General features: G+C 71.6%; 54 protein-coding genes, 2 tRNA genes and 1 other RNA gene. 34 read left to right on the top strand and 23 right to left on the bottom strand.

Annotation, left to right across the window (positions count from 1 at the left end):
• The coding region (locus ACR9ZG_RS03000) for a hypothetical protein (RefSeq protein WP_481283337.1) at positions 1 to 766 on the bottom strand (766 nt) is incomplete at its 3' end.
• Between the two features lie 143 nt (positions 767 to 909).
• Positions 910 to 2,253 (bottom strand): zinc-dependent metalloprotease, encoded by a 1,344-nt coding sequence (locus tag ACR9ZG_RS02995; RefSeq protein WP_481283336.1) that lies wholly within the window; start codon positions 2,251 to 2,253, stop codon positions 910 to 912.
• Positions 2,254 to 2,429: 176 nt separating this feature from the next.
• On the opposite strand from ACR9ZG_RS02995, the gene ACR9ZG_RS02990 reads away from it, so the two are divergent.
• From ACR9ZG_RS02990 to ACR9ZG_RS02980, 3 genes are all read left to right on the top strand, one after another.
• Positions 2,430 to 3,572 (top strand): YlbL family protein, encoded by a 1,143-nt coding sequence (locus ACR9ZG_RS02990; RefSeq protein WP_481283335.1) that lies wholly within the window; start codon positions 2,430 to 2,432, stop codon positions 3,570 to 3,572.
• A 73-nt stretch (positions 3,573 to 3,645) separates the two neighbouring features.
• Complete coding sequence (locus ACR9ZG_RS02985; protein ID WP_481283334.1) at positions 3,646 to 6,594, top strand: UPF0182 family membrane protein; 2,949 nt, start codon at positions 3,646 to 3,648, stop codon at positions 6,592 to 6,594.
• 134 nt (positions 6,595 to 6,728) lie between these two features.
• Positions 6,729 to 7,247, top strand: a complete 519-nt coding sequence (locus ACR9ZG_RS02980) for an isochorismatase family protein (RefSeq protein ID WP_481283333.1) — start codon at positions 6,729 to 6,731, stop codon at positions 7,245 to 7,247.
• Positions 7,248 to 7,341: 94 nt separating this feature from the next.
• On the opposite strand, the gene ACR9ZG_RS02975 is transcribed toward ACR9ZG_RS02980, so the two are convergent.
• A tRNA-Met gene (locus ACR9ZG_RS02975) sits at positions 7,342 to 7,418 on the bottom strand.
• A gap of 116 nt (positions 7,419 to 7,534) precedes the next feature.
• On the opposite strand from ACR9ZG_RS02975, the gene ACR9ZG_RS02970 reads away from it, so the two are divergent.
• The 7 genes from ACR9ZG_RS02970 (at position 7,535) to ACR9ZG_RS02940 (ending at position 13,621) form a co-directional block, all read left to right on the top strand.
• On the top strand, positions 7,535 to 8,599 hold the full coding sequence (locus tag ACR9ZG_RS02970) for a PIG-L deacetylase family protein (protein WP_481283332.1): 1,065 nt from the start codon (positions 7,535 to 7,537) through the stop codon (positions 8,597 to 8,599).
• Positions 8,600 to 8,712: 113 nt separating this feature from the next.
• Positions 8,713 to 9,663 carry an ATP-grasp domain-containing protein gene (locus tag ACR9ZG_RS02965; RefSeq protein WP_481283339.1) on the top strand — a complete coding sequence of 317 codons (951 nt, stop codon included), beginning with the start codon at positions 8,713 to 8,715 and terminating at the stop codon, positions 9,661 to 9,663.
• Positions 9,660 to 10,415, top strand: coding sequence for a PHP domain-containing protein (locus tag ACR9ZG_RS02960; protein ID WP_481283331.1), 756 nt, complete (start codon positions 9,660 to 9,662; stop codon positions 10,413 to 10,415). Before ACR9ZG_RS02965 ends, ACR9ZG_RS02960 begins: the two co-directional genes overlap by 4 nt.
• The gene (locus ACR9ZG_RS02955) at positions 10,412 to 10,567 is read left to right on the top strand and encodes a hypothetical protein (protein ID WP_481283330.1); all 156 of its coding nucleotides are present in this window, start codon (positions 10,412 to 10,414) and stop codon (positions 10,565 to 10,567) included. The genes ACR9ZG_RS02960 and ACR9ZG_RS02955 overlap by 4 nt, the downstream gene beginning before the upstream one ends.
• Entirely contained in the window at positions 10,564 to 10,983 is a 420-nt protein-coding gene (locus tag ACR9ZG_RS02950) for a response regulator transcription factor (RefSeq protein ID WP_481283329.1), read from the top strand. Before ACR9ZG_RS02955 ends, ACR9ZG_RS02950 begins: the two co-directional genes overlap by 4 nt.
• Positions 10,980 to 12,758 (top strand): sensor histidine kinase, encoded by a 1,779-nt coding sequence (locus tag ACR9ZG_RS02945; protein ID WP_481283328.1) that lies wholly within the window; start codon positions 10,980 to 10,982, stop codon positions 12,756 to 12,758. Before ACR9ZG_RS02950 ends, ACR9ZG_RS02945 begins: the two co-directional genes overlap by 4 nt.
• Positions 12,755 to 13,621: a carbon-nitrogen hydrolase family protein gene (locus ACR9ZG_RS02940; protein ID WP_481283327.1), complete on the top strand. Its 867-nt coding sequence runs from the start codon at positions 12,755 to 12,757 to the stop codon at positions 13,619 to 13,621. Before ACR9ZG_RS02945 ends, ACR9ZG_RS02940 begins: the two co-directional genes overlap by 4 nt.
• On the opposite strand, the gene ACR9ZG_RS02935 is transcribed toward ACR9ZG_RS02940, so the two are convergent.
• Positions 13,579 to 14,847 (bottom strand): pyridoxal phosphate-dependent aminotransferase, encoded by a 1,269-nt coding sequence (locus ACR9ZG_RS02935; protein WP_481283326.1) that lies wholly within the window; start codon positions 14,845 to 14,847, stop codon positions 13,579 to 13,581. The two genes, ACR9ZG_RS02940 and ACR9ZG_RS02935, sit on opposite strands and share 43 nt — an antisense overlap.
• Positions 14,848 to 15,011: 164 nt before the next feature.
• On the opposite strand from ACR9ZG_RS02935, the gene ACR9ZG_RS02930 reads away from it, so the two are divergent.
• From ACR9ZG_RS02930 to ACR9ZG_RS02915, 4 genes are all read left to right on the top strand, one after another.
• Positions 15,012 to 16,802 (top strand): S1C family serine protease, encoded by a 1,791-nt coding sequence (locus ACR9ZG_RS02930; RefSeq protein WP_481283325.1) that lies wholly within the window; start codon positions 15,012 to 15,014, stop codon positions 16,800 to 16,802.
• A 123-nt stretch (positions 16,803 to 16,925) separates the two neighbouring features.
• Complete coding sequence (locus ACR9ZG_RS02925) at positions 16,926 to 17,969, top strand: glycosyltransferase family 2 protein (protein ID WP_481283324.1); 1,044 nt, start codon at positions 16,926 to 16,928, stop codon at positions 17,967 to 17,969.
• Positions 17,970 to 17,971: 2 nt separating this feature from the next.
• Positions 17,972 to 18,790: a CDP-alcohol phosphatidyltransferase family protein gene (locus tag ACR9ZG_RS02920; protein ID WP_481283323.1), complete on the top strand. Its 819-nt coding sequence runs from the start codon at positions 17,972 to 17,974 to the stop codon at positions 18,788 to 18,790.
• Positions 18,783 to 19,703 (top strand): glycosyltransferase family 2 protein, encoded by a 921-nt coding sequence (locus ACR9ZG_RS02915; protein WP_481283322.1) that lies wholly within the window; start codon positions 18,783 to 18,785, stop codon positions 19,701 to 19,703. The genes ACR9ZG_RS02920 and ACR9ZG_RS02915 overlap by 8 nt, the downstream gene beginning before the upstream one ends.
• Before the next feature lie 63 nt (positions 19,704 to 19,766).
• Here the strand turns inward: ACR9ZG_RS02915 and ACR9ZG_RS02910 are convergent, their stop codons facing one another.
• From ACR9ZG_RS02910 to ACR9ZG_RS02885, 6 genes are all read right to left on the bottom strand, one after another.
• Positions 19,767 to 20,816, bottom strand: coding sequence for a hypothetical protein (locus tag ACR9ZG_RS02910; RefSeq protein ID WP_481283321.1), 1,050 nt, complete (start codon positions 20,814 to 20,816; stop codon positions 19,767 to 19,769).
• A 91-nt stretch (positions 20,817 to 20,907) separates the two neighbouring features.
• Positions 20,908 to 21,213 (bottom strand): helix-turn-helix domain-containing protein, encoded by a 306-nt coding sequence (locus ACR9ZG_RS02905; RefSeq protein WP_481283320.1) that lies wholly within the window; start codon positions 21,211 to 21,213, stop codon positions 20,908 to 20,910.
• 105 nt (positions 21,214 to 21,318) lie between these two features.
• Positions 21,319 to 21,636: a hypothetical protein gene (locus ACR9ZG_RS02900; protein ID WP_481283319.1), complete on the bottom strand. Its 318-nt coding sequence runs from the start codon at positions 21,634 to 21,636 to the stop codon at positions 21,319 to 21,321.
• A gap of 149 nt (positions 21,637 to 21,785) precedes the next feature.
• Positions 21,786 to 22,520, bottom strand: a complete 735-nt coding sequence (locus ACR9ZG_RS02895; RefSeq protein WP_481283318.1) for an ABC transporter ATP-binding protein — start codon at positions 22,518 to 22,520, stop codon at positions 21,786 to 21,788.
• Positions 22,521 to 23,405 carry an ABC transporter permease gene (locus ACR9ZG_RS02890; RefSeq protein WP_481283317.1) on the bottom strand — a complete coding sequence of 295 codons (885 nt, stop codon included), beginning with the start codon at positions 23,403 to 23,405 and terminating at the stop codon, positions 22,521 to 22,523.
• 51 nt (positions 23,406 to 23,456) lie between these two features.
• The gene (locus tag ACR9ZG_RS02885) at positions 23,457 to 24,149 is read right to left on the bottom strand and encodes a phosphocholine cytidylyltransferase family protein (protein WP_481283316.1); all 693 of its coding nucleotides are present in this window, start codon (positions 24,147 to 24,149) and stop codon (positions 23,457 to 23,459) included.
• A 407-nt stretch (positions 24,150 to 24,556) separates the two neighbouring features.
• On the opposite strand from ACR9ZG_RS02885, the gene ACR9ZG_RS02880 reads away from it, so the two are divergent.
• Genes ACR9ZG_RS02880 through ACR9ZG_RS02870 form a run of 3 tightly spaced genes read left to right on the top strand, consistent with a single transcriptional unit; the run spans position 24,557 to position 27,592 of the window.
• Complete coding sequence (locus tag ACR9ZG_RS02880; protein ID WP_481283315.1) at positions 24,557 to 25,711, top strand: ABC transporter ATP-binding protein; 1,155 nt, start codon at positions 24,557 to 24,559, stop codon at positions 25,709 to 25,711.
• Complete coding sequence (locus ACR9ZG_RS02875; RefSeq protein ID WP_481283314.1) at positions 25,687 to 27,264, top strand: hypothetical protein; 1,578 nt, start codon at positions 25,687 to 25,689, stop codon at positions 27,262 to 27,264. The genes ACR9ZG_RS02880 and ACR9ZG_RS02875 overlap by 25 nt, the downstream gene beginning before the upstream one ends.
• A 49-nt stretch (positions 27,265 to 27,313) precedes the next feature.
• Entirely contained in the window at positions 27,314 to 27,592 is a 279-nt protein-coding gene (locus tag ACR9ZG_RS02870) for a DUF3039 domain-containing protein (protein WP_481283313.1), read from the top strand.
• 28 nt (positions 27,593 to 27,620) lie between these two features.
• Here the strand turns inward: ACR9ZG_RS02870 and ACR9ZG_RS02865 are convergent, their stop codons facing one another.
• Positions 27,621 to 28,931, bottom strand: a complete 1,311-nt coding sequence (locus ACR9ZG_RS02865) for a nicotinate phosphoribosyltransferase (RefSeq protein WP_481283312.1) — start codon at positions 28,929 to 28,931, stop codon at positions 27,621 to 27,623.
• A 53-nt stretch (positions 28,932 to 28,984) separates the two neighbouring features.
• Here ACR9ZG_RS02865 and murI point away from each other — a divergent pair, with 53 nt between their 5' ends.
• The 4 genes from murI (at position 28,985) to ACR9ZG_RS02845 (ending at position 32,205) form a co-directional block, all read left to right on the top strand.
• Positions 28,985 to 29,803, top strand: coding sequence for a glutamate racemase (gene murI / locus ACR9ZG_RS02860; protein WP_481283311.1), 819 nt, complete (start codon positions 28,985 to 28,987; stop codon positions 29,801 to 29,803).
• A 60-nt stretch (positions 29,804 to 29,863) separates the two neighbouring features.
• The gene (rph, locus tag ACR9ZG_RS02855; RefSeq protein WP_481283310.1) at positions 29,864 to 30,619 is read left to right on the top strand and encodes a ribonuclease PH; all 756 of its coding nucleotides are present in this window, start codon (positions 29,864 to 29,866) and stop codon (positions 30,617 to 30,619) included.
• A 5-nt stretch (positions 30,620 to 30,624) separates the two neighbouring features.
• A complete protein-coding gene (rdgB, locus tag ACR9ZG_RS02850) occupies positions 30,625 to 31,233 on the top strand; it encodes an RdgB/HAM1 family non-canonical purine NTP pyrophosphatase (RefSeq protein ID WP_481283309.1) in 609 nt (202 codons plus the stop codon).
• A 69-nt stretch (positions 31,234 to 31,302) separates the two neighbouring features.
• Positions 31,303 to 32,205 (top strand): cation diffusion facilitator family transporter, encoded by a 903-nt coding sequence (locus tag ACR9ZG_RS02845; protein ID WP_481283308.1) that lies wholly within the window; start codon positions 31,303 to 31,305, stop codon positions 32,203 to 32,205.
• 235 nt (positions 32,206 to 32,440) lie between these two features.
• Here the strand turns inward: ACR9ZG_RS02845 and ACR9ZG_RS02840 are convergent, their stop codons facing one another.
• Positions 32,441 to 33,139 carry a DedA family protein gene (locus ACR9ZG_RS02840; RefSeq protein ID WP_481283307.1) on the bottom strand — a complete coding sequence of 233 codons (699 nt, stop codon included), beginning with the start codon at positions 33,137 to 33,139 and terminating at the stop codon, positions 32,441 to 32,443.
• A gap of 128 nt (positions 33,140 to 33,267) precedes the next feature.
• On the opposite strand from ACR9ZG_RS02840, the gene ACR9ZG_RS02835 reads away from it, so the two are divergent.
• Complete coding sequence (locus ACR9ZG_RS02835; protein WP_481283306.1) at positions 33,268 to 33,744, top strand: SRPBCC domain-containing protein; 477 nt, start codon at positions 33,268 to 33,270, stop codon at positions 33,742 to 33,744.
• 19 nt (positions 33,745 to 33,763) lie between these two features.
• Here ACR9ZG_RS02835 and ACR9ZG_RS02830 read toward each other — a convergent pair.
• The 3 genes from ACR9ZG_RS02830 to ACR9ZG_RS02820 form a co-directional block, all read right to left on the bottom strand.
• Positions 33,764 to 33,843: transfer RNA gene (locus ACR9ZG_RS02830), tRNA-Leu, on the bottom strand.
• A gap of 16 nt (positions 33,844 to 33,859) precedes the next feature.
• Positions 33,860 to 34,894: an LLM class flavin-dependent oxidoreductase gene (locus ACR9ZG_RS02825; protein ID WP_481283305.1), complete on the bottom strand. Its 1,035-nt coding sequence runs from the start codon at positions 34,892 to 34,894 to the stop codon at positions 33,860 to 33,862.
• Positions 34,895 to 34,963: 69 nt separating this feature from the next.
• A complete protein-coding gene (locus ACR9ZG_RS02820) occupies positions 34,964 to 36,256 on the bottom strand; it encodes an MFS transporter (RefSeq protein ID WP_481283304.1) in 1,293 nt (430 codons plus the stop codon).
• Between the two features lie 84 nt (positions 36,257 to 36,340).
• Between ACR9ZG_RS02820 and prfB the strand changes: the two genes are divergently transcribed.
• The 6 genes from prfB to ACR9ZG_RS02790 all read left to right on the top strand — a co-directional run bounded on the left by prfB (position 36,341) and on the right by ACR9ZG_RS02790 (position 41,658).
• Positions 36,341 to 37,459, top strand: coding sequence for a peptide chain release factor 2 (gene prfB, locus ACR9ZG_RS02815; protein ID WP_481283303.1), 1,119 nt, complete (start codon positions 36,341 to 36,343; stop codon positions 37,457 to 37,459).
• An 80-nt stretch (positions 37,460 to 37,539) separates the two neighbouring features.
• Complete coding sequence (ftsE, locus tag ACR9ZG_RS02810; RefSeq protein ID WP_481283302.1) at positions 37,540 to 38,712, top strand: cell division ATP-binding protein FtsE; 1,173 nt, start codon at positions 37,540 to 37,542, stop codon at positions 38,710 to 38,712.
• Positions 38,709 to 39,614, top strand: a complete 906-nt coding sequence (ftsX, locus tag ACR9ZG_RS02805) for a permease-like cell division protein FtsX (RefSeq protein ID WP_481283301.1) — start codon at positions 38,709 to 38,711, stop codon at positions 39,612 to 39,614. The genes ftsE and ftsX overlap by 4 nt, the downstream gene beginning before the upstream one ends.
• 69 nt (positions 39,615 to 39,683) lie before the next feature.
• Complete coding sequence (smpB, locus tag ACR9ZG_RS02800) at positions 39,684 to 40,160, top strand: SsrA-binding protein SmpB (protein WP_481283300.1); 477 nt, start codon at positions 39,684 to 39,686, stop codon at positions 40,158 to 40,160.
• A 76-nt stretch (positions 40,161 to 40,236) separates the two neighbouring features.
• Positions 40,237 to 40,977: a tyrosine-protein phosphatase gene (locus tag ACR9ZG_RS02795; protein WP_481283299.1), complete on the top strand. Its 741-nt coding sequence runs from the start codon at positions 40,237 to 40,239 to the stop codon at positions 40,975 to 40,977.
• Between the two features lie 66 nt (positions 40,978 to 41,043).
• Positions 41,044 to 41,658: a DUF5666 domain-containing protein gene (locus ACR9ZG_RS02790; protein ID WP_481283298.1), complete on the top strand. Its 615-nt coding sequence runs from the start codon at positions 41,044 to 41,046 to the stop codon at positions 41,656 to 41,658.
• 12 nt (positions 41,659 to 41,670) lie between these two features.
• On the opposite strand, the gene ACR9ZG_RS02785 is transcribed toward ACR9ZG_RS02790, so the two are convergent.
• The gene (locus tag ACR9ZG_RS02785; protein ID WP_481283297.1) at positions 41,671 to 42,336 is read right to left on the bottom strand and encodes an SIMPL domain-containing protein; all 666 of its coding nucleotides are present in this window, start codon (positions 42,334 to 42,336) and stop codon (positions 41,671 to 41,673) included.
• 124 nt (positions 42,337 to 42,460) lie between these two features.
• On the opposite strand from ACR9ZG_RS02785, the gene ssrA reads away from it, so the two are divergent.
• Together ssrA and phoA are read left to right on the top strand one after the other, a co-directional pair.
• Positions 42,461 to 42,856, top strand: a transfer-messenger RNA (tmRNA) gene (gene ssrA / locus ACR9ZG_RS02780).
• A gap of 146 nt (positions 42,857 to 43,002) precedes the next feature.
• Positions 43,003 to 44,931 (top strand): alkaline phosphatase, encoded by a 1,929-nt coding sequence (gene phoA, locus ACR9ZG_RS02775; RefSeq protein ID WP_481283296.1) that lies wholly within the window; start codon positions 43,003 to 43,005, stop codon positions 44,929 to 44,931.
• A gap of 180 nt (positions 44,932 to 45,111) precedes the next feature.
• Here phoA and ACR9ZG_RS02770 read toward each other — a convergent pair whose 3' ends face one another.
• Both ACR9ZG_RS02770 and ACR9ZG_RS02765 read right to left on the bottom strand, forming a co-directional pair.
• A complete protein-coding gene (locus ACR9ZG_RS02770) occupies positions 45,112 to 45,963 on the bottom strand; it encodes an alpha/beta fold hydrolase (RefSeq protein ID WP_481283295.1) in 852 nt (283 codons plus the stop codon).
• Positions 45,960 to 47,015 (bottom strand): adenosine deaminase, encoded by a 1,056-nt coding sequence (locus ACR9ZG_RS02765; RefSeq protein WP_481283294.1) that lies wholly within the window; start codon positions 47,013 to 47,015, stop codon positions 45,960 to 45,962. Before ACR9ZG_RS02765 ends, ACR9ZG_RS02770 begins: the two co-directional genes overlap by 4 nt.
• A gap of 96 nt (positions 47,016 to 47,111) precedes the next feature.
• Here ACR9ZG_RS02765 and ACR9ZG_RS02760 point away from each other — a divergent pair, with 96 nt between their 5' ends.
• Positions 47,112 to 47,567: a DUF2809 domain-containing protein gene (locus tag ACR9ZG_RS02760; protein WP_481283293.1), complete on the top strand. Its 456-nt coding sequence runs from the start codon at positions 47,112 to 47,114 to the stop codon at positions 47,565 to 47,567.
• Here ACR9ZG_RS02760 and ACR9ZG_RS02755 read toward each other — a convergent pair.
• From ACR9ZG_RS02755 to ACR9ZG_RS02745, 3 genes are read right to left on the bottom strand one after another with little or no spacing between them, the layout of a single operon-like run.
• Entirely contained in the window at positions 47,470 to 48,450 is a 981-nt protein-coding gene (locus ACR9ZG_RS02755; RefSeq protein WP_481283292.1) for an NAD(P)H-quinone oxidoreductase, read from the bottom strand. The genes ACR9ZG_RS02760 and ACR9ZG_RS02755 overlap by 98 nt on opposite strands.
• The gene (locus tag ACR9ZG_RS02750; RefSeq protein WP_481283291.1) at positions 48,450 to 49,706 is read right to left on the bottom strand and encodes an ABC transporter permease; all 1,257 of its coding nucleotides are present in this window, start codon (positions 49,704 to 49,706) and stop codon (positions 48,450 to 48,452) included. Before ACR9ZG_RS02750 ends, ACR9ZG_RS02755 begins: the two co-directional genes overlap by 1 nt.
• Position 49,707: 1 nt before the next feature.
• A complete protein-coding gene (locus ACR9ZG_RS02745) occupies positions 49,708 to 50,583 on the bottom strand; it encodes an ABC transporter ATP-binding protein (RefSeq protein WP_481283338.1) in 876 nt (291 codons plus the stop codon).
• A 166-nt stretch (positions 50,584 to 50,749) separates the two neighbouring features.
• On the opposite strand from ACR9ZG_RS02745, the gene ACR9ZG_RS02740 reads away from it, so the two are divergent.
• Positions 50,750 to 51,247 (top strand): SRPBCC family protein, encoded by a 498-nt coding sequence (locus ACR9ZG_RS02740; RefSeq protein ID WP_481283290.1) that lies wholly within the window; start codon positions 50,750 to 50,752, stop codon positions 51,245 to 51,247.
• Between the two features lie 3 nt (positions 51,248 to 51,250).
• Here the strand turns inward: ACR9ZG_RS02740 and ACR9ZG_RS02735 are convergent, their stop codons facing one another.
• On the bottom strand, positions 51,251 to 51,481 hold the full coding sequence (locus ACR9ZG_RS02735) for a hypothetical protein (RefSeq protein ID WP_481283289.1): 231 nt from the start codon (positions 51,479 to 51,481) through the stop codon (positions 51,251 to 51,253).
• A 173-nt stretch (positions 51,482 to 51,654) separates the two neighbouring features.
• Here ACR9ZG_RS02735 and ACR9ZG_RS02730 point away from each other — a divergent pair, with 173 nt between their 5' ends.
• Together ACR9ZG_RS02730 and ACR9ZG_RS02725 are read left to right on the top strand one after the other, a co-directional pair.
• On the top strand, positions 51,655 to 53,136 hold the full coding sequence (locus ACR9ZG_RS02730) for an anaerobic C4-dicarboxylate transporter family protein (protein WP_481283288.1): 1,482 nt from the start codon (positions 51,655 to 51,657) through the stop codon (positions 53,134 to 53,136).
• Between the two features lie 25 nt (positions 53,137 to 53,161).
• Positions 53,162 to 54,514 carry a M20/M25/M40 family metallo-hydrolase gene (locus ACR9ZG_RS02725; protein ID WP_481283287.1) on the top strand — a complete coding sequence of 451 codons (1,353 nt, stop codon included), beginning with the start codon at positions 53,162 to 53,164 and terminating at the stop codon, positions 54,512 to 54,514.
• A 38-nt stretch (positions 54,515 to 54,552) separates the two neighbouring features.
• On the opposite strand, the gene ACR9ZG_RS02720 is transcribed toward ACR9ZG_RS02725, so the two are convergent.
• The gene (locus ACR9ZG_RS02720; protein ID WP_481283286.1) at positions 54,553 to 55,080 is read right to left on the bottom strand and encodes a DUF1269 domain-containing protein; all 528 of its coding nucleotides are present in this window, start codon (positions 55,078 to 55,080) and stop codon (positions 54,553 to 54,555) included.
• Positions 55,081 to 55,200: the final 120 nt, after the last annotated feature.

Raw genomic sequence — 55,200 nt, 5'->3', positions numbered from 1 at the left:
GGTGCGGCTCGTGCCGCGTCCGGCTCCACCTCCCGGTGCCCGGGTCGAACCGCGCCCGCTCGCGCATCCAGGTGCCGGCCCCCGATCGCAGCCTCGCGAGCACGGCCGCGACGGCCACGGCAGCGACCGCCGCCGCGACCAGCTCCGTCTCGCCCGGCAGGCGCAGCGAGAACAGCTGGGCCGCCATCGCGGGCCAGGCGGCATCCGCGTCGGTGCGGTGCAGGTCGAGGCAGCGCAGGCAGGGACCGTGGCCCGGCTCCACCAGCGGCCCCACGGTCACTCCGGCATCACCGAACACCACGGCGAGGTGCGGCACGTCGCGACGCAGCCAGCGGGCGTAGCGCGCCGGCTCGATCGCGTACGCGCCCACGATCACGGCCGCGCCCGCCGCCTCCACCGCGGGATCGTCCCACGCGAGCCCGCTGGGCGCCTCCACACCGTCCCCGTTCAGCAGCTCGCGGAGGCGCGCCGCGGTGCGGCCATCGCCGTCCACCATGACGGCGGGAAGCGCAGACGTCGTCGGCGGCCCGGCGAGCACCGGCCGCAGCCGGTCGAGGAGGGCGTCGACCTCGTGCGGCGACGCGTGCGCCCGCGCGGCGATCATGCGGAGCCCCGCGGGGGCGACGCCGTCGGCCAGGGCGGCGATCATGCGCTCCTCGGCGGGCGTCACCGGTTGCAGGACGAGCCGCGCCGGGTCGACGCCGAACTGCAGGCTGTGCGGATTCCGCCAGACCCGGCGGACGGAGGGATCGAGTGCGAGGACCATGCCGGTATCGTCGCGTGAGCGGAGTCCGCCGGGACGGTTATCCCCAGATATTCATTCCGGGCCGGCTCGCTCCACAGCCGCTCGATCGCCAGGGACGCGCGCAGCGGGACGCGCGCAGCGGGACGCAGGCGCGCGCGAGCCCCTCACTCCTCGGTCGGTCGCTCCCCGTCGCCGCGCAGCAGGTCCTCGATCGCCTGGTCGAACTCGTCGCGCTCCGGCTCCTGACCGGTCGCGGTCGCGGTCAGCCGGGCCACGAGCGCGCTCGGGTCGTCGAGGTCCGACGCCTGGGGGAGGAGGTCCGGGTGCGACCACAGCGCGTCGCGCGCCTCCTGGCCTACCGCGTCGGTGACCGCCTGCCACATCGCCGCTGCCTCGCGCAGACGCCGCGGACGCAGCTCCAGCCCGACGAGGGTCGCGAAGGCCGACTCCGCCGGCCCGCCCGACGCGCGGCGTCGCCGCACGGTCTCGGCGATCGCGTCGGCGCGGGGGAGCAGCCGGGTGGCGTTGGCCGTGACCACGTCGACCCAGCCCTCGACCAGCGCGAGCATCGTCTCGAGCCGGGCCAGGGCCTCCTGCTGCACCTCGGTCTTCGGCGGGATGAGCGCGCCGCTGACCATGGCCTCCCGCAGCTCCTCGGGGTTGGAGGGGTCGAAGCTCTCGGCCAGCGACTCCAGCCGCTCGGTGTCGATGCTGATGCCCTTGGCGAACGCCGTGATCTGCGTGATCAGCTGCAGCCGCAGCCACTTGGCGTGCCGGAACAGGCGGGCGTGCGCGAGCTCGCGGACGGCCAGGTACAGCTGCACCTGGTCGGCCGGGATGTCGAGGCCGGAGCCGAACTCGGCGACGTTCTGCGGGATCAGCGCGGCCTTGCCGTCCTCCAGCAGCGGGATGCCGATGTCGCCGCCGGAGACGACCTCCTTCGACAGCTGCCCGACCACCTGACCGAGCTGCATCGCGAAGAGGGTGCCGCCGATGGAGCGCATGAGCTGCCCGGCGTTCTGGATCATGCCCTGCATCTCCTCCGGCGCCTGCTCGGTGAGCACGCGGGTGAGGGCGTCGGAGATGCTGGTCGCGACCGGTTCCGCCAGCTGCGTCCAGAGCGGCATCGTCTGGCGGGCCCACTCGGCGCGGCCGATCAGCTCGGGGGTGGCGGCCAGTTCGGAGACGGTCGTCACCTGGTCGAGCCAGAGCGCGGCCACGTTGAACGCCTGGTCGAGGGCCGCGCGCTCGGCAGGGGTCGCGGCGTGGGCGCCGTCGCCGGCGAGCGTGCGCGCCTGCTGCGCGGCGACCTCCCAGTCGATGCCGCCGCCCGGCTTCATCAGGGCGTTCTGGAGCTGCCCGAGGAGCTGCTGGAGGCTGGCCGGGTCGTTCGGGAGCCCGGCCGCGCCGGCGAGCTGGCTCGGGTCGATCGACGAGTTCCCGGACAGGAACTCGCGCAGCATGTCCCGGAACTCGTCGTCCGGGCCCTTCTCCGGGTCGTCGGCCATCGTGGCGCCCCTCGTCTCGTCTCGCTGTCGCCCGAGCCGCCGACCGGAGATGGTGCGCGCGGCTCACAGGCTCTGCATCTACGCTAGCCCGTGACACCCACGAGCCGGGTGGGAATCCGCCCCGGCGCCGCCCCCGGCCGTGCGCCCGTGGCGAACACGACGAAAGGGACTGCCGAGTGACGCTGTTCACCGACGACGACCGAGCCGCCGCCGCCCCGGTGGACCGGCAGCGGACAGCGCCGCCGCGCCGCGTCACGATCGGCTGGATCGCCGTCGGCGTCGCCTTCGTGCTCGCCATCGCGCTGGCGCTCGCGCCGGCGCCGTTCGTCATCGAGCAGCCGGGTCCCGTCTTCAACACCCTGGGCACCGGGACGGCGGTGGGCTCGACCGGCGACGGGACGGGGAAGCCGCTCATCAGCATCCCCGACAAGAAGACGTACCCGACCGCGGGCTCCCTCGATCTGCTGACGGTGTCGGTCGTCGGCAACCCCGACCAGCGGCCGAGCTGGGCCGAGATCCTGTGGTCGTGGTTCCAGCCGAGCAAGGCGGTCCTGCCGATCGAGGCGGTCTTCCCTCCCGGGACGACCACCGAGCAGTCCAACGCCGAGAACGCCGCGCTGATGGTGAACTCGCAGCAGGATGCGGTGGCCGCCGCCCTGAACGAGCTCGGCTACGACTTCCCCCAGGCGGTCGCGGTCAAGCAGCTCATCGCCGGCACGCCGGCCGCGAAGGTGCTGAAGGAGGGCGACGAGATCACGAGCGTCAACGGCACCGCGGTCGAGAGCATCCAGCAGCTGCGCGACCTCGTCTCCGAGAACGGCACCGGCAAGGCGGCCGAGCTGGGCATCGTCCGCGACGGCACGGACACCACCGTCCAGCTCACGCCGACCACCTCGGGCGGCCAGACCGTGCTCGGCATCGGCGCGGGGATGGACTACACCTTCCCGTTCGACGTGAAGATCCAGCTCAACGACGTGGGCGGCCCCAGCGCCGGCCAGATGTTCGCCCTCGGGATCATCGACAAGCTGACCCCCGGCGAGCTCAACGGCGGCAAGCGGATCGCCGGGACCGGCACCATCGACAACGACGGCACCATCGGCGCGATCGGCGGCATCCGGCAGAAGATGTACGCCGCCAGGGACACCGGCAAGGCGAGCTACTTCCTCGCGCCCGCCGCCAACTGCGACGAGGTCACCGGGCACATCCCGGGCGGGCTGCACGTCTTCGCGGTGAAGACCCTCGCCGCCTCGCTCAAGGCGCTCGACGCCGTCCGCGAGGGGACCGGCACCCAGGGACTGCCCACCTGTCCCGCGTCATAGGCGCAGGGAACTCGCAGAGACGCCCACCTAGGATGGAGGACATCCCCCGTCACGGAGAGCAAAAGGGCCACACGTGAGTTCAACCGCCGCACCACGACCCGCAGGACGCCGCCGCGCGGCCATCTGGATCACACTCGGGGTGATCGTCGCGCTCGTCATCCTGTTCTTCGTCTTCGCCGGACTGTACGCCGACATCCTCTGGTACCAGCAGCTCGGCTTCCTCAACGTGCTGACCACGCAGTGGTTCGCGGCCATCCTGCTGTTCTTCCTCGGCTTCCTCGGCATGGCCGTCCCGCTGTGGCTGGTCATCCAGCTCGCCTACCGCCTCAGGCCGGTCTACGCCAAGCTCAACACCCAGCTCGACCGCTACCAGCAGGTGATCGAGCCGCTGCGCCGCCTCGCGATGTACGGCATCCCGATCGTCTTCGGCATCTTCGCCGGCGTCTCGGCGGCGAGCCGCTGGCAGACCGCGGCGCTCTGGCTCAACGGCACCCACTACGGCAAGACCGACCCGCTCTTCCACCTCGACATCGGCTTCTACCTGTTCGCGCTGCCGTTCTACCGCAGCCTCGTCGGGTTCGCCTCGGCCGTCGTCCTCATCTCGCTGCTGGCGACGCTCGCCACCTGCTACCTGTACGGCTCCATCCGGGTCAGCGGGCGGGAGGTGCGCATCAGCAAGGCGGCGCGCATCCAGATCTCGGTGGTCGCCGCGCTGTACCTGCTGCTGCAGGGCGTCAGCATCTGGCTCGACCGGTACGCGACCGTGACCGACTCCAACGTCAACGACACGATCAACGGCGCGGCGTACACCGACGTGAGCGCGACCATCCCCGGCCGGGCGGTGCTCGCGGGGGCGGCGATCTTCGTCGCGATCCTGTTCGTGCTCACCGCGTTCGTCGGCCGCTGGCGGTTCCCGATCGTCGGCACCGCGCTGCTCATCGTCGCCGCGCTCGTCGTCGGCGCCATCTTCCCGTGGGTGATCCAGCGGTTCCAGGTGGAGCCGAGCCAGAAGACGCTCGAGACGCCGTACATCCAACGCTCGATCGACGCGACGAGGGATGCGTACGACCTCAGCGACATCGAGGTCATCCCGTACGACGCCAAGACCGACGCCGAGCAGGGCGCGCTGCGTCAGGACGCGCAGACGACCGCGCAGATCCGCATCATCGACCCCGCCATCGTCAGCCCGTCGTTCCGGCAGCTGCAGCAGTTCCGGCAGTACTACGCCTTCCCGAACACGCTTAACGTCGACCGCTACGAGATCAACGGCAGCGAGCAGGACGCCGTGGTCTCTGTCCGCGAGCTGCAGCAGTCCGGCCTCACCACGGGCCGCAACTGGTACAACGACACGATCGTGTACACCCACGGCTACGGCCTCGTCGCCGCCTACGGCAACCAGCGCTCGACCGACGGCCAGCCGGTGTTCATGGAGTACGGCATCCCGACCCAGGGCAGCCTGGGGGAGTACGAGCCGCGCATCTACTTCGGCCAGCAGTCGCCCACGTACTCGATCGTCGGCGCCCCGCAGGGCGGCAAGTCGGTCGAGCTCGACTACCCGGGCGGCGAGGACGGCGCGCAGCAGACGTACACGACGTTCTCCGGCAACGGCGGCCCGAAGCTCGACAACATCTTCAAGAAGCTCGTCTACGCGCTGAAGTTCCAGGACGAGCAGATCGTGCTGTCCGACGCGGTCAACAACGACTCGCAGATTCTGTACGACCGCGACCCGATCAAGCGCGTGCAGAAGGTCGCGCCGTACCTGACGCTCGACTCGCAGGCGTACCCCGCGGTCATCGACGGCCGGGTCAAGTGGATCATCGACGGCTACACCACGAGCGACCAGTACCCGTACTCGCACGTCGGCAGCCTGAGCGACGCGATCGCCGACACCGAGACGCCGACGCCGGCCTACGCGTTCGACGACATCAACTACATCCGCAACTCGGTGAAGGCGACGGTCGACGCGTACGACGGCTCCGTGACGCTCTACGCGTGGGACGACAAGGACCCCGTGCTGAAGACGTGGCAGAAGATCTTCCCCACCACGGTCAAGCCGGTCAGCGACATGAGCGCGCAGCTGATGAGCCACGTGCGCTACCCGGCCGACCTGTTCAAGGTGCAGCGCTCGGTGCTCGGCCAGTACCACGTGACCGACGCCGGCTCCTTCTACTCCCGTGAGGATGCGTGGACGACGCCGAACGACCCGGTCTCGTCGTCCAGCGACCCGACACTGCAGCCTCCCTACTACCTGACGATGCAGATGCCCGGCCAGACCGCCCCGGCGTTCTCGCTGTACACGACCTTCATCCCGCAGGCCTCGAGCGAGTCGAGCCGGTCTGTGCTGAAGGGCTACCTGGCGGTGGATGCCGACGCGGGCTCGAAGAAGGGCGAGGTGTCGTCGGGCTACGGCAAGCTGAGACTCCTGTCGCTGCCCTCGAGCGACACGATCCCGGGGCCCGGCCAGGTGCAGAACAACTTCAATGCCGATCCGACGGTGTCGCAGGAGCTCAACCTCCTGCGCCAGGGCAAGACGGACGTGATCAACGGCAACCTGCTGACCCTCCCCGTCGGCGGCGGCCTGCTGTACGTGCAGCCCGTGTACGTGCGGTCGACCGGTGAGACGAGCTACCCGCTGCTGCAGAAGGTGCTGGTCGCGTTCGGCGACAAGATCGCGTTCGAGGACACCCTCGACCAGGCCCTCGATTCGCTGTTCGGCGGCGACTCCGGCGCCAACGCGGGTGACACGAACGTGCCGGTCACGCCCGGCGGCACGGGCAGCGGCGATACCGGCGGCAACAACGGCGGCGACACGGGGTCGGGCGGCACGGACTCCGGCGGCAGCACCGGTTCCGGAGGGACCACGGACAACGCCGCCCTGCAGCAGGCGCTGCAGCAGGCCAAGCAGGCGCTCGCGGACCGCGAGGCCGCGCTGAAGGCCGGCGACTGGACCAAGTACGGCGAGGCGGATGCGCGGCTGCAGGAGGCGCTCCAGGCCGCGATCGCGGCCGAGGGCGGCAAGTAGCCCGGCGTCTTCCGCCACCGACGCGGCCCGCCCCCATTTGGGGGGGGCCGCTTCGTTCGTTCCGCGTGCATTCGGGCCGCCTCCGCCGAGGTCGGTCCTTACGGCGCGGCGGGCGGAAGCGGACAATGAGCCGCATGGCTTACGGACTGCTGCTCATGGACGTGCAGCGGAACATGCTGGAGGGCGACACCGCGGTGCCGGACGCCTCCCGGCTGCGCGGCGTGCTGAAGGGCCTGCTGGAGTCGGCGCGCGCGGCGGGTGCTGCGGTGGTGCACGTGAAGAACGACGGCGGCCCCGGGGACCCCGACGAGCCGGGGACGCCCGGGTGGGAGCTGGCCTTCGCCCGCCGGTCGGGCGAGTTCGTGGTCCGCAAGGACGTCCCGAACGCCTTCGAGTCGAACCCCGCCCTGGCGGATGTGCTGCACGCGATGGGCGTCGACACCCTGGTGGTCGCGGGGATGCAGAGCGAGTTGTGCGTCCAGGCGACGGCGGTCGGCGCCCGGGAGCGCGGCTTCGCGGTGCTGGTGCCCGCCGGTGCGCACGGCACCTTCGACGGGGAGGAGCCGGCGGCACAGGTGGCGGAGCGGGTCGACCTGGAGCTCGCGGCGGCCGGCATCGAGGTGCCGGAGGTGGCGGAGGTGCGGTTCGCCTGACGCTCGACAGCAGACAAAAAGGCGCAGCGGAAAAAAAGGCGCAGCACACAAAAAGGCCCGGACCGGGGATTTCTCCCTGGTCCGGGCCTTCTCTTGGTTGCGGGGGCAGGATTTGAACCTACGACCTCTGGGTTATGAGCCCAGCGAGCTACCGAGCTGCTCCACCCCGCGGCACATCAATTACCCTAACACGCTCCAGGAGCGGCGCGAAATCGAACACCGGCCCGGGCGCGTCCGGAGCGGTAGACCGTTCGTCCCACTAAAGTCGGAGGAAAACGTAGGGGAGCGTGGCGATGGTCGCTCAGAAGTACCGCGTATGCGTGATCGAGGATGATCCCGACGTCGCGTTCTTCATGAAGACGGTGCTCGAGAAGAAGGCCGATGCGATCGTCATCGCCCTCACGGATCCGTCGAAGGCACTGGCGGCGATCGCCGACTTCGAGCCGGACATCGTGGTGACCGACATCGAGATGCCGGGCATCAGCGGGCTCGACCTGCTCAAGGAGCTGCGCGCCCAGTATCCGGGGATGCCGGTCGTGGTGATGACCGCGCACGTCTCGGTCGATTACGCGGTGTCCGCCCTGCGCGCGCAGGCCGACGAGTTCCTCACCAAGCCGATCGCCTCCGCCGAGCTGGTGTCGATCGTGCAGCGGCTCGCGGAGGCGGGGCGCACCAAGCGGTCGGCCTCCCGGCAGCAGGTGGTGCTGGCCATCGGCGCGCACCCGGACGACGTCGAGATCGGCGTCGGCGGCATCCTCGCCGCGCACCGCGACGCCGGCAACCAGGTCGTCATCCTCACCATGTCGCGGGGTGCGCGCGGCGGCGACGCCGACGACCGGCAGCACGAGTCGCTGGCGGCGGCGGAGCTGCTCGGCGCGCGCCTCTTCCTGGAGGACCTGGCGGACACGCAGATCTCCGCCGCCGACCCGACCGTCGGCATCATCGAGCGGGTCGTTCGGGAGGTGCAGCCGGACATCGTCTACACGCACTCGTCGCACGACCGGCACCAGGACCACCGGGCCGTGCATGCCGCGACGAGCGTCGCGACCCGCAACGTCCGCACGGTCTGCTGCTACCAGAGCCCGTCGGCCACGATCGACTACCGTCCGACCCGGTTCGTGCCGATCGACGGCTACACGGACGCCAAGCTCGCGCTCATCGACTGCTTCCGCTCGCAGACCGAGCTGCGCGGCTACCTCGAGCCCGACTTCGTGCTCGCCACCGCGCGCTACTGGTCGCGGTTCGGCGGCGGCCACAGCTGCGAGCCGCTGGAGGTGCTGCGCGACACCGCGGACATCTCGGTGCCCGCCTCCACCCTCTCCGCCGACGTCCGAACCAGGAGGACCACGTGACCGCATCGACCCCCGCCCCGGACGGCCCCTCGGCGAAGGACGGGCCCTCGGCGCACGAGGGCGCCGTCACGCGCGTCCTCGTCACGGGCGCGGGCGGCCCGGCCGGCGTCGCGGTGATCCGCTCGCTGCTGGCCCGCGACGACGTGGAGGTGCTCGCGGCCGACATGGACGGCTGGGCGAGCGGGCTGTACCTCGTGCCCGAGGACGGCCGCCGTCTGGTACCGCCCGGCCGCTCGCCGGAGTTCGTCGACGAGCTGATCCGGATGTGCCGCGACGACCGCGTCGACGTGCTGTTCTCGACCGTCGACGTCGAGCTGCCCGGCCTGGCCGCCCGTCGGGACGAGCTGGCGGCGGTGGGCACCGCGCTCGCCGCGCCGAGCCACGAGACGCTCGTGACGTGCCTCGACAAGTTCGCGCTGGCCGAGCGGGTGGAGGGCCACGCCCGCGTGCCGGCCACCCGCCTCCTGAACCGCGAGGGCGTCGCAGAGGACTGGACGTTCCCGGTCATCATCAAGCCGCGCAGCGGGGCCGGTTCCCGCGGCGTCCGGCTGATCGCGGACCGGGCCGCCCTTGAGGCGCTCGGCACGGACGAGAGCATCATCATCCAGGAGAACCTGCCGGGCGACGAGTTCTCGGTCGACGTGCTCGCCGGGCTCGGCGGCGAGGTCATCGCCGCGGTCCCTCGCTCGCGGGAGCGGGTCGACTCCGGCGTCTCGATCGCCGGGCGGACAGTGCGGCGCGACGAGCTCTCCGACACCGCGTCGGCCGTCGCGCGTGCGATCGGGCTGACGGGTGTCGCGAACGTGCAGCTGCGGTACAGCGCGGACGGCGTACCGGCCCTGCTGGAGGTCAATCCGCGCTTCCCGGGCGCCATGCCGCTGACGATCGCGTCGGGTGTCGACATGCCCTCCCTCCTGCTCGATCTCGTCCTGGGCCGGCCGGTGCCGTCCTCGGTCGACTTCCGGGAGCTGGCGAACGTGCGCTACCTGGAGGACGTGTTCGTGGCGCCCGAGCATGTGCTGGTCTCGGAGCACGCCGGTCACAGCGAGGACGCGGCCGAATGACGGAGCGCGAGCTGCTGCGCGGCGACTTCCACGTCCACTCCACGTTCTCCGACGACGCCCGCAGCACGCTCGCCGAGAACATCGCGGCCGCGCATGCGGCCGGCCTCGACCGCGTCCGGCTGACCGACCACGTTCGCGCGAGCACCACCTGGGTGCCCGAGTTCGTGGCGGCGGTCGCGGGGGAGGCGGTTCCGGACGGGCTCACCGTGCTCACGGGCGTGGAGGCCAAGCTGCTCGATGCGTCCGGCGCGGTGGACACGCCCTCCGGCCTGGTGGTCGGGCTCGGTGGGGTCGACGCCGTCGTGATCGGCGACCACCAGTTCCCCGGGACGGACGGTCCGTGGTCACCGGAGGCGACCCGCGAGCGCCTCGCGAACGGCCTCGGCGCCGACGACGCCCTCGACCTCCTCGTGACCGCGACCATCCGGGCGATGGAGCGCACCCCGCACGCGCAGCTCGCGCACTGGTTCTCGATCCTGCCGAAGGTCGGGCTGGCCGAGGAGCAGCTGGGCGCCGACCGCCTCGCGGCCTGGGCGGCCGCCGCCGCGGCGACGGGGACCGTCGTCGAGGTGAACGAGAAGTGGGGCTGCCCCGGCCCGGCGGCCGTCGCCGCCCTGCTGACGGCGGGCGCGCGTATCGTTGCGTCCACCGACAGCCACGTCGCCACCGACGTCGGCCGCTACGACCGGGTCGTGGCGGTGCTCGACGCGGCGGAGGCCATGACCGCGACCGCCCGGGAGGGAGAAGCATGAGTCCCGTCGACCTGAGCGACGAGCAGCGGAGGACGATCCAGGCCGAGCTCGACGCCGACCGCCGCTGGGAGAAGCGCCTGCCAGGCTACGCGGTGATCGCCCTCGCCGTGCTGGCCGTGATCGTCGTCGTGCGCGTGGTGTTCCAGCTGTGAGCGAGACGGTCCTGGCGGTCGGCGGACCGGGCGCCGCCGTCCGCAAGCGCGTCGTCATCGCGGACGACGACGACGACATCCGCGGCCTCATGGTCATCGCGGCGGGCCGGGCCGGGGTCGAGGTGGTGGCCGCGGTCGACAACGGGCGCGACGCGCTCGACGCCGTCCGGCGCGGCGGCGTCGACCTCGCCGTGCTCGACATCTCCATGCCGGGCCTCAACGGCGTGGAGGTCGCGACGGCGATCCGCGAGGAGGCGGCCGGAACGCTGATCCTCATGGTGTCCGCGTCCGTCCAGCTGCTGACCGACCACGGCGTCGTCGCCGATCGGTCCGACAGCTTCATCGTCAAACCGTTCAGTCCGCGGCTGCTGTCGGCGCGGATGCGCGAGATGCTCGAACTGGGAGAGCCCGCATGACCCTCGACCGCTGGCTGAGCCGCCTGCCGATCGACACCCCGTCGCCGCTGATGAAGCAGATCCCGACGGTGATCGGGTTCGCGATCGCGCTCGGGCTGACCTTCGTCCCCGGGGTGGTGCGCATCAGTCTCCCCGGCTACATCGCGGCCGCGGCCGTCGTGGTGGTCGTCGCCACCATCGCCGCCATCGTGGTGCCGTGGGACCGCCTCCACCAGGGCTGGGTGATCGTCGTCCCGGTCGTCTCGCTGCTCGGCATCGGGCTGCTGCGGCTGGGGACCGGCGGGTCCGCCTCGCCGTTCGTTGTGCTGACCCTGATCCCGTTCGTCATCATCGCCAGCGAGGAGGGGCGGCGCAACATCGCCATCGCCGGGCTCACCACGCTCGTGGTGCTGTTCGCGCCCCTGTTCGTCGACGACTCGCCGAACACGGCGGGCGACGTGGTGCGGGCGCTGTTCTCGCCGCTGATCTACCTGATCGTCGCGATGGTGGTCAACGAGCTGGCGCACCGGACGCGCACCCAGCTCGCGGCCGCCTCCGCCGCCGCCGAGCAGCGCCAGGAGCTGCTGCAGCAGGCGGTCAAGGCCCAGGACGAGCTCGTGCTCAACGAGGCCAGGCTCAAGACCGCGAACCGCCTGATCAGCAGCATCTGGAACGCGGTCACCGAGCAGTCCGTGATCGGCACGGACCTCGACGGCGTCATCGACGTGTGGAACCCCGGCTCCGAGAAGATGCTCGGACTCACGGAGCAGCAGGTGCTCGACGCGCACCGCAGCATCACCGACTTCTACCTCCCCTCCGAGCTGGAGGAGCGCCTCCGCGACATGGATGCGCGCTTCACCACGGTGTCCAGCGCCGACGAGTTCTCGGCGCTCGTCGACACCGTGCGCGCGGGGTCCGCGGACGTGCGCGACTGGACGTACGTGCGGGCCGACGGCAAGCAGGTGCCGGTGCAGGTCGCGGCGACGCCGCGTCTCGACGAGAACGGGCACCGGATCGGGTTCATCTTCGTCGCCACCGACATGACGCAGGCCCGCGAGTTCGCGCGGCTCAAGGACGAGTTCGTCGGCCTGATCTCGCACGAGCTGCGCACCCCGCTCAGCTCGATCCTCGGCTACCTCGAGCTGATGCGCGACGACGAGGATTCGCCGCTGTCGGAGGAGCACCTGCAGTACCTCGGGGTGGCCGAGCGCAACGCGCACCGGCTGCTGCGGCTGGTCGGCGACCTGCTCTTCACGGCGCAGGTGGAGTCGGGCCGGTTCCCCATCGAGATCCGCGACGTCGAGCTGCGGAGCGTCGTCATCGCCTCGGTCGAGACCTCCACCCCGGTCGCGGCGACCGCGGGCGTGACGCTGCGCTGCGAGGTGCCGGACGAGCCCGTCGAGCTGCGCGGCGACGCCCTGCGCGTCGGCCAGGCCATCGACAACCTGGTCTCGAACGCGGTGAAGTTCACGCCGTCGGGCGGCACGGTGACCGTGTCGCTGCGGCGCGAGGGCGAGGAGGCCGTCGTCGCGGTCACCGACACCGGCATCGGCATCCCCGCGGTCGAGCTGAGCCGCCTCTCGCAGCGCTTCTTCCGCGCCTCCACCGCCACCCGCAACGCCGTCCCGGGCGTCGGACTGGGCCTCACGATCACCAAGGCGATCGTCACGGCGCACGGCGGCCGGCTCGAGATCGCCAGCGAGGAGGGGGTCGGCACGTCGATCAGCCTCCACCTGCCGGTCAGCACTCCGCAGGAGGTCGCCGAGGCGCTGCCAGGAGCGGGGGCGACGTCGTGAGAGCGGGGCGGGACGACGCGCGCGACCTCGCGCCGGCGAGCCCGGCCGTCGGGGTGGCCGTCGCGCAGTTCGCGCCGGGGGAGGACCGCGTCCACAACCGCGACGTCGTCGCGGGGCTGATCGCCGTCGCGGCCGGCCGCGGGGCCCGGCTCGTGGTGCTGCCCGAGTACTCGTCGTACTTCTCCGACCCGCTCGGCCCGTCGTTCGCCCGCAACGCCGAGCCGGTCGACGGGGAGTTCGTGGACGCCATCGCCCGGGCTGCCCGCGAGCACGGCGTCACCGTCGTGGCCGGGCTGGTCGAGCGGACGGAGGAGCGGCACCGCTTCGCGAACACCCTGGTCGCCGTCGACCCGGCCGGCGACGTGGTCGCGACCTACCGCAAGCAGCACCTGTACGACGCCTTCGGCTCCCGGGAGTCGGAGTGGGTCGTCCCCGGCGAGCTGAGCGAGCCGCAGGTGTTCGAGGTGGACGGCCTCCGCGTCGGCATGCAGACCTGCTACGACCTCCGCTTCCCGGAGGTCAGCCGCCGCCTCGCCGACGCCGGCGCCGAGCTGGTCGCCGTGCCCGCCGAGTGGGTGCGCGGCCCGCTCAAGGAGCACCACTGGACAACGCTGCTCGCCGCGCGCGCCATCGAGAACACGGTGTACGTCGCCGCGGCCGACCAGGTGCCTTCTCCCGCGATCGGGCTGAGCGCGATCGTGGACCCGATGGGCGTCACGCTCGCCGCCCTGGGCGAGACGCCCGGCATCGCCGTCGCGGAGGTGTCGCGCGACCGCGTCCGGGAGGTGCGCGAGCGCAATCCCGCGCTGAGCCTCCGGCGCTACCGCGTCGAGCCGCTGGACGGCTCCGCCGCCCCGGACTGAGCGCCCAGGCCGGCGAGCTGCGACGCGGCCCGCTCCAGCACCTCCACCCGCTTGCAGAACGCGAAGCGGACCAGGGAGGACCTGCGCCGCGCGTACTCCGGCGTGCAGAAGGCGCTCAGCGGCACCGCCACCACGCCCGCCAGCTCGGGCAGCCGCCGGCAGAACGCGACGGCGTCGTCGAAGCCGAGCGGAGCCGCGTCCGCGACGACGAAGTAGGTGCCGTCGGAGCGGTGCACGCCGAAACCGGCCGCCCGCAGCCCGGCAGAGAGCACGTCCCGCTTGTGCGCGAGGTCGGCGGCGATGCCGCGGAAGTGTTCGTCGGGGAGGCCGAGGCCGGCGGCGATGGCGGGCTGGAAGGGGGCAGCGTTGACGTAGGTCAGGAACTGCTTCACCGCGAGGATCGCCGTCACAAGTGCCGGGGGAGCGGTGAGCCAGCCGACCTTCCACCCGGTGGTGTTGAAGGTCTTGCCGCCGGAGGAGATCGTGACGGTCCGGTCGCGGGCGCCGGGAAGGGTGGCGATCGGGATGTGCTCGACGCCGAAGGTGAGGTGCTCGTACACCTCGTCCGTGACCACGATCGCGTCGTGCCGGTCGGCCAGCTCGACCACGAGCTGCAGGGTCTCCCGGTCGAGCACCGCGCCCGTGGGGTTGTGCGGGGTGTTGACGAGGATGACGCGCGTGCGGTCCGAGACGGCCGCGCGCAGCCGGTCGGGGTCGGGGCGGAACAGCGGAGGCTCCAGCGGCACGGTCACGTGCGTTCCGCCCGCGAGCGCGATGACGGCTCCGTACTCGTCGTAGAACGGCTCGAAGGTGACGACCTCGTCGCCCGGTTCGAGGAGCGCGAGGAGGGTCGCGGCGATCGCCTCCGTGGCGCCCGCGGTGATCAGCACCTCGCGGTCGGGGTCGACGTCGAGCCCGTAGAAGCGGCGCTGGTGCTCGGCGACCGCCTCCCGCAGGACGGGCACGCCCATTCCGGGCGGGTACTGGTTGGCGCCGGAGCGGATGGCATCGACCGCCGCGTCGAGGACGATGGCGGGACCATCCTCGTCGGGGAAGCCCTGGCCGAGGTTGATGGCGCCGGTGCGGGTCGCGAGGGCGCTCATCTCGGCGAAGATGGTCGGCCGCACGGTGCCGTCCGCGCCGAGCAGCCCTGCGCCGCCGGCGGCACGTCGCCATGATCCGGGAACGGGTGCTGCTCCGGGAACGGGTGATCCAGGGACCGTCATGTCGCTCCTTCCGTCGCCTTCCTCCAACCTAGAGCCTGCGGCACGGCGGAGGCCTGGGATACCTTGAGCAGAGTCATCGACATGCTGTAGGTCGCCCACAGGATCGACAAATAGAACGCCCAGGTTCGGACCCCAAGCTGTGAGTGCTTGGAAGGAGCAACACCATGACCGACACCCCGAACACCCCGGAGCCCGCGAAGGCCCAGGCCGACACCGACTCGGTCGTGGACGCCGGCGCTGCCCGCTCCGCCGACAGCACGCCGGCCGAGCAGCCGGCCCAGGCGACCGGGAACACCGCCGCCACCGAGACTTCCGCCGAGGGCACCGCAGCCCCCGCCGAGGCGCACCCGGCGACCTGGACGGCACCGACCGCCGCCCAGCCCGTCGCCCCCGAGACTCCGGCGGCGCAGACGCCGGCGGCGCAGACCCCGGCGGCGCAGACTCCGGCGGCGCAGACTCCGGCGCAGACCGGCCCGACCCAGCCGTACGGCCAGCACCCCTACCAGCCGCAGCAGCCGCAGCAGCCGTACGGCCAGCCCTACGGACAGCACGGCTACGGCCAGCAGCACGCGGCCTCCCAGCCGACCGCGCAGCAGCCGACCGCGCAGCAGCCGAACTACGGCCAGGGCTCCTTCGGCCAGCCGTCGAACGCCTACGCGCAGGGCCACTACGGCCAGCAGCCGTACGCCTCCGCCCCGGCCGCCGGCACCGCCACCACCGACCGCCCGGCCAAGAAGCGCAACAGCGGCCTCATCATCGCGACCCTCGCGATCGGCGCCCTCATCGGCGGCGTCGCCGGTGCCGGAGCGGGCGTCGGCATCTACTCCGCGACCAATGCGGGCTCGGCGACGATCAAGACGGTCTCCGGCCCGCAGAACATCACGGTCAACGACGCCAACGACGCCACCACCGTGACCGCCGTCGCCGCGAAGGCCTCGCCGAGCGTCGTCACGATCTCGGTCACCGCGTCGAGCGAGGGAGGCACCGGCTCGGGCGTCATCCTGACCTCCGATGGCTACGTGCTCACCAACACGCACGTCGTGACCCTCGACGGCCAGGCGGCCAACGTGAGCGTCAGCGTCACCGACAACGACGGCAAGATCTACAGCGCGAAGGTCGTCGGCACCGACCCCACGACCGACCTCGCCGTGATCAAGCTCGACGGCGCCTCCGGACTCACCCCGATCAACTGGGCCGACTCCAGCAAGCTGAACGTCGGCGACACGGCCGTCGCGATCGGCGCGCCGCTCGGCCTCTCCGGCACGGTCACCGACGGCATCGTCAGCGCGCTCAACCGCAGCATCAGCATCGCCTCGTCCGCGGCGCCGGAGTCCGGCGACAGCTCCGACGGCGGCGACAGCGGGCAGGGCGAGCAGGGGCCGTTCAGCTTCGACTTCCCCGGCCAGGGCGGGCAGTCCCAGCAGCAGTCCAGCTCGCAGGGCACGATCTCGCTGCCGGTCATCCAGACCGACGCGTCGATCAACCCCGGCAACTCCGGTGGCGCGCTGCTCAACAGCAAGGGCGAGCTGATCGGCATCAACGTCGCGATCGCGAGCGCGGGCGGCAGCAGCAGCTCCGGCGAGCAGTCGGGCAGCATCGGTGTCGGCTTCTCGATCCCGTCGAACCTCGCCAAGCGCGTCTCCGACGAGATCATCAAGGACGGCAAGGCCACCCACGGCCTGCTCGGCGCCTCGGTCGCCGACGCCAGCACCTCCACCGACGCCACCACGGTCGGCGCGCTGATCAAGGAGGTCACCTCGGGTGGCGCCGCGGCGGCGGCGGGCCTGAAGGCCGATGACGTGGTCGTCAACCTCAACGGGCTGCCGATCACCGACGCCACCGACCTCACCGCGCAGGTCCGCGCGCTCGCGGCCGGTGCCAAGGCCGAGGTCACCTACATCCGCGACGGCCAGACCAAGACCGCAACGGTCACCCTGGGTTCGCTCTCCGAGTGAGCCGGCCGGTTAGACGGAAGGCCGCTCCGCAGTCGCGGGGCGGCCTTTCCGCGTGCCGGGCCTCCCGGCGTCCGCGCACGCCCGGCTGGTAAGCTCGATCGACCCGAACAGCGATTGGATCAGATGCCGGACGACAGCGTGAACACCCTCCCCGGTGTCTCGTACGTGATGCCCGTGCTCAACGAGGTGACCCACGTCCGGGCGGCGGTGGACAGCCTCCTCGCCCAGGACTACACCGGTCCGTTCGAGGTCACGATCGCCCTCGGCCCGAGCATGGACGGCACGACCGAACTGGTCGCGGAGCTCGCCGCGGTCGACCAGCGCATCCGCGTCGTCGACAACGTCGTCGGATCGACGCCCGCCGGCCTCAACCTGGCGATCCGGGAGTCGCGTTACCCCGTCGTCATCCGCGTCGACGCGCACAGCGTGCTGCCGCCCGACTACGCGCGGATCGCGGTCGAGACCATCCTCGAGACCGGCGCGGACAACGTCGGCGGGCTCATGGACGCGCAGGGCACAACCCCCTTCGAGCGCGCCGTCGCGCGCGCCTACGGCAGCCGCATCGGCCTCGGCGGCACGAAACTGCACGTTGGCGGCGAGCCGGGGCCCGCCGAGACCGTCTACCTGGGCGTGTTCCGCCGCGACCGCCTCCTCGAGGTCGGCCTCTTCGACGAGGAGATCAAGCGCGGGCAGGACTGGGAGCTCAACCGCCGCCTGCGCTCCACCGGCGGCACCGTGTGGTTCACGCCGCGGCTCAAGGTCACCTACCGTCCGCGCCCCAACCTGTACCGGCTCGCCCGGCAGTTCTTCTCGACCGGCATCTGGCGCGGCGAGCTCGCGCGCCGCTTCCCCGCCGCCAACGGGCTGCGCTACTTCGCGCCGCCGGTCATGGTGCTCGGCGTCGTCGTCGGCACCCTGCTCGGCATCGCCGGCATCGTCCAGGCCGCGCTCGGCGCGACGCCGTGGCTGCTGTGGGGCTTCGCCATCCCGGCCTTCTACGTGCTCATCGTGCTGGTATCCGCCCTGCTGTGGGGTCGGCGCGACGGTTTTCGCTCGTTCTGCTGGTTTCTCGTAGTCTTGCCCTGCATCCACTTCTGCTGGGGGATCGGCTTCGTCCTCGGATATCTGTCGCTCACCCGCAACATCACGGCCCACACGGGAAGGTAGGCATGTCTGCACAGGGAACCGGCGCGCACGGCGCGCGGCCGGCCTCGATCGCCGAGCTCAGGGCCGTCGCCCAGCCGCCGGAGGTGCGCGGCCGCCGCAACGCCGAGCACTGGACGGCGTCGCTCTACCTGCGCCGGCTCTCGCCCTACCTGACGTGGTTCCTCCTCAAGACGTCGATCTCGGCCAACGGCGTCACCGGCCTGATGATCCTCACCGGATGGGCGACGGCGGCCAGCCTCCTCATCCCCGGCATCGGCGGAGCCGCCCTCGCGCTGGTGCTCGGCCAGCTGCAGATGCTCGTGGACTGCTGCGACGGCGAGGTCGCCCGCTGGCGGCGTACGTCGTCGCCGGCCGGGATCTTCCTCGACAACGTCGGCCACTACACGACCGAGACGCTCATCGCGATCGTCCTCGGCATCCGTGCGGCCGGGTATCCGTTCGCGACGCCGGAGGACTTCCTCTGGACGAACCTCGGCACGCTTCTCGCGCTCATCATCGTGCTGAACAAGGCGCTCAACGACATGGTGCGGGTCGCGCGCGCGAACGCGGGGCTGCCGAAGCTCGCCGACACGCAGTCCGAGTACGCGCCGACGCACGGGCTCGTCGCGACCCTGCGCCGCGCCGCGCGGTTCCTGCCGTTCCACCGGCTGTACCACTCGGTCGAGCTGACGATGCTGATCTTCGTGTTCGCGATCGTGGGGCTGTTCATCGGGCCGGTGCTCGCCGACCGCATCCTGCTCTCTGCGCTCGTGCCGCTGGCGCTGCTCGCGCTGGTGGGGCACTTCGTGACGATCATGGCCTCGCGGCGGGTCCGTGGCTGACACCGGCTCCGCACCCGAGCAGGAGGGCCTCTCGTCGGCTCCCCGGGTCGGGGTGGTGGTCCTGACGCAGGGCAGCCGCCCGGCGGAGCTGCGGCGCGGCCTGGAGTCCGTGCTCGCGCAGCGGGGCGTCAGCACCGACATCGTCGTGGTCGGCAACGGGTGGGACCCGGCGACCGCCGACCCGCCCCTCCCGAGCGGTGTCGGCGCCATCGCGCTGCCCGAGAACGTCGGGATCCCGGCCGGCCGCAACCGCGGCGTCCCCGCGGTGGGCGGCGAGTGGCTGTTCTTCCTCGACGACGACGCGGACATCCCGTCGCCGACCTTCCTCGCCGACGCTGTCGCAACGATCGTCGCCGACCCCGGCATCGGGATGCTGCAGCCGCGGCTCGTCGACCCGGCCGGGCGGCCGTCGCCGCGTCGCTGGATCCCGCGCATCCGCAAGGGCGACCCCGCCCGCTCCAGCAACGTCTTCTCGGTGCTGGAGGCCGCGGTGCTGCTTCCGCGTGTCGTGTTCGAGCGCGCCGGAGGCTGGGCGGACCCGTTCTTCTACGCGCACGAGGGCATCGACCTCGCCTGGCGGGTGTGGGACCAGGACAAGCGCGTCTGGTACGCGGGCGACCTGCAGGCCGAGCACCCGGCGGTGTCGCCGACGCGGCACTCGTACTACTACCGGCTCAACGCCCGCAACCGGGTCTGGCTGGCGCGCCGCAACCTCCCCGCGCCGCTGATCCCGCTCTACGTCGGGTCATGGACGGGGATCCAGCTGCTGCGCTGGTTCCGCAAGCCGGCGGTGCTGCGCGCCTGGTTCGGAGGCTGGCGCGAGGGCTGGCGCACCGACCCGGGCGAGCGCCGCCCGCTCCGCTGGAAGACCGTGTGGCGGATGACGCTGGCCGGACGCCCGCCGATCGTCTGAGGTCGCGGGGCACGCTGCCCAGTCGGTTCAGTCGGTTCAGTCGGTTCAGTCGGCTCAGGCGACTCAGGCGGACCGTGCCTCTCCCGGATCCTTCTCCCCGGGCTCGCTGGCCGCGGGCTTCGTGTCCGCCGCGCCGCCCTTCACGTCGCCGGCAGCAGGCGGCAGCGGGATCGCGCCGTGGGCGCCGGCACCGACGCCCTGGCCGACCTCCCCGCCCTGGCCGACGCCCTGGCCGACCTCCTCGCCCTGCCCGACCTCCTCGGCGCCCTTGCGACCCCTCCGCACACGCGGCATGGCGCCGCGGATCACCCGGCCCGCGGCTAGCGCGCGACCGCCGGCGGCGGCGCCGAGCCGGTAGACCGGGTTCGGGCCCTCGGCCGGTTCGAGGACCGGCGGGACCCGCAGCGGGGCCGGTCCGAAGGCCAGGCGGGAGTTCTGCACGACGCGGCGGCCGACGATGTGGTTGCCCGTCCCGCCGATGACCGCTCCGACGCCGAAGGGCAGCGCCCGGCCGATGATCCCAGCACCGCCGCGCACGGCGAAGTGCCGGATGAAGCTGTTCTTCAGCCGATCCACCAGCGGTCCGACCAGCGCCGACGGGAGGCTGGAGGTCACCAGCTCGCCCCAGTACGCGCTGCGGGTGATCCCCGCCCCTCCGACCTGCCCGGCGAGCTGGCGCACGAGCTCCGAGCCCTCGCGGCCCAGCATCATCGTGAGGACCAGGGCGCGGGCGCGCTCGGGGTCGTCGACCGCGATGCCGTGCAACTCGCCGAGCGACTGCGCGTAGAGCGCCGTCGCCTCCAGGAAGCCCGCGGTCTCGAGCCCCGAGAGCGCCAGCGTGACGCCCGTCCCGATGGCCGGGATGACCGCGGTCGCGCCGACCGCCGCTCCTCCCGTGGTCACCGCGGCGAGATAGCGCCGCTCGAGGATGGCGGCGAGCTCGGGCCCCGTGGCATCGGGATGCCGTCGCCGGATGCTGCGGAGGTGCGCCAGCACCACCGGACGCTGGATGCCGAGGAAGCGGTCCAGTGCCGAGTTGAGGGCGCGCGGAGTCTCGCCGCCACGGGCGGGGCCGCCGGTGACGGAGACGATCGGTTGCTGCTTCTTGGCCATCCCTACCGAGTGTAGGTCGTGGCGCTCACAGCGCCAGGGGGTTGCGCCCGGCTCCGGAGGTGCCGCGCCGCCCTCAGGAGCGGCTCCGCGCTCAGGTGGTGCGCCGCCGGTCGCGTTCGCGGATGTACTCGGCCGCCGTCACCACCGTGAGCTGCGCAGGGAGGTGCTCGCCCTCGATCCCGCCGGTGAGGGCGGCGACGTCGCACCCCAGCACGGTCGCGATGCGCACGATGGTGACGAGGCTGGGGTTCGCGGTGCCGCGTTCGATCTTCCCGTAGTTGGTCACGTGCATCTGAGCGAGGGCGGCGACGGTCTCCTGACTGAGCGCGAGTCCGGTGCGCGCCAGCCGTACGCGGTCGCCGAAGACGCGCGCGGCGGGGGAGAGAGGCTCTGGCATGTGATATTTGTACGCAGTGACTCCGGTGCTGACCAGAGCGCTCCCGCCTGAGGTGCAGACACACCGGGCCTCCCGCGTCCGGGGCCGGACGCGGAAGGTCCGGAGCTAGAAGCTGACCGACCACAGGTACTCCCGGCCGTCCGGCGGGAACCACCGCACCACCAGGACGGTGTCGCGTGCGGGGTCGGCACCGGCGAGGCTCGCGCGCACGGCCTCGCCCGGCCGCACGACGGCGGGCGCGCTGACGCTCAGCCGCGACGATCCCGCGACGCTCACGGTCACGCCGCGCAGCGGTGCGCGACCGGTGTTGACGAGGCGGAAGTGGGGCGGTGTGCTGCGGTCGACGCGCCACGGGACCGGGTAGGCGAGACGGCGCGGACGCGGCGGGCGGGACGGCTGATGAAGGATCCGAAGGTGTTTCATGCCGCAGACGCTAGCCACCCCGTCCGACGCTCGAACCGTCAGATCGGGCGTTCAGGCCCCTTCTGGGGACAACTCACCCGGACTTTTTTCTGTTGACGGATCGGGGACATCACGAGAACCGTCTCCGACCTGCGGTTTCACCCGGCGGGTCAGCTCCCGTAGTCCGTGTTGTAGAGGTCGAGCACGTCGCCGATCGGCCCGTCCAGGACCAGCCGGCCCTTGTCCAGGTAGAGGCCGCGTTCGCAGAAGCGGCGCAGATCCTTCTCGTTGTGCGACACGAAGAACAGCGTGCGGCCGCCCGCGAGCAGCTCCTCGATGCGCCGGTAGCACTTCTCGCGGAACCCGCGGTCGCCGACCGCGAGCACCTCGTCGACGAGCAGCACGGGCTCCTCGAGCTGGGCGATCACCGAGAAGGCGATGCGGACCTTCATGCCGCTCGAGAGGTGCTTGTACGGCGTGTCCACGAAGTCGCCGATCTCGGCGAAGTCGATGATCTCGTCGAACCGGGCGTCGATCTGCGCGCGCGACATGCCGTGCAGGCCGGCGGTCAGGTAGACGTTGTCCCGCACGGTGAGGTCGTCGACGAAGCCTCCGGTGATCTCGATCAGCGGCGCGACGCCGTCGGTGACCCGCACGGTGCCCTCGTCGGGCAGCAGCACGCCCGCCACCAGCTTCAGGAGCGTCGACTTGCCCTGGCCGTTGCGGCCGACGACGCCGATCGCCTCGCCCGGCTGCACCTGGAAGGTCACGTTGCGCAGCGGCCAGAAGTCGTCGGGGCGCGTGCGGCGCTGGCGCGACGAGAACAGGTCCTTGAACGAGCGGCGCGCACCGCGGTTGCGGCGGAAGCGCACGCCGAGGCCGTCGACGGCGATGACGGGTCCCACTCAGATCTCCTTCAGCACATCGCGCTCGAAGCGCCGGAACACCAGCCAGCCGATCCCGAGGATGAGCACGGACATGGCCGCGCTCACGCCCACCAGGAACCAGTCCAGCTCCTCCGGGAAGAACGTCGCCCGGTAGAGGCTGAAGATGCCGGTGAGCGGATTGAAGGCCGACCAGAAGTGCAGCGAGAACAGCACGTCGGTCTGCGCGCCCGGGTGCGCGGCCAGGTAGGCGGCGCAGTCGCGCGCGGCGATGCCCGCGCCGCAGCCGCCGGGGAGGTCGCGCGCGCTGTAGATGATGGGGGAGGCGTAGAAGAGGAACCGCAGCACCAGCTTGACCGCCCGCTCCAGGTCGCGGAAGAAGACCACCAGCGGCGCCACGATCAGCCCGACGCCGACCGTGAGGACGGTCTGCAGCACGATCGCCAGCGGGAACAGCAGGATGTCGACGTTCACGGGCGCGCCGGTGATCACCGCGAAGAAGGCCAGCACCGGCAGGGAGAGCAGGAACTCGATGCCCTTCGATGCCACGATCCGGTTGACCCAGATGGTGCGCGGGATCATCGTCGAGCGGATCAGCTTCGCCTCACGGATGTAAGCGCGGGTGCTGTCCGAGACGGCGCCGTTGAACCACATCCAGGGCAGCAGGGCCGCCAGCAGGAAGACGATGTACGGGTTCTCGCCGACGTCGCGGCGGAACACGACCGTGAACACGAACCAGTAGATCGCGCTCATCACCAGCGGGTCGAGGATCGACCACACGTAGCCGAGGACGCTCGTGGAGTACCGCACCCGCAGGTCGCGCTTGGTCAGCAACCAGAGCGAATGCCGGTAGCGCGCGAAGCGCGTGCGCTGCGCAGGGCGCAGCTGCGCGGAAGTACTGGTCACGGGAACCCATCGTATTGATCGAAGCTGCGTGAGACGCTCACGCGGCTTCGACTATACGAAAAGATTGGCCCGCTCGAGGTCCTCCTGGAAGTCGACCTCCACCGCGTACAGGTCGGAGATGTCGACCGGCTCGACGAGCAGGCCGTCCTGCTCGATCGCGAGCTCGATGCCGCGCTCGAAGTAGTCCTGGTCGGCGACGCGCTGCAGCTGGCGCAGCAGGGCGGCCTTGTCCTTGCTCGAGATGTAGTTGATGCCGACGGCCTCGCCCAGACCGCCCTTGACGGTCTTGGAGAGCTCCTGGATGTAGCCCTCGGGGCCGGTCGTGTACTTGACCTCCTCGTCGGCGACCGACGAGGTGTTGACCGTGACGAAGGTCTGGTCGCGGGCGACCATCGCCGCGCCGCGGACGAGGACGGCCGGGTCGAAGACCACGTCGCCGTTCATCCAGAGCACGCCGCCCTGGCCGGACGCCTGGAGGGCGCGCATGAGGCTCTTGGAGGTGTTGGTCTGGTCGTACTGCTCGTTGTAGACGAACTGCGCGTCGGGGAAGGCCTCGATGATGTGCTCGAGCTTGTAGCCGACGACCAGGGTCACGGCGACGTCGTCGCCGAACGCGGCCTGGATGTTGTCGAACTGCTGCTGCATGATCGTGCGACCGTCGCTCAGCTCGGTCAGCGGCTTGGGGAGGGTCCGCCCGAGCCGGCTGCCCATGCCGGCGGCGAGGATCACTACCTGGGTCGTCACAATCTTCTCCTTGTCATCGCGCACGATGCGGCGGAGACGGCGGGTGGCCGTCGAAGCCGGAGCCGGATCGATTAACCCGGGGTTCATCCGCGCTTACGCGTATCGACACCTCTTCATGCCTGGGCCAGACTACCGGGCCCCCCGATCCGGGGGCAGGGGTTGACGGCGGTCGTTGCTGGGTCGTTATGTAGCTCCCAGGACTTTCGGAGGCGGCGGATCGGCTCCCGGGCGGCCGTGCGGAGGGTTCGCATCCAGCCGGGTATTGGTACGGTGTCGGGGTGAGTCCCGAGCGCGCGCGAGTACAGAACGGCGAGGCCGAACCGGCCCGTTCCGTCCCCGGCGAGCCCGGGGCCATCGAGAGCGCGCCCGGGCCGGGCGCCGCTTCGGGGGAGCGGACGGGGGACAGCATGGCCGAGGCCACGGGCGACGAGCAGAAGCCGCCGACGAAGGCACGCCCTGCCCCGAAGCGGGCGCCGCAGAAGACCGCGGCCGCCGCGACGCCGAGCAGCACGCGGACCCCGCGCACCAGGAGCACCACGGCGAAGCCGCGCACGCCGAAGGCGGCGACGCCGCGCGCCGGCGCGCCGAAGGCACCCGCCGCCGAGCAGGCCGGCACGGCGACCCCGGCAGAACCCACGACCGCGGCTCCGGAGGAGACGACCCCCGCTGCCCGTGCGGAGCCCGCCGCCGTCGTGACGACCGCGACGACAGCGACGACCGCGACGACCGCCGCTCCCGCTCCGGCGGCGACCGCGGTCCCCGTCCCGCAGGAGACGGCTCCGGCCGCGGCACCCGACACGCGCCCGACCGTGCTGTCGCTGCACGGCCTCCGCAAGCGCTACGGCGACACGCTCGCGGTGGACGACGTCTCGCTCGACATCAAGCAGGGCTCGTTCTACGGCATCGTCGGCCCCAACGGCGCCGGCAAGACCACGACGCTGTCCATCGCGACCGGGCTGCTCCGGCCGGACGAGGGCCGCGTCGTCGTCCACGGCGTCGACGCCTGGGCCGAGCCGGTCCGCGCGAAGCACGTGATCGGCGTCCTGCCCGACAAGCTGCGCCTGTTCGACCGCCTGACGGGGGCCCAGTTCCTCCACTACGCCGGCACGTTGCGCGGGCTCAACGCCAAGACCGTCCGCGCTCGCACCGCCGACCTCGCCGCGGCGTTCGGCATCGAGGACGCCCTGGAGCGCCTGGTCGCCGACTACTCCGCCGGCATGACGAAGAAGATCGCCCTCGCCGCCGCGATGATCCACTCGCCGCGGCTGCTCGTCCTCGACGAGCCGTTCGAGTCGGTCGACCCGGTCTCCGCGGCCAACGTGGTCGACATCCTGCAGCGCTACACCGCCGCCGGGGGGACCGTCGTCGTCTCCAGCCACGGCATGGACATGATCCAGCGGGTGTGCGACAGCGTCGCCATCATCGTCCGCGGCAAGGTGCTGGCGTCGGGGACCATCGACGAGGTGCGCGGAGAGCAGACGCTGGAGGAGCGGTTCGTCGAGCTCGCCGGCGGGCGCAAGGCTGCGGAGGGCATGGAGTGGTTGCACAGTTTCTCGGACTGAAGCTGCGGCTGCTGGGCAACGCCTTCCGGCGCAGCACCTGGCACGTGGTCGGGCTGGTCGCGGGGCTGCTGTACGGCGCCGTCATCACCGTCATCGTCGTGTCGTCGCTGTTCGCGGCACGGACCCTGCCCGACGTCGCCGCCGTCCACACCGTCCTCGTCGTGCTGGGCTCCATCGTGGTGGCCGGCTTCGTGCTGCTGCCGCTGCTGTTCGGGATCGACGACACGCTCGACCCGCGCCGCTTCGCGCTGTTCGGCATCCCGAGCGGGAGGCTCGCGCTCGGCCTGCTGCTGGCCGGCCTCCTCGGCGTTCCCGCCCTCGTGCTGGCCGTGTGCAGCGCGGCGACGGTCGTGACCTGGTCGCGCAGCCCCGGCGCCGCCCTGCTCGCGGTGCTCTGCACGGTGATCGTCGTGCTCACCTGCGTGCTGGCGTCGCGGGTCGTCGCGAGCATCGCCTCCACCCTCCTCGACACGCGCCGGTCGCGCGAGGCGGGGAGCGTCGTGGGGGTCGTCGTCGTGGTGCTGCTCGCACCGGTGCTCCTGCTCCTGCTCACGGTCGACTGGGGCCGCGACGGGCTGGGCGTGCTCGGCGGCTTCGCCGGCTGGCTGCAGTGGACGCCGCTCGGCGCCGCGTGGAGCGCTCCAGGGGCCGCGGCCGCCGGCGATGCCGGCGGTGCGGTGGTCCAGCTGCTCATCGCCGCCGTCACCCTCGGGCTGCTGTGGCTCGCATGGCGCGCGCTGGTGGACCGCGTGCTGGTCACCCCGGCCAGGGAGGCCAGGGCGCGCGACTACCACGGGCTCGGCTGGTTCGCCCGGCTGCGCGGCGGCCCGACCGCCGTCATCGCCGCCCGCTCGATGACCTACTGGGGCCGTGACCCGCGGTACTGGGTCTCGATGATCATGATCCCGGTCATCCCGGTGTTCGTCATCGTCGCACTCACCCTCGCCGGAATCCCCGCCCACTACGTCTGCCTCGTGCCGCTGCCGCTGGTCTGCCTGTTCCTCGGGTGGAGCATCCACAACGACCTCGCCTACGACAGCACCGCGATCTGGCTGCACCTGGTGTCGGGGACGCGCGGCATCGCCGACCGCGCCGGGAGGATGTTCCCCCCGGTCGTCATCGGCATCCCGGTGATCGCGATCGGCTCGATCATCACCACCGCGACCTTCGGCGACTGGGCCGTGCTGCCCGCGGTCGCCGCCCTGAGCGGTGCGGTGCTGGTCATCGGGCTCGGGCTCTCCAGCATCTCGTCCGCGCTCGTGCCGTACCCGGCGACGAAGCCGGGTGACAGCGCCTTCACCCAGCCGCAGACGTCCGGAGGCTCTGCCGCGCTCATCCAGACGCTCAGCTTCTTCGCGACGGTCCTGATCTCGTCTCCGGTGCTGGTGTTCCTGATCCTCGGCCTCACTGTCAGCCCGTTCTGGCTCGGCGTCGCGCCGGTCGCGGCCGTGCTGATCGGCTTCGGGACGCTGTTCGTCGGGCTGTGGGCGGGCGGCCGCGTCTTCGACCGCCGCGGTCCCGAGCTGATGGCGTTCGCCAACCGCAACGACTGATCGCCCCACCTCCCGACTCGCCGTGCGATCGCGCGTCTAGACTGGAGGCATGAACGACGCCAGCATCTCCGAGCCGGGAGGACTGCCCACCGGCGGCGGCTCGACGACGATGGAGCGCGAGCTCCAGGAGCTGACGCAGGACTTCGACCCCGGCGACCACGATCGCTTCTCGCACTATGTGAAGAAGGAGCAGATCCTCGAGTCCGCCGTCACCGGCAAGCCCGTGAAGGCGCTGTGCGGCAAGAAGTGGACGCCGGGGCGCGACCCCGAGAAGTTCCCCGTCTGCCCCGCCTGCAAGGAGATCTACGAGGCCCTGCGCGACGAGTAGCCGCGACCAGGAGCCGAGCGCGCGACGCTCACTCGAAGATCGTCGGCAGGACCGGGTCTCCGCGACCCAGCCGGAACGCCTCGTCCGGCAGCTCCCGCATCGCTGCCGCGCGGTGCTCGCGCGCCCGGTGCGTGCCCTCGACGCCGAGGTGCTCGCGGTGCACCTCGCCGTCCGTGATCAGCGGCACGAGGAGGTCGCGGCCGTTGTCGTCGGGGGTGTCGCCCTCCTCGATGATGTGCACCACCTCGGCCACGGCCTCCCCGGCCTGGTCGAGCCGGCGCACCGGATGCTTGCGGCCGCCGACGCTGGCCTTGCCGTCCGACTTCTTGGCGACGGGGATCCAGTCGCCCTCGCTGTCGCGCGGGCGGTGCGCGACGAGCTTGTAGACCATCCCGGAGGCGGGGGAGCCCGAACCGGTTACGACCGAGGTGCCGACGCCGTACGAGTCGACGGGCGAGGCGGCCAGGGCGGCGATCGTGAACTCGTCGAGGTCGTTCGTCACGGTGATCCGCGTCTTCGTGGCGCCCAGCGAGTCCAGCTGCTCGCGCACCTGGCGGACGAGCTTCGGGAGGTCGCCGGAGTCGAGGCGGATGGCGCCGAGCTCGGGCCCGGCGACCTTCACCGCCGTCTCGATGCCCTTCTCGATGTCGAAGGTGTCCACGAGGAGGGTCGTGCCGGGGCCGAGCGCGTCGACCTGGGCCCGGAAGGCGTCCTCCTCGCTGTCGTGCAGCAGGGTGAAGGCGTGCGCCGCGGTGCCCATCGTCGGCACGCCCCAGGTGCGGCCCGCCTCCAGGTTGGAGGTGGCGCTGAAGCCCGCGATGAACGCCGCCCTGGCCGCGGCCACGGCGCTGTGCTCGTTGGCCCGCCGCGAGCCCATCTCGGCGAGCGGCCGTCCGGCGGCGGCGCTCACCATGCGGGCGGCGGCGGAGGCGACGGCCGAGTCGTAGTTGAACACGCTGAGCAGCAGCGTCTCGAGGATGACCCCTTCGGCGAAGGGCGCGTCCACGATGAAGAACGGCGACCCCGGGAAGAAGAGCTCGCCCTCCCGGTATCCCCGGATGGTGCCGGAGAAGCGGTAGTCGGCGAGCCAGTCGATCGTCTCGTCGCGCACGACGTGGTTGTCGCGCAGCCAGGCGAGCTCCTCGTCGCCGAAGCGGAACTGCTCGATCAGCTCCAGCAGGCGGCCGGTCCCGGCGAGCACGCCGTAGCGGCGTCCGGCGGGGAGGCGGCGGGTGAACGCCTCGAACACGCATTCGCGGTCGTGCGTGCCCTTGAGCAGGGCGGCGTCGAGCATCGTGAGCTCGTAGCGGTCGGTCAACAGCGCGGAGGACTCGGTCACGGCTCCACCCTAGCCGCGCCCCGCCACGGCGGCGGGGGATAGGCTGGTGTGCTGTGACGGATGCGCCGATCGGGATCTTCGACTCAGGGGTCGGCGGGCTCACGGTCGCCCGCGCGATCCGCGACCAGCTGCCGAACGAGTCCATGCTCTACGTCGGCGACACCGCGCACTCCCCGTACGGGCCGAAGCCGATCGCCGAGGTGCGGCGGTACTCGCTCGAGGTGCTCGACTTCCTGGTCGACCAGGGCGTGAAGCTGCTCGTGATCGCCTGCAACACGGCGTCCTCCGCGGTGCTGCGGGATGCGCGCGAGCGGTACTCGGTCCCGGTCATCGAGGTCATCCAGCCGGCCGTGCGCCGCGCGGTGGCGGCGACCCGCACCGGGCGCGTCGGCGTGATCGGCACCGTTGGGACCATCGCCTCCCGCGCCTATGAGGACGCGTTCGCCGCTGCTCCCACCCTGCAGCTGTTCTCGCAGGCGTGCCCGCGGTTCGTGGAGTTCGTGGAGGCGGGCATCACCAGCGGCGACGAGGTGCTGCGGGTGACCGCCGAGTACCTGGCGCCGCTGCGCGAGGCCGATGTCGACACGCTCGTCCTCGGCTGCACGCACTACCCGTTCCTGAAGGGCGCCATCTCGTACGTGATGGGGGAGGGCGTCTCGCTCGTCTCCAGCGACACCGAGACCGCCAAGGACGTCTACCGCACGCTCGTCGGCGGCGGGCTGGAGCGCCGCTCGCCCGCTCCGCCGACCATCCGCTACGAGGCCACCGGGCTCGACGCGGACAACTTCCTGCGCCTCGCGCACCGCTTCATCGGCCCGGAGGTCTCGCAGGTCGACCTGGTGACCACCGGCGTCATCGAACTGCCACGCTGACCGACCCGTGCTGACCGGCGCCCGCCGACCGACGCCCCCACCACCCTCGAGGAGACGACCGTGACCGACACCACCCGCGCCGACGGGCGCACCGCCGCCCAGCTGCGCCCCGTGACCATCGAGCGCGGCTGGAGCCGCCAGGCCGAGGGCTCCGCGCTGATCTCGTTCGGCAACACGCGCGTGCTCTGCACCGCCTCCTTCACCAACGGCGTCCCCCGCTGGATGTCCGGCAAGGGCCGCGGCTGGGTCACCGCCGAGTACGCGATGCTGCCGCGCTCCACCAACGAGCGGATGGACCGGGAGGCCGTCAAGGGCAAGGTCGGCGGCCGCACGCACGAGATCAGCCGGCTGATCGGCCGCAGCCTCCGCGCCGTCGTCGACATGAAGGCGCTCGGGGAGAACACCATCGTGCTCGACTGCGACGTGCTGCAGGCCGACGGCGGCACCCGCACGGCGGCCATCACCGGCGCGTACGTCGCGCTCGCCGACGCCCTGGAGTGGGGGCGGCAGAAGCGCTTCATCGGTCAGAAGGCGACGCCGCTCATCGACTCCGTGTCGGCCGTCTCGGTCGGCATCATCGACGGCACGCCGATGCTCGACCTCGCCTACGTGGAGGACGTGCGCGCCGAGACCGACATGAACGTCGTCGTCACCGGCCGCGGGCTGTTCGTCGAGGTGCAGGGCACGGCGGAGGGCGCGCCCTTCGACCGCGCCGAACTGAACTCCCTGCTCGACCTCGCGCTCGGCGGCACGACCGAGCTCGCCGGCCTCCAGCAGGCAGCGCTCGCCTCCTCCGCCTTGGGCATCGAAGGCTGAGCCGGATGGTCCGCGTCGTCCTCGCCACGCACAACCCGCACAAGGCGCGGGAGTTCCAGCAGATCCTCGGCGACGCCGTTCCCGGGCTCGAGATCGTCGCCTACGACGGCCCGGAGCCGGTGGAGGACGGCGTCACCTTCGCCGAGAACGCCCTCATCAAGGCGCGCGCGGCGGCGGCGCACACCGGCCTGCCCGCGCTCGCGGACGATTCCGGGATCTGCGTCGACGTGATGGGAGGCGCGCCCGGCATCTTCTCGGCGCGCTGGGCAGGGCGGCACGGCGACGCGGAGGCCAACCTCCGCCTCCTGCTCGACCAGCTCGCCGACCTGCCGGAGCCCGCTCGCGGCGCGCACTTCACCGCGACGCTCGCCCTCGTCGTCCCCGGTGCGGAGCCGACGGTCGTGCAGGGGATCTGGCCTGGTCGCATCGCGCCGGAGGCGCGGGGCGAGCACGGCCACGGGTACGACCCGATCTTCGTGCCCGACGGTCACGACGTGACGGCCGCGCAGCTCTCGCCCGAGGCGAAGAACGCCGAGAGCCACCGGGCGCGCGCCTTCGCGGCGATCGCTCCGGCGCTGCGCGCGCTCGCCGAGCGGCCGTCGGCGGCGGGCTGAGAACGGCACTCATTCCCAACTAGGCCGCGGGCCTGGCGGGGCGGCCGACTTCTATCTACCGTAGAAGCGATGAGTCACTCCCACGGCCACGAGGCCAACCGCAACCGGCTGCTGATCGCGATCGCGATCGTCGCGGCCGTGCTCGTCGTGGAGGTCGTGGGGGCTTGGTTGAGCGGCTCGCTGGCGCTGCTGGCCGACGCGGGGCACATGCTCAGCGACGGCACCGGCCTGGTGATCGCGCTGATGGCGACGATCGTGGCGGCGCGACCGGCGACCGACCGGCAGACGTTCGGCTTCCGGCGCGCGGAGGTGTTCGGCGCCCTGATCAACGGCCTCATCCTGGTGGCCGTCGCGGTGGGCGTGGCGATCGGCGCCGTCTCGCGGCTGGTGTCGGGGGAGGCGGAGGTGCACAGCCTCCCGATGCTCGTCGTCGCGGTGATCGGCCTGCTGGCGAACCTGGTGGCGCTGCTCGTGCTGCGCCCCTCCGCCGGGCAATCGATCAACATGCGCGGCGCCTACCTGGAGGTGCTGGGCGACCTGATCGGGTCGGTGCTGGTGATCGCCGCCGCCCTTGTGATCATGACGACCGGGTTCCTCCCGGCGGATGCGATCGCGTCGCTGGCGATCGCCGCGCTCATCCTGCCGCGGGCGTTCGTGCTGCTGCGCGACGTTGTGCACGTGCTGAGCGAGTCGGCGCCGGCCGACACCGATGTCGCCGAGATCCGTCGGCACATCCTCGGCACGGCCGGCGTGGTGGCGGTGCACGACGTGCACGTGTGGGCGATCACGTCGGGCGCGCCGGTGTTCACGGCGCACGTGGTGGTCGAGCCGGCGGTGTTCCGCTCGGGCGACACCGGGCGCCTGCTCGACGACCTCTCCGGATGCCTGGCGAAGCACTTCGACGTCGAGCACTCGACGTTCCAGCTGGAGCCGGCCGAGCACGCCGCCCACGAGGACGAGCTGCACCGCTAGCGGCGCGCTCCCACCGCGTCCGCAACTCCGGAGGCCCGGCTTGACGCGCCGCTGTGTGGCCGGTAACTCCGGAGGGTGCGGCCGGGATTCGGCCGGGCTCCGGAGTTACGCGCGCTGGCCGCAGCATCCGCAACTCCGGAGGATCGGAGCGGGACGCGGCGAAGTACCGGAGGAACGGGTCCGGCGGCGGCGCGTCGCGCAGCGCCTCCGGAGATGCCGACGACGCGGCGGCGGCTCAGATGTCGGGCGTCGGCGCGGGGTGGGCGGCCGCCTCGGCCGCGCGCTTGCGCTTTGCCTTGCGGAGCGACTGGAAGTAGTGGAACAGCGTCGGCACCAGGGTGATCACCACGGCGCCGATCAGGATGATGTCGATGTAGCTCGAGACGAAGTCGGCGACCGGCGGGATGTAGCCGATGAGGTAGCCGAACAGCGTCAGCCCGGCGCCCCAGAGCAGGGCGCCCATCGCGTTGTAGAGCGAGTACTTGCGGTAGTTCATATGGCCGACGCCCGCCGCGACCGGTGCGAAGGTGCGCACGATCGGGACGAACCGGGCGAGGATGATCGCCAGCGCGCCGAAGCGCTCGAAGAAGGCGTTGGTGCGGCGCACGTTCTCGATGCTGAACAGTCCGCTCTCCCTGCGTTCGAAGATGCGCGGACCCGCCTTGTGGCCGATGAGGTACCCGACCTCGCCGCCGAGGAAGGCGCCGAACGCGATCGCGAGGCAGACCCACCAGATGTCGACGCCGAACACCAGCGACGTGTGGGTCAGCAGGCCCGAGATGACGAGCAGGGTGTCGCCCGGCAGCAGGAAGCCGACCAGCAGGCCGGTCTCGGAGAACACGATCGCGCAGACGACGAGCAGGGCCCACGGACCCGCCGCCGAGATGATGGTCTCTGGGTCGAGCCAGGGGATGAGGCCGGCGTGGTGGATCACGTGTCTCCAGACGGGTTCAGGGCGATGCAGCCGAGTCTAGCGGCGGTAAGCTGCGCGCTCCGTGAAAAATCCGCAGCGTGCGGCAAGATCATCCTGTGGTCTGACAACGAGGAGGCTGGGAGGCGCCCATGACCGGAGTGCTGCACGAGACGTTCACCGTGACGCGGCAGCTGGAGGCACCGCCGGAGCGCGTGTTCGCGGCGTTCGGCGACGACGCCCTGCGCCGGCGCTGGTTCCGCCTGCCCGGCCACTCGCCGGAGTACCGCCACGTCTTCGCGGTGGGCGGCGGGGAGGAGGCGCACAGCACCTTCACGCACCCGGACGGCAGCGTGGAGCGCCTGCAGTACCGCTCGCGCTATCTCGACATCGTGCAGGACCGGCGGATCGTGTTCGGGTACGACTCCCTCGTCGACGACGTGCTGCGCTGGACGTCGCTGGTCACGGTGCTCATCGAGCCGGAGGGCGACGGCAGCGTGCTCGACTGGACGGAGCAGGTCGCCTTCCTGGTCAGGACCGGCGACGGAAGCGCCGATCTGCCCCACCTGCGCGGCGGGACGATCCTGCGCCTCAACGGGCTGCCGGCGGTTCTGGAGCAGGCCGCCTGAGCCGGCACGGCGAGCACGGTGCGGGAGAAGGGACTCGAACCCTCACGCCGAAGCACAGGAACCTAAATCCTGCGTGTCTGCCAGTTTCACCACTCCCGCGGCGCGCTGAGCGCGGCTACGACAATAGCTCATGCACGCGCGGCGCGACCCGCGTGCCGTACAGCTCGATCGCCCGCATGAGGTGGTCGTGGCCCAGCGTGCCGTTGCTGATCTTGAGGTCGAACCGCGACAGGCCGAGCCCGCGAGCGGCGTACGCGATCTTGTCGGCGACCGTCTCCGGCGAGCCGACGAACAGCGCGCCGTCGGGGCCGGCCTCGTGCTCGAAGCGGGCGCGGGAGGCCGGCGGCCAGCCGCGCTCGGCGCCGATCCGGTTGGTCATCGCCTCCCAGTGCGGCCACAGCAGGTCCTTCGCCTCCTCGTCGGTCGCGGCGATGAAGCCGGGGGAGTGGACGCCGATCGGCAGGGTGGTGTCCTGCTCGAACTGGCCGAGCGCCTTGCGGTAGAGCTCGGCGAGCGGCTGGAACCGCATCGGGCCGCCCCCGATGATGGCGAGCATCAGCGGGAGTCCGTAGTGCGCAGCCCGGATGACCGATTCCGGGCTGCCGCCCACGCCGATCCACGTCTTCAGGAGGCCGTGCTCGAGGTGCGGGTAGACGGACTGGCCGTTCAGCGCCGGGCGGAGGGATCCCTCCCAGCTGACCGGCTCCTGCTTCCGGACCTCGGCGAAGAGGTTCAGCTTCTCCTCGAACAGCTCCTCGTACTGGCCGAGGTCGAAGCCGAACAGCGGGAACGACTCGATGAACGAGCCGCGGCCCAGGATGACCTCCGCCCGGCCTCCCGACACGCCGTCGAGGGTCGCGAAGCGCTGGAAGACGCGCACCGGGTCGTCGGAGCTCAGCACGGTGACCGCCGAGCCGAGGTGGATCCGTTCCGTGCGGCCCGCGATCGCGGCGAGCACGACCTCCGGCGCGGAGACGGCGAAGTCCTTCCGGTGGTGCTCGCCGATGCCGATGAAGTCGAGACCGACCTGGTCGGCCAGCACCCCCTCCTCGACGACGTTGCGCAGCACCTGGGCGTGCGGGAGCGGGCTGCCGTCGGCGCCCAGCGTCACGTCGCCGAAGGTGTCGATCCCGAGTTCGAGCGCGGCCATGGTCCAGTCCTCCCGTCGGTGCGCCCGGTATATGCGAACGCATGGAGGTGAACGGCCCCCGCCCGAAGGCTATTCCGCGACGGGCCCGTCGGCGGCCGGACGGGCCGGCGGCCGCCGCGGCACGTACCGCGGGATGTACCGGCCGAGCAGGACGGCGCCGACCAGCCCCAGTGCGCCCATCACGCCGCTCGCGAAGGCGATCGAGACCAGCGCGGTGAGCAGCGACACCACGAGCGGAGCGACCGCCTGACCGGCGTCGCCCGCGAACCGCCAGGCGCCGAGGAAGGCGGCGGGGCTCTCCTTCGGCGCGAGGTCGGCGCCGAGCGTCATGATGATGCCGGAGCCGATGCCGTTCGCGACCGCGAGGAAGACGGAGACGCCGATGTACCAGGCCACCCGCGCGTCGAGGTCGTGCGAGAACGCGAGCACCAGGAAGCCGAGGCCCAGCCCGAGCATGGAGGGGATGGCGCTCCACATCCGGCCGAACCGGTCCATGATCTGGCCGCTCGCGTAGAACAGCGCGAAGTCGACGGCGCCCGCGATGCCGATGATGAGGGCCGTGTTCGACTCGCTGAGGCCGATCGACACCGCCCACAGCGGGAGGAGCACCGTCCGGGCCGAGCGCACGGCGGCCACGAGCGACACGCCTCCGCCCATCCGCGCGAGCACCGCGCGGAACGACCAGATCGTGCGGAACAGGCCGTGCGTGCGCTCCTCGGCCTCCTCCTCGCCCGCGGTGACCATCGCGCCGGAGGCGTCGGCGGTGCGCGGGCTCGGCCCGAACATCCGCTCGGGGTCCGGCAGGGCGAGCAGGACGACCACCGAGCCCAGGCAGCTGACGATGAAGATCCAGAACACCGACTGGGTGGAGCCGGTGAGCGCGATCACGGCGGAGGCGATCAGCGGCCCGACGAACCAGCCGGCGCGGAACACGCCGCCGAGCGTCGAGAGCGCCCGCGCGCGGAACCGGGCGGGCACGTACGTCGTCATGAAGGCGTGCCGCGCAAGGGCGAACACCGCGGTCGAGAGCCCGACGACGAAGATGCCGCCCGTCAGGACCCAGTAGTTCGGAGCGAGGAGGCAGACGACCACGCCGAGGACCGCGACCGTCGCCGCGCCGATCATCGCGCGGCGCTCGCCGATGCGCGCGACGATCCAGCCGCTCGGGATGTCGCCGGCGAGCTCCCCGAGCATGATCATCGAGGCGATGAACCCGGCCATGGCGAGGCCGGCGCCGAGGTTGCCCGCGGCGATCGGGATGATCGGGATGATCGCGCCCTCGCCGATCGAGAACAGCAGCGTGGGGAGGAACGCGGCCAGGGCGACGGAGCGGAAGCTGAAGGGGCGCTCGTCGGAAGTCATCTCGTTAACAGGCTACAACTTCCGTCGCGGGCTTCCCGGGCTTCCCTGCTCCCGTCCGGCGGCGGCCGGTAGGCTGGACGCGACATGATCGAACTCGACCTCTCCCAGCAGATCGCCGACCTGCGCTCGACGCTCTCCGACATCCAGGCCGTCGTCGACGTCGACCGGCTCCGCGCCGACATCGCCGACCTCAGCGAGAAGGCGGGTGCTCCCGACCTCTGGGACGACACCGCGAACGCGCAGAAGGTGACCAGCGCGCTCAGCCATCGCCAGTCCGAGCTCAACCGGATCACCTCCATCGAGCAGCGCCTCGACGACCTGGAGGTGCTGGTCGAGATGGCCAACGAGGGCGACGACGAGGAGTCGGCGACCGAGGCCCGCGCCGAGCTGGAGGCGCTGCAGAAGGCGCTGGGCGACCTCGAGGTGCAGACCCTCCTGAGCGGCGAGTACGACGACCGCGCCGCGATCGTGACCATCCGCTCCGGCGCCGGCGGCGACGACGCCACCGACTTCGCCGAGATGCTGCTGCGCATGTACCTGCGGTGGGCGGAGCAGCACAAGTACCCGGTGAAGGTGATGGACACCTCCTACGCCGAGGGCGCTGGCATCAAGTCGGCGACATTCGAGGTCGACGTGCCGTACGCCTTCGGCACGCTGTCGGTCGAGGCCGGCACCCACCGCCTGGCGCGCATCAGCCCGTTCGGCTCCGCCGACAAGCGGCAGACGTCGTTCGCGGCGGTCGAGGTCATCCCGCTCATGGAGGAGGCCACCGAGGTGGACATCCCCGAGGGCGACATCCGCATCGACGTGTTCCGCTCCTCGGGCCCGGGCGGCCAGTCGGTCAACACGACCGACTCCGCCGTGCGCATCACCCACCTCCCGACCGGCATCGTCGTCTCGATGCAGAACGAGAAGTCGCAGATCCAGAACCGCGCCGCCGCGATGCGCGTGCTGCAGACGCGCCTCCTGCTGCTCCAGAAGGAGGAGGAGGCCGCCAAGAAGAAGGAGCTCGCCGGCACCATCACCGCGAGCTGGGGCGACCAGATGCGCTCCTACTTCCTCTACGGCCAGCAGCTCGTGAAGGACCTGCGCACCGGCTACGAGTCCGGCAACCCGCAGACGGTGTTCGACGGCGACCTCGACGGGTTCATCGCCGCGGGCATCCGCTGGCGTGCCGGCAACAAAGCCGAGGCTCAGGCGTAGTCCACCCGACGCTCAGGCTTGGGACCGCCTGGCATGTCGCGGTGCCGGTTCGGCCGGTTCGTGTCTAGTCTCTAGACGTCATGATCCGGTTCGAACACGTATCCAAGCAGTATTCGGGCACCACGCGTCCGGCGCTGAACGGCATCAACCTGGAAGTGCTGCGCGGAGAGTTCGTCTTCCTCGTCGGCGCCTCCGGTTCCGGCAAGTCCAGCTGCCTGCGCCTCATCCTCAAGGAGGAGAAGCCGACCAAGGGGAAGATCCACGTCCTGGGTCAGGACCTCGGCACGATCTCCTCGCGCAAGGTGCCGTACTTCCGCCGCAACATCGGCGTCGTCTTCCAGGACTTCCGCCTGCTGCCCAACAAGACGGTCTTCCAGAACGTCGCCTTCACGCTGCAGGTCATCGGCAAGTCCCGCGGGTTCATCCAGGAGGCCGTGCCCGACGTGCTCAAGATGGTGGGCCTCGAGGGCAAGGAGCAGCGCCTCCCCAACGAGCTCTCCGGCGGTGAGCAGCAGCGCGTCGCCATCGCACGTGCCGTCGTGAACAAGCCGCAGATCCTCCTCGCCGACGAGCCGACCGGAAACCTCGACCCCGCGACCAGCGCCGGGATCATGGCGGTGCTCGAGCGCATCAACGCCGGCGGCACCACGGTGCTCATGGCCACGCACGAGGCGGCGATCGTCGACCAGATGAAGCGCCGCGTGATCGAGCTGGTCGGCGGCCAGATCGTCCGCGACGAGCGGCACGGCGGATACGGCTTCACGGCCGCGATCCCGGTGGCGCAGGGGGCGCACGCGGCGCAGCCGCAGCAGGTGCCCGCGCAGCACGCGGCGGCGCAGCACGCGGCGGTGCAGCACGCGGCGGTGCAGCACGCGCCCGCTCAGCACGCGCCCGTCCCCGCCGCCGCTCCCGTGCCGGCAGCGGTCCCCGTCGCCGCTCCCGCCGCGCAGCCGATGACGCGGCCGCACGCTCCCACCGGCAACCCGACCGGTCCGGTGTCCGTGCCGCAGCCGGTGCAGCAGCAGCCGCAGCCGCAGCAGCCGGTGCAGCAGCAGCCGGCGCCCGCCGCTGCGCAGCAGCCCGCGCCCGACCGCTATCCCGCTCCCGTGCAGTTCGCGACAGCGCCCGTGCCGCCGGCACCGGCCTCGGAGGAGCTGCCGGAGCACTTGAACTTCACCGCGAACCTCGACCTGCGCGGCCTGCGCGAGGGCGACGAACGCGACGGCGAGCAGAATGTGGGGCCGACGAAATGAGATTCGGGCTCATCTGGTCGGAGGTCGCCAACGGCCTCCGCCGCAACCTCTCGATGGTCGTCTCGGTCATCCTCGTGACCTTCATCTCGCTGACCTTCGTCGGCACCGCGGTGCTGCTGCAGCTGCAGATCGGCCAGATGAAGACCTACTGGTACGACCGCGCCCAGGTGGCGGTGTACATGTGCACCGAGACCGACAACTGCCAGGGCGGCGCCGCGACCGAGCAGACCATCGCCGCCGTGCAGAAGCAGCTGGAGTCGCCGGAGCTGTCGCCGTACATCCAGAAGTTCTACTTCCAGGACCAGCAGCAGGGCTACGAGCAGTTCCAGCAGCAGTTCAAGGGCAACCAGATCGCCGACTTCGTCACGCCGGAGATGATCCCGCAGACGTTCTGGGTGAACCTCAAGGACCCGAACAACTCGGCCGTGCTCACCGAGACGCTGTCGGGCGCCGCGGGGGTGCAGAGCGTCGTCGACCAGCGCAGCTACCTCGACCAGATCTTCAGCATCCTGAACGCGGCCAGCCTCACGGCGATCGGCATCGCGGCGATCATGCTCATCGCGGCCGTGCTGCTGATCGCGACGACCATCCGGCTCTCCGCGTTCTCACGACGGCGGGAGATCGGGATCATGCGGCTGGTCGGAGCATCGAACCGCTTCATCCAGACCCCGTTCATCATCGAGGGCGTGATCGCGGCGCTGATCGGCTCGATCCTGTCGTGCGTCGTCATCTCGCTGCTGGTGCAGTATTTCGTGCGCGGGTACCTGGGCGAACGCATCCAGTCGATCAACTTCGTGTCGATGGAGCAGGCGTGGCTGGTCATCCCGGTGCTCGTCATCATCGGCGTCGTGCTCGCGGCCGCCAGCGCGAACTTCGCGATCAAGCGGTATCTCAAGGTCTAGCGCTAGACTGGTCTGCTGCCCGGCCGCGTGCCGGGTGGCATCCCGTCGTCCGATCGTGAGGAGTGAGCCGTGCCCAAGGAGAAGGGGCAGAAGGTGGTCGCCACCAACCGCCGCGCCCGTCACGACTACCTCATCGAGGACACCTTCGAGGCCGGCCTGGTGCTGACCGGCACCGAGGTCAAGTCGCTGCGGCTCGGCCGGGCGTCGCTCGTCGACGGGTACGGCTTCATCGACGGCGGGGAGGCGTGGCTCGACGCCGTGCACATCCCCGAGTACGCCGACGGCACCTGGAACAACCACGCTCCGCGGCGCAAGCGCAAGCTGCTGCTGCACAAGCAGCAGATCCTCAAGATCGAGAGCAAGGTCAAGCAGGGCGGCTACACAATCGTGCCGCTGCAGATCTACTTCAACGACGGCCGGGCCAAGGTCGAGATCGCGGTCGCCAAGGGCAAGCGCGAGTACGACAAGCGCCAGGCGCTGCGCGAGCGGCAGGACAAGCGCGAGGCCGAGCGTGCGATGTCGAGCCGGCGGCACCTGGGGGAGTGATCCCGGCCGCGGCGGCCGTGCAGGCGGCGGGTGCGTCGGCGGCGGGTGCGTCGGCGGCGGGTGACAGACTGAGCGCATGACCACTCCGGCCCGGCCCCTCCCCGTCAACGGCACGTACAACTTCCGCGACGTCGGCGGCTACCCGACCGACGGCGGGACGACCCGCCGGGGCAAGCTGTACCGCTCGGACGGGCTCGCCCGGCTCGGCGAGGATGGCCGTGCGGCCCTGCGCGAGCGTGACGTGCGCGTCGTCATCGACCTCCGCGACGACTTCGAGGTGACGGCGCAGCCCGACGACCTGGCGGGGCTCGACGTCACCGTGCTGCACCTCCCGGTGTTCGAGGGGTCGGGGGCCTCCGCCTCCACCATCGGCGCGACCCTCGTGGACCTCTACGAGAAGATCGTGCTGCAGCACCGCGACGTCGTCGTGCGCGCCCTGCGCGAGATCGCCGACACCGGGGAGGACGCCGTCGTCGTGCACTGCACCGCCGGCAAGGACCGCACCGGCATGGTCGTCGCCCTCGCCCTGCTCGCCGTCGGCGTCGACCGCGAGACGGTCATCGCCGACTACGCCGCCACCCAGGCGAACCTCGACGGGCCGTGGCTGGAGGGGATGATCGCCATGATCCGCAGGCACGGCGTCGAGGTCACGCCCGACCTGCGCGTCATCCTCGGCGGCAGCCCGCCCGAGGCGCTGGAGGCGGTGCTCGACCTCATCGACCGCGAGCACGGCGGGGTGCACGAGTACCTCCTCGACGCCGGGATGGACGAGCTGGAGCTCGCCAAACTGCGCTCGGTGCTCGTCCAGCCGGCCTGAGGGTTCACACCCGGTTCATAACGAGTTGGCAGCCCCGTTTCGGCCGGGTGGTGCTTGCATGAGTCCATGGACGATCAGCCGCAGGAGCCGGAGGCGCGCGCGCCCGAGCCGGGAGCGCCCGCGCCGGGAGCGCCCGAGCCGGGTGCAGCGGAGCCCCACGAGCCGTTCTACAAGCGGCACGGGCTGGCGTTCGCGATCTCGACGCTCGTCCTCGGGGTGATCGTGCTGTTCGGCGCGGTCGGCGTCGGCGCGTTCACCGTCGCGACGTTCGCCTCCCGCGCGGCACCCGTGATGTCGTGGCTCGGTCAGATGGACCGGGGCGATCGCGGGGACCGGGGCGATCGCGGGGACCGTGGCGAGGGGCAGCCTCCGCAGAACCCCGGCTCGCAGAAGGCGCTCGTGCGCGGGACCATCGACTCCATCTCGGGCTCGACCTGGAAGCTCACCACCGACGCGGGCCGCACGGTCACGGTGAAGCTCACCTCCTCCACGGTGTACGGCCACCCGGGCGCGGAGGGAGGCTCGGCCTCCGATTTCGCGGCGGGCGACGAGGTGATTGTCGTCGGCACGCGCTCCGGCGGCACGGTGACGGCGACGCGCGTCCTGAACCTGGCCGACTTCCCGCTGCGTCCACCGTCGACGCCCGCACCGCCGGCGACGCCGGGCTCCGGAGACCTCTGAGGCCGTCGCGGATCAGGACGCGGCGAACCGCGCGTGCACCTGAACCGCGATCGTCAGCTCTTCTGGCTTGAGGGCGAGCGTGGCGCTTCCCGTGTCGGAGGCGACGCGAGCGAACATGGGCTGCGGCGGCTGCGGGGGAGCGGCGCCGTCGCCGAGCATGCCGGGGTCGCTGAGCGCGAGCGGGCGCACGGCGGAGAGGCCGAGGCTGGTCGCGTAGACCGTGGCCTTGGCGACGGCGTTCTCGACCGCGCGGCGGCGCGCCTCCTGGGTGAGGGTCTGCCGCCGGGCCTCGGTCAGCCCCCAGGTCACCCCCTCCACCTGCACGCCGTCGAGCAGGGACACGACGCCGACCCAGTCGGAGAGCGCGCCGAGCTCGCCGAACACCGCCTCGACGCCCACCTGGGCGCGGTAGACGACCGGGAGCTGACGCCCCTCCTGGTTCCACGGGCGCTCGCCCCACACGCGCAGGCTGTCGGACGACCACTGGGTGACCGGGGCGGAGGCCCCCTCGTGCAGGTCGCGCAGCTCGCGGGCGAGCTGCTGATGCCGCTGTGCGGCCAGCGCCAGCGTCTCCTCCCGGTCCTCGCCGTCGTAGGCGATCAGGAGGCGCACCGTGCCGCGCTCGGAGGGGTGGCGCAGCTCGTACTCGCCCTGGACGGTGATGATCGTGTCGGCCATTCCCCGATGCTGGCATAGAACGCGGGTCTGTGGTGTTGTATGATGAGAAGCTCGCCGGAGACGGCGACCAGCACCTCCACAACTCAACAGCGCGTGACTGCGACCCGGCCAACAGGCCGCGCATGGGGATGATCGGTTTCGACATTGCCTGCGTGACTGTGAGAAGCGGGTCGAGGATGCATGCTTATCTCGTTAACGATGCATGCGAAAAAATAAGTGCCAATTCCAAGAGCACTGTCTCGGCCAAGGCCGACTTCGCCCTCGCGGCGTAAGTTCACCTCCGCCATTTAGAGAGACCGTCAGACCGGGAATCGTCCTCTACCCGGATCCTGGCGTCAGCTAGAGGACTTGCTTCTGCGTTGAGCATCAGGGCGCAGAGGGACTTCCACTGATACTGGGCCCGTCGGATCAGGTGCCAGCGACAAGATCCGGGGCCGAGAACACGTCTGCACTGGCTACGCCCGTAGAAGGCACATGACCACAGCAGTGGACGGGGGTTCGATTCCCCCCATCTCCACCATCAGGTCGCAGTCACGCGTTGTTCGAGTAGTGCGAGCGTGTCCTTGCTGAGGATGTTCACATCGTCGCCGACCCCCGTTCACGGGTGGTTCACGGCGCACCGGTGGGCTGTGAGGCGTTCCCTCTCCTCGAAAGGATCACCTCACCATGTCCTTCTCCTCCTCGCGCCGGCGCGGCGGCGTGCTGGCGCTCGCGGCGGCCTCCGGGCTGCTCGCCGCCGCCCTGCTGCCGGCGCCGGCCTTCGCGGCGCCCTCCGACCCCGGCGGCGCGACCCGCGACCAGCAGGACTCCACGGCGGCGCTGCGCGCGTCGATCGCGAACGGTCCGGCCAAGAACGTCATCCTCCTCATCGGCGACGGGATGGGCGACAGCGAGATCACCGTCGCGCGCAACTACCAGTACGGCGCCGGGGGGATGCTGCCGGGCATCGACGCCCTCCCGCTCACCGGGCAGTACACGACCTACTCGCTGTACAAGGACGGCGCGAACAAGGGCAAGCCGGACTACGTGCCCGACTCGGCCGCGACCGGGACCGCGTGGTCGACCGGCACCAAGACCTACGACAACGCGGTGGGCGTCGACATCGACGGCACGCCGCACGCGACGCTGCTGGAGCTCGCCCGTGCCAACGGCCTCCGGACGGGCAACGTGAGCACCGCCGAGATCCAGGACGCGACCCCGGCCGTCGAGGTCGCGCACGTCGGCGCCCGCTCCTGCTACGGCCCCGACAGCGCGACCTGCGGCGCCGACGCGCTCGACAAGGGCGGCCTCGGCTCGATCAGCGAGCAGCTGCTCGACGCGCGCGCCGACGTCACCCTGGGTGGAGGCTCCACCTCCTTCACGCAGACCGCCAAGGCCGGCCAGTGGCAGGGCGAGACCCTGTTCGAGCAGGCGGAGGACCGCGGCTACCAGGTCGTCGGCGACGCCGCCGGCCTCGACGCGGTGACGGAGGCGGACCAGGACAAGCCCCTGCTCGGCGTGTTCACGCCGGGCAACTTCCCGACCCGCTACGCGCCGACCACCGCGACCGTCGGCGGCGCCGACCAGGCGCCCGTCTCCTGCCAGCCCAACCCGGACCGCCTCGACACGAAGCTCTCGCTCGCGTCGCTGACGAGCAAGGCGATCTCGCTGCTCGACAAGCCAGGCGGCGACGGCTTCTTCCTGCAGGTGGAGGGCGCCAGCATCGACAAGCAGGACCACTCGGCCAACGCCTGCGGCCAGATCGGCGAGACGGTCGACCTCGACGAGGCCGTGCAGGCCGCGCTCGCGTTCGCGAAGAAGGACGGCAACACGCTCGTGATCGTGACCGCCGACCACGCGCACACCAGCCAGATCGTCGACTCCACCCCGCCGTCGACCCTCAGCACCGCGCTGACCACGGCCGACGGCACCGTGATGAAGGTCGCCTACGGCACCGCCGCGGCCGGCGGATCGCAGCAGCACACCGGAGCGCAGCTCCGCATCGCGGGTTACGGCCCTGGCGCCGCGAACGTCGTCGGCCTCACCGACCAGACCGACACCTTCTTCACCATCGCGAACGCCCTGCAGCTGGAGCGCAGCTACGCGAAGCTCAGCGCCGGCGCCAAGGCGACCGCCTCGAAGAGCACCGTGAAGCCGGGCGAGGAGTTCACGGTGACGCTCAGCGGCTGGGCCGGCGACCGCCAGGTCGGCGGCGTGGTGCAGTCCGACCCGGTGACGCTGCCGCGCACCGACGTCCTGAGCGGCTCGGCGACGGTCACCGTCACCGCTCCGGAGGATGAGGGCCAGCACACCGTGACGCTCACCGGAGCGCAGAGCGCGGTGCAGGTCGTGGTGCCGTTCGAGGTCACCGCCGACGGCGCGCCGTCCGGCGGCACCCCGGGCGGTGCGGGCGGCGGCGCCGGTGCCGGCGGTGGCGCCGGTGGCGGCACTGCGGGCGGCGACCCGGCCGCGGTGGCCGGTTCGGCGGCGAGCGCGCTGGCGTCGACCGGCTCGGTCGTCGCGCCGATCGTGGTCGTCGCGCTCGCGCTGCTGCTCGGCGGCTACCTGCTCTGGACCCGCGGGCGCCGCGGCGTGAACGGAGTGTCGCGCGGCTGACGCGGCTGACGCGGCGACATCTGCGACGGGCGCCTCGCGAAGGATCGCGGGGCGCCCGTTCGCGTCGTCGCGCCTCCCGCCGGCCCAGTGCCCAGTCGAGGCGCGTAGCCGGGAGTCGGTGTCGTCACGCCCCCGCCGGCCCAGCGCCCAGTCGAGGCGCGTTGCTCGCGGTCGGTGTGGTCACGCCTCCCGCTGGGCCAGCGCCCAATCGAGACCCGTCGCCAGCGCCGTGAGCACCGAGACGTGGCCCTCGCGGGGGCGCAGCCAGAGCTCGGCGGTGGGGAGGCGCTCCAGCTGGCGGTGGGCGTGGAGGGGAGGCACGACGCGGTCGCGGCCGCCCTGGACGAGGAGGACCGGGGCGGGGATCGTCGCGAGGTCGACGCCCCACGGGGTGACGTAGGCCACGTCGTCGTCGATCTCGCCGTCATGGCCCGCCGCTGCGCCGGCGGCGGCGTCGGCGCCGAGGGCCCGCCACGGGCCGTCGAGGGCCGCGTAGTCGCGGTCGATGAAGCTGTTCGGGTCGAATCCGGCCGTCTGCGCGTGGACGGCACGCGCCTCCCGGCCGAGCAGGGCCGTGCCGGTGCCGCTCGGGTCGGCCATGCCCGCGAACCAGTCGGGGCCGCCGTCGTAGGGTGCGATGCCCGCGATCACCAGCACGGCGCCCACCCGGTCCGGCGCGAGCGCGGCGCAGGCGAGCGCGTGCGGGCCGCCTCCGGAGGCTCCGGCGGTGATCAGCCGGTCGGCGCCGAGCGACGCGGCCACGGCGAGCGCGTCGCGGGCCGCGTCGGCGACGCTGCGGCCGGGGAGGGGCGTCGAGCCCGGGTAGCCGGGGCGCGCGCAGGAGACCACGCGGATGCCGCGGGCCGCCGCCGCGCGGGCGATCGGCTCGATGACGGCGCCGGTCTGCGGGGTGCCGTGGTGCCACAGCAGCACTGGCGCGCCGGCGTCTCCGCCGGTATCGAACCAGCGGACATCACGGCCGTCGGAGGTGACGAACGTGCCGGAAGTGGCGGGTGCCGGCGACGGTGTCATCCGCGCCACGCCTCCAGCTCGCGTCGCAGCTCCGCCTTGCGGTTGGCGGAGGCGAAGGAGGCGTCGATCGACGTGCGCGCGTACCACTCCGCCTGGGACGTCGTCAGGCCCAGCGCGTCACGCACCGCGATGAAGTTGTCTCCGGCGTAGCCGCCGAAGTACGCCGGGTCGTCGGAGTTGATCGTCACCGCCACCCCGGCCTCCGCCAGCCGGTCCAGCGGGTGCTGCGCGAGGTCGGGCGTCGCCTGCAGCCGCTGGTTCGACAGCGGGCAGACCGTGAGCGGGATGCGCTCGCGGGCGAGCCGCACGATCAGGGCCGGGTCGTCGAGGGAGCGGATGCCGTGGTCGATGCGCTCGGCGCGCAGCAGGTCGAGCGCTTCGACGACGTACTCGGCGGGCCCCTCCTCGCCCGCGTGCGCGACAGCGTGCAGCCCCTCGGCCCTGGCGCGCGCGAAGACGTCCTGGAACAGCGACGGCGGGTAGCCGACCTCGGCGGAGTCGAGGCCGACGCCGAGGAGGCGCTCGCGCCGGGTGAGTGCGGCGCTCAGCGTGCGGTCCGCCGACGCCACGGGCTGGTCGCGCAGGAAGCACAGGATGAGACCGCCGCTGATGCCGAGGTCGCGCCCGGCCTCGTCGAGTGCGCCGCCGATCCCGTCGATCACGGTCTCGATGGCCACCCCGCGCGCGGTGTGCGCCTGCGGGTCGAAGAACAGCTCGGCGTGCCGCACGCCCTGCTCGGCCGCCCGGCGCAGGTAGGTGCGGGTCAGCTCGGCGAAGTCGTCCTCCGTCTGCAGCACGGCCATCGTCGCGTAGTAGAGGTCGAGGAACGACTGCAGGTCGCTGAAGTCGTACGCCGCCGCGAGCTCGTCGACCGACGCGAACGGCAGCGCCACGCCGTTGCGGCCGGCCAGCTCGAAGGCGAGCTCCGGCTCGAGCGTGCCCTCGATGTGGAGGTGCAGCTCGGCCTTGGGGAGCGAGAGGAGCGCCGCATCGGACGGCTGCCTGGTCGGAGCGGGCCGGTCGGCGGAGGCGGGGGAGGTGCTGTCGGTCATGCGTTCGATCCTGCCACCTGCGCCCGCCGCGCTGCGGGCCGATCGTCATTCTGTGGAGGGACGCGGGCCTCCACAGGGCGCGGCTAGTCTGCGGGAATGCGATCCGGACGACGACGAGCCGCCCTGGCCGGCGCGGCGGTCGCCACGGTCGCGGCGGGGCTCGCCGTGCACGTCGCCGTCCCCGGAGGGCCGGGAGAGGTTCTCGGCGACGCGCTCTACGCGGCGCTCGTGTACCTCCTCGTCGCCGTCGTCGGCCCTGGGCTCCGGCCACCGGTCGCGGCGGCCGTCGCGATCGCCGCCTGCGCGGCCGTCGAGCTGCTCCAGCTCACCCCGCTGCCTGCGTTGCTCGCCGCCGCCGCGCCTCCGCTCGCCCTGGTGTTCGGCACGACGTTCCAGGCGACGGACCTCGTCGCGTATGCGGCGGGCGCGGCGGTCGCGGCCGCCGTCGACATGCTCAGCCGACGCGCAGCAGGATCTTCCCGAGGTGCGCGGACGACTCCATCCGCCGATGCGCCTGCGCCGCGTCGGCCAGGGGGAACACCGCGTCGATGACCGGGCGCACGCGACCGTCCGCGAGGAGCGGCCACACGCGGTCGCGCACGTCGGCGATGATGGCGCGACGCTCCTCCAGCGGCCGGGCGCGGAGCGTCGTGCCCCAGAGCCGTGCGCGCTTGCGCATCAGCAGCCCGATGTCGAGGGAGGCCGGGGTCCGGTCGCGGGTCGCGATCGCCATGATGCGGCCGCCGGTGGCGAGCGCGTCGAGATCGCGGGCGATGTAGGCGCCGCCGACGATGTCGAGCACGACGTCGACGCCGCGGCCGTCGGTGAGGGCGAGCGCCGCGGCGACGAAGTCCTGCGTGCGGTACTCGACGGCGGCGTCCGCGCCGAGGCCGCGGCAGAACTCGGCCTTCTCAGGGCTGCCGGCCGTGGCGATCACGGTCGCGCCGAACGCGCGGCCCAGCTGGATCGCCATGCTGCCGATGCCGCTCGACCCGCCGTGCGCGAGGAGCGTCTCGCCGGCGATGAGCCCGCCCAGCTGGAACACGTTCGACCAGACGGTCGCGACGACCTCCGGGAGCCCGGCGGCCTCCACCAGGTCGACCTCCTCCGGCACGGGGAGGACCAGACCGGCGTCGACAGTGACCAGTTCGGCGTAGCCGCCGCCCGGCAGCAGCGCGCACACCCGGTCGCCGACGCTCCAGCCCGCCACCTCGGCGCCGACCGCGTCGATCGTGCCGGACACCTCCAGCCCCGGCCACTCCGGCGCACCGGCGGGCGGCGGGTAGAAGCCGCGCCGCTGGCTGAGGTCGGCGCCGTTGAGCCCGGCCGCGGCGACCCGGATGCGCACCTCTCCCGGCGCGGGCGACGGGTCGGGCACCACGGCCTCCCGCAGCACCTCCGGACCGCCGGGCTCGCCGACGACCACCGCGCGCATCAGGCGCCGGTCCGCTCGGCGGCCCGCTCCGGCGCGGGGGAGCGGCGGCCCAGCACGTCGCGGATGCGCACCTTGCTGGAGTACTCGATCGAGCCGTACCGGAACAGCCGCACGGCCAGCCGCAGCACGATCGCGGCCAGCACGAACAGCTCCACGATGATGATGATCGCCTGCCACAGCGGCAGCGAGCCGAACGCGTTGAGCAGCAGCGCGGTGATGGGCGCGGTGTACGGGAAGAACGCGAGGATCTGCACGATCGGCGACTGCGGCGAGCTGATCGCGAAGCCGGAGGCATACAGCGGGATCACCACGGCGAAGATCACGACCGAGAACACCGGGGCCGCGTCCTTCGCCGTCGGCATGACCGCGCCGACCGCGACCAGCGTCCCGGTGAACAGGGCGAAGCCGCCGATCAGGATCAACGCGCCCACGATCATCTTCTGCGGATCGAACACGAGCCCGCTGAGATCGAGGTCAGGGATGTTCAACTGGTCGCGGAAGAACAGGTACCCGATCAGCACCGGCAGCGCGAACGCCGCGATCTGGATCAGTCCGATCAGGAACAGCGACACCACCTTGCCGATCAGCAGGTTGGTCGGGTTGATCGTGGTGAGGATCATCTCGGTGACGCGGTTCTCCTTCTCCTCCAGGGTGGAGTTGAGCATCTGGTTGCCGAGGAACACGATCACGACGAAGAACGCGGCCAGGAACACCAGCGCCGGGAGGATGGCCTCGAACCCCGGCGCGACGGCGCCGTCTTTGAAGGTCGTGGTCGAGGTCTTCACGTCGCCACGGAGCACGGCGACGTCGGTGGGGGAGTCGAGCCGCTGCTCCACGCTGGTGGCCAGGAGGCTCTCGGCGACGGCCGCGTACCGGCTGTTCTGGAACAGGCCCGCGTCGGCGCCCCAGATCCGGACCTGCTCGGTGGCTGGGTCGGCGGGGTAGTCGAAGTAGGCCGTCGTGCCGCCGATCTGCACCTCCTCGACGCCCTCCGCGCTGCTCTCGATCGCGCTTCCGCCGTACTGGCGGGCGAGGCCGGGATCGATCAGGCCGGAGGCGTCGGTGTAGAGGAACTCGAAGCGCGCGTTCTTCTGCTCGTCGGCGGTGGTGGAGGTGGAGACGTTCGACGCGACGATGAGCGCGCCGAGCCCGAAGACGAGCAGCGGCAGGATGAGCGTGATCGCCCAGAACCGCTTCTTCGTCACCGTGCGGCTGAACTCGAACGAGATGACGGTGGAGAGGTTGTGCCTGGCCATGTCAATCCTCCTGGCGGCTCTCGGCGCCGTAGACCTCGACGAAGATGTCGTCGAGCGACTTGCGGGTGGGGGCGAAGCGGGTGACACGGACCCCCGCGTCCACCAGCTCGCGGAGGATGGCGGCGGGGTCGGCGCCGGGAGCGGGCTCGAGCTCGGCGCGGCCGGCCGCGTCGGAGAGGACGCGGTAGGAGGCCGACGCCGGCAGGGCGCCGTCGTGGTCGACGTGCACGATCGTGCCGCCGAACTGCTCCTGCACCTCGGTGACCGTGCCGTAGGCGCGCGAGACGCCGTCCTTGAGGAGGATGACGCGGTCGCAGAGGCGCTCCACCTCCTCCATCTGGTGCGTCACCATCATGACCGTGGAGCCGGCGCGCTTCTGGTCGGCGATGATGTCCATCAGGAGGCGCCGGTTGACCGGGTCGAAGCCCTTGGTCGGCTCGTCGAGGATGAGCAGCTCCGGCTCGTTCATGATGGTCACGCCGAGCTGCACCTTCTGCTGCTGGCCGCCGGAGAGCTTGTCGAGGCGCACCTTCTCCTTGTCGCCGATGCCGACGCGCTCGAGGTAGGTGCGGGACCAGCGCCTGGCCTGCTCGGCGCCCAGCCCCTTCAGCCGGCCGAAGTAGACCATCACGTCGATGACGGACTCCTTCTTGTAGAGGCCGCGCTCCTCCGGCAGGTAGCCGAGCCGCTCCCCGGCCTCCGGGCTGAACGGGCGGCCGTCGATGTGGAGTACGCCGGCGGTCGGCTGGTAGATGCCGAGCAGGGCGCGGATCGTCGTCGTCTTGCCGGAGCCGTTGCTGCCGAGGAACCCGAACGTCTCGCCCCGGGCGATGTCGAAGGAGAGGTCCCGGATGACCGTGGTGCGGCCGAAGTCCATCCGGAAGCCGGCGATGTGGACGAGGGGATCGGTGGGGGCTGCTGCGCTCACCCGGCCAGCCTAGGGGGACGGGAGGGTGTTGACGCCATGACCTGCGGCGGCTACCATATTCAACGAATCGGTTGATAAAGCCGTTGGTTGGATATGAGAGCGAAGGAGCAGGATCATGACCGACGAGAGCACCACGCGCAGCACCAACGCGGTGACCATCACCGCGCCCGAGGGGCTGCCCTTCATCGACATCGCGCGCGAGTTCGACCACCCCGTGGAGCGCGTCTTCCGCGCCTACCGCGACCCGGAGCTGGTCAGCCGCTGGCTCGGCCCGCGCGGCTACGAGATGCGGATCGACGAGTACGACTTCACGACAGGAGGGCGCTACCGCTACATCCACCGCGACGGCGACCAGGAGTACGCGTTCAACGGCGTGTTCCATGTGGTCCGCGACAACGAGTTCGCGATCCAGACCTTCGAGTTCGAGGGCTACCCGGACGTGGTGAGCATCGAGTCCGTCACCTTCGAGGCGCTGCAAGGCGGCCGCACGCGCGTCACGGGCCACGCGGTCTACCCGAGCCTGGAGGCGCGCGACGGCATGGTGGCCTCCGGCATGGAGAAGGGCGTCACCGAAGGATACGAGCGCCTCGACGAGGTGCTGGCGGGGGAGTGAGGCTCAGGTGAAGAGCGCCCACTCCGCCCGGCGGAGCTCGGTCTCCTCACCGCGCACGCAGACGTACCAGGTTCCCTCGTCCCGGTGGCGGTACTCCGCGAGGAGAGTGGTGTAGTGCCACTCTCCTCGCTCGTGCGACCAGTGCACGAGCGAGATCAGCTGCCCCTGCCGCAGGTACGGGACGGCGCAGAAGTCGTCGTGGACGGTGGTGGTCATCGTCAGATCGGTGTTCATCCGGATCCCTTGCCTCTCCACTCGCGCGGCCCCCCGAGCAACCGGTGCCCGGAAGATAACGCCTGGTGGCACCGATTGGCTAGAGCCGATCGCGGCGCCGCCGGGCCGCGGGAAATCGGTTATTCCGTTCCGCGTTCCGCGGGTGCATCCTGATGCCGAGCAGGGAGGCCGCCATGGAGATCGCACTGGTCATCGTTCAGGCGTGCGTGGTCATCGGCGCGATCGTGCTGGGCGTCCGGACCGGGGGGATCGGCCTGGGCCTCTGGGGCGTCGTCGGCACCGCGATCCTCGTCTTCGTCTTCCGGCTGCCGCCGGGATCGCCGCCGATCGACGCCTTCTTCATCATCATCGCCGTGATCACCGCGTCGAGCGCCATGCAGGCGGCCGGCGGCATCGACTACCTCGTCTCGATCGCGTCGAAGATCATCCAGCGCAACCCGAGGCGCCTGACGTACGTCGCGCCGCTGGTCGCCTTCGTCTTCACCGTGCTCTCCGGCACCTCGAACATCTTCTTCGCGCTCATCCCCGTCATCTACGAGACGGCGTACCGCAACGGCCAGCGGCCGGAGCGCGCGCTGGCCTCCTCGACCGTTACCTCCGGCCTCGGCATCACGGCCAGCCCGGTGTCGGCGGCGATGGCGGCGTACCTGGTGCTGATGGAGTCGAAGGGCTTCGGCCTCCCGCAGGTGCTGCTCATCACCATCCCGTCCGCGATCATCGCCTGCCTGGTGACCTCGCTCGTCCAGCAGCGGATCGGCAAGGAGCTCGTCGACGACCCGGTGTTCCGCAAGCGGGTCGAGGCCGGCACGGTCGAGGTGCCGGCGGCACTGTCGGCGCGGTACGACCGGGCGACGGCCGCGGCGGCGGGCGGAGCGGCCGGCACGGCGACGGGGGCGCCGACGGAGGCGGCGGGGGCCACCGCTGTCGCCACCAAGCCGCCGCGCAGCCGCGGGCGACTCTCCAAAGAGGAGGCGTCCTCGATCGAGCACCCGGTGCCGCCCGGGGGAGCGACGGCGGCGTGGATCTTCGTCGCCGGGACGCTGATCGTGGTCGCGCTTGGCCTGTTCCCCGGCCTGCGGCCCGCCTTCCCCGACGAGGACGGCGCCCTCACGCCGCTCGCGATGGCGGTCGTCATCGAGATGGTGATGTTCACCGTCGCGCTGGTGATCATCCTGGTGCGCCGGGTCAAGCCGTCGGCCGTGGTCGAGCAGCCGCTGCTGCGCGCCGGATTCGTCGCCGCCGTCGCGCTCTTCGGCATCGCCTGGATGGCGGACACCTTCATCTCGGCCAACGAGGAGACCATCATCAAGCCGCTCGGGGAGCTCATCCAGGCCAACCCGCTGCTGCTCGCGGTGGCCTTGTTCATCGTCTGCGGCCTCACCACCAGCCAGTCCGCGACGACGAACACGCTCATCCCGATCGCGCTCGCCGCCGGGCTCGGACCGGGGGTCATCACCGCGATGTGGCCGTCGCTGATCGGCGTGTGGCTGTTCCCCGCGAACGGCTCGCAGATCGCCTCGGTGGAGACGGACCGGACCGGGTCGACCAGGTTGACCCAGGTGCCGGTGTGGCATTCGTTCACCATCCCGATGCTCGTCTCGTGGGTCGCCGTCGTCGCGTCCGGCCTGCTCATCCAACTCGTCGTCCCGCGCTGACCGCACGACCGACAGGGGGTCACTCATGACAGACACCGTGGCCGACACCGCCGCAGCGGCGGAGGCGATCATGCCCGACGTGCTCGAACGGCTGGACGCACTGGTGCGCATCCCGTCCGTCGCGTTCCCGGGATTCGACCCGGAGCCCGTGCACCGGATGGGGCAGGCCGTCGTCGACCTGTTCCGGGCCGCCGGTGCGGAGGACGCCCGGCTGCTGGACGTGCCGGGCGGCTATCCGTGCGTGTACGCCGACCTGCCCGGGCCGGAGGGAGCGCCGACCGTCCTGCTGTACGCCCACTACGACGTGCAGCCGGCGCCGGAGAGCCAGGGCTGGACGAGTGCGCCGTGGGAGCCGACGCGGAAGGCGGACGGCCGCATCTACGGCCGCGGCGCCGCCGACGACACGTCGGGGCTCGTCGCCAACTACGCCACGTTGAAACTGCTCGGACCCGACCGCCCGTGCCGCGTCATCCTGCTCTCGGAGGGGGAGGAGGAGACGATCTCGCACCTGGAGGCGTTCGTCGAGGCCCATCCCGAGCTGTTCCGCTGCGACGCGGCGGTCATCGCCGACATCGGCGGACAGGAGGTGGGGCGCCCGGGGCTCACGACGGCCCTCCGCGGCGACGTCGCGTGCACGGTCACGGTCAGGACCCTCGCGAACCCGGTGCACTCCGGCATGTTCGGCGGCGCGGCCCCCGACGCGCTGACCGCCATGATCCGCATCCTGGACACCCTGCACGACGCGAACGGCGACACGGTGATCCCCGGCGTCGACGCCGGACGTTGGGAGGGCGCCGACATGGACGAGCCCGTGTACCGGGAGGGCTCCTCCATCCTCCCCGGCGTCGACTACCTCGGCACGGGCTCGCTCGCCGACCGGATCTGGATGAAGCCATCGGTCACGGTGCTCGGCATGGACCTCCCGAGCACGGCGGAGGCGTCGAACGTCCTCCTGCCGTCGGTCACCGCGAAGCTGTCGATGCGGGTGGTCCCCGGCTCGGACGGCGACGCGCAGCTGGAGGCGCTGATGGCGCACCTGCGGGCCCAGCGGCCGTGGAACTGCGAGGTGGAGGTCGAGAAGGTGAAGGTCGGCCACGCCTTCCGCGTCGACGAGCAGCACCCGGCGATCCGTGCGGCGATGGACGCGATGCAGGAGGCGTACGGGGCGCCGGTCGAGTCGATCGGGAGCGGAGCCTCCATCCCGCTGGTGGCCTCCCTGCAGAAGGTCGCGCCCGGTGCGGCGATCGTGCTGTGGGGCGCGGAGGACACCAAGCAGTCCCGCATCCACGCCTCCGACGAGTCGGTGGACCCGGACGAGATCCGGCGGCTGATCGCCGCGCAGGTGCTGTTCGTCAAGCACCTGGCCCAGGCGGGCTGACCGGGGGCCGGTGCCCAGGGGGACCGCGTGCGGCCGGGTCACTCGGCGGCGTCCTGAACCTCGTCGTCCAGCTTCTCCTCGTCGACGGCGATGTCCTTGCGGGTGACCGAGGTGGCGTGCGTCAGCAGGCCGACGATCTCGTCCGCCTTCTCGGGCTCCACGACGACCACGATCCCGGCGCTGCCGGCGTGCAGGGTCTCGCTGATCGTCTTGAGCCCCTCGGCGGACGACTTCTTGGAGATGTGCCCCGCCAGCGCCCCGATGCCGGCGCCGGCCCCGCCGCCGGCCAGGAGCGCTCCGCCCAGCGCGACGGCGGGGAACAGCGCGACGACGAGCCCGCCCGCGAGACCGATCGCGAGGCCCTTGCGGCCGCCGTGGTGCTTCGCGCCGTCGTCCCGCTTCGGGATCGACACCTTCCCCTCCATGTCGCGCACGACAACGGCGGCGTCGAACGACGCGTGCCTGCCGGCGTCCTTGTAATGGGCGTGCAGCGCGTCGAAGTCGGCCACCGCCTCGTCTTCGCTCGCGTACTGCGCGGCGATCGCCGTGTATGGCTGATCGGCCATGTCCCGCTCCTCTCACCAGCCGGGACCGGTGCCCGGCGCTCCTCCTGCCGCCGGAATGGCGGCCTGTGCGCACGCTAACCGGTGGGGGGAGGGTGTGGCACCAGCGGGACGGCAGGGGAG

Source organism: Leifsonia sp. KNZ12-8B, from assembly GCF_056755495.1.
This window is presented reverse-complemented; position numbering and strand designations above follow the sequence as displayed.

Coding starts and splice junctions, on each gene's coding strand:
- ACR9ZG_RS02920 (WP_481283323.1), top strand. CDS start 17,972: ATGTCTGCACAGGGAACCGGCGCGCACGGCGCGCGGCCGGCCTCGATC.
- ACR9ZG_RS02730 (WP_481283288.1), top strand. CDS start 51,655: ATGGAGATCGCACTGGTCATCGTTCAGGCGTGCGTGGTCATCGGCGCG.
- ACR9ZG_RS02980 (WP_481283333.1), top strand. CDS start 6,729: ATGGCTTACGGACTGCTGCTCATGGACGTGCAGCGGAACATGCTGGAG.
- ACR9ZG_RS02790 (WP_481283298.1), top strand. CDS start 41,044: ATGGACGATCAGCCGCAGGAGCCGGAGGCGCGCGCGCCCGAGCCGGGA.
- ACR9ZG_RS02925 (WP_481283324.1), top strand. CDS start 16,926: ATGCCGGACGACAGCGTGAACACCCTCCCCGGTGTCTCGTACGTGATG.
- ACR9ZG_RS02785 (WP_481283297.1), bottom strand. CDS start 42,336: ATGGCCGACACGATCATCACCGTCCAGGGCGAGTACGAGCTGCGCCAC.
- ACR9ZG_RS02765 (WP_481283294.1), bottom strand. CDS start 47,015: ATGACCGACAGCACCTCCCCCGCCTCCGCCGACCGGCCCGCTCCGACC.
- ACR9ZG_RS02720 (WP_481283286.1), bottom strand. CDS start 55,080: ATGGCCGATCAGCCATACACGGCGATCGCCGCGCAGTACGCGAGCGAA.
- ACR9ZG_RS02820 (WP_481283304.1), bottom strand. CDS start 36,256: ATGACTTCCGACGAGCGCCCCTTCAGCTTCCGCTCCGTCGCCCTGGCC.
- ACR9ZG_RS02745 (WP_481283338.1), bottom strand. CDS start 50,583: ATGGACTTCGGCCGCACCACGGTCATCCGGGACCTCTCCTTCGACATC.
- ACR9ZG_RS02760 (WP_481283293.1), top strand. CDS start 47,112: ATGCGATCCGGACGACGACGAGCCGCCCTGGCCGGCGCGGCGGTCGCC.
- ACR9ZG_RS02755 (WP_481283292.1), bottom strand. CDS start 48,450: ATGCGCGCGGTGGTCGTCGGCGAGCCCGGCGGTCCGGAGGTGCTGCGG.
- rdgB (WP_481283309.1), top strand. CDS start 30,625: ATGGTCCGCGTCGTCCTCGCCACGCACAACCCGCACAAGGCGCGGGAG.
- ftsX (WP_481283301.1), top strand. CDS start 38,709: ATGAGATTCGGGCTCATCTGGTCGGAGGTCGCCAACGGCCTCCGCCGC.
- ACR9ZG_RS02905 (WP_481283320.1), bottom strand. CDS start 21,213: ATGCCAGAGCCTCTCTCCCCCGCCGCGCGCGTCTTCGGCGACCGCGTA.
- ACR9ZG_RS02750 (WP_481283291.1), bottom strand. CDS start 49,706: ATGGCCAGGCACAACCTCTCCACCGTCATCTCGTTCGAGTTCAGCCGC.
- ftsE (WP_481283302.1), top strand. CDS start 37,540: ATGATCCGGTTCGAACACGTATCCAAGCAGTATTCGGGCACCACGCGT.
- ACR9ZG_RS02995 (WP_481283336.1), bottom strand. CDS start 2,253: ATGGCCGACGACCCGGAGAAGGGCCCGGACGACGAGTTCCGGGACATG.
- ACR9ZG_RS02825 (WP_481283305.1), bottom strand. CDS start 34,894: ATGGCCGCGCTCGAACTCGGGATCGACACCTTCGGCGACGTGACGCTG.
- ACR9ZG_RS02900 (WP_481283319.1), bottom strand. CDS start 21,636: ATGAAACACCTTCGGATCCTTCATCAGCCGTCCCGCCCGCCGCGTCCG.
- ACR9ZG_RS02870 (WP_481283313.1), top strand. CDS start 27,314: ATGAACGACGCCAGCATCTCCGAGCCGGGAGGACTGCCCACCGGCGGC.
- ACR9ZG_RS02770 (WP_481283295.1), bottom strand. CDS start 45,963: ATGACACCGTCGCCGGCACCCGCCACTTCCGGCACGTTCGTCACCTCC.
- ACR9ZG_RS02845 (WP_481283308.1), top strand. CDS start 31,303: ATGAGTCACTCCCACGGCCACGAGGCCAACCGCAACCGGCTGCTGATC.
- phoA (WP_481283296.1), top strand. CDS start 43,003: ATGTCCTTCTCCTCCTCGCGCCGGCGCGGCGGCGTGCTGGCGCTCGCG.
- ACR9ZG_RS02935 (WP_481283326.1), bottom strand. CDS start 14,847: ATGACGGTCCCTGGATCACCCGTTCCCGGAGCAGCACCCGTTCCCGGA.
- ACR9ZG_RS02735 (WP_481283289.1), bottom strand. CDS start 51,481: ATGAACACCGATCTGACGATGACCACCACCGTCCACGACGACTTCTGC.
- ACR9ZG_RS02740 (WP_481283290.1), top strand. CDS start 50,750: ATGACCGACGAGAGCACCACGCGCAGCACCAACGCGGTGACCATCACC.
- ACR9ZG_RS02955 (WP_481283330.1), top strand. CDS start 10,412: ATGAGTCCCGTCGACCTGAGCGACGAGCAGCGGAGGACGATCCAGGCC.
- prfB (WP_481283303.1), top strand. CDS start 36,341: ATGATCGAACTCGACCTCTCCCAGCAGATCGCCGACCTGCGCTCGACG.
- ACR9ZG_RS02835 (WP_481283306.1), top strand. CDS start 33,268: ATGACCGGAGTGCTGCACGAGACGTTCACCGTGACGCGGCAGCTGGAG.
- ACR9ZG_RS02945 (WP_481283328.1), top strand. CDS start 10,980: ATGACCCTCGACCGCTGGCTGAGCCGCCTGCCGATCGACACCCCGTCG.
- ACR9ZG_RS02880 (WP_481283315.1), top strand. CDS start 24,557: ATGGCCGAGGCCACGGGCGACGAGCAGAAGCCGCCGACGAAGGCACGC.
- ACR9ZG_RS02725 (WP_481283287.1), top strand. CDS start 53,162: ATGACAGACACCGTGGCCGACACCGCCGCAGCGGCGGAGGCGATCATG.
- ACR9ZG_RS02960 (WP_481283331.1), top strand. CDS start 9,660: ATGACGGAGCGCGAGCTGCTGCGCGGCGACTTCCACGTCCACTCCACG.
- ACR9ZG_RS02795 (WP_481283299.1), top strand. CDS start 40,237: ATGACCACTCCGGCCCGGCCCCTCCCCGTCAACGGCACGTACAACTTC.
- ACR9ZG_RS02930 (WP_481283325.1), top strand. CDS start 15,012: ATGACCGACACCCCGAACACCCCGGAGCCCGCGAAGGCCCAGGCCGAC.
- ACR9ZG_RS02910 (WP_481283321.1), bottom strand. CDS start 20,816: ATGGCCAAGAAGCAGCAACCGATCGTCTCCGTCACCGGCGGCCCCGCC.